General features: G+C 49.8%; 52 protein-coding genes and 1 pseudogene (2 of these 53 cut by a window edge). 30 read left to right on the plus strand and 23 right to left on the minus strand.

The window, feature by feature from the left end:
- Positions 1–2,349 carry the 5' portion of an ATP-dependent helicase HrpB gene (gene hrpB / locus LVQ77_RS17560; RefSeq protein ID WP_232905120.1) on the minus strand. Its footprint begins 84 nt before the window's first position, so the window shows 2,349 of its 2,433 coding nt (coding positions 1–2,349); the start codon lies at positions 2,347–2,349; its stop codon lies off the left edge, out of view.
- 72 nt (positions 2,350–2,421) lie between these two features.
- On the opposite strand from hrpB, the gene thpR reads away from it, so the two are divergent.
- The 9 genes and pseudogenes from thpR to panD all read left to right on the plus strand — a co-directional run bounded on the left by thpR (position 2,422) and on the right by panD (position 9,416).
- Entirely contained in the window at positions 2,422–2,961 is a 540-nt protein-coding gene (gene thpR, locus LVQ77_RS17565; RefSeq protein ID WP_232866163.1) for an RNA 2',3'-cyclic phosphodiesterase, read from the plus strand.
- A complete protein-coding gene (gene sfsA / locus LVQ77_RS17570) occupies positions 2,962–3,666 on the plus strand; it encodes a DNA/RNA nuclease SfsA (protein ID WP_232866161.1) in 705 nt (234 codons plus the stop codon).
- A gap of 188 nt (positions 3,667–3,854) precedes the next feature.
- On the plus strand, positions 3,855–4,310 hold the full coding sequence (gene dksA, locus LVQ77_RS17575) for an RNA polymerase-binding protein DksA (RefSeq protein WP_064556776.1): 456 nt from the start codon (positions 3,855–3,857) through the stop codon (positions 4,308–4,310).
- Positions 4,311–4,387: 77 nt separating this feature from the next.
- Positions 4,388–5,283 (plus strand): annotated as a pseudogene (gluQRS, locus tag LVQ77_RS17580) (tRNA glutamyl-Q(34) synthetase GluQRS).
- Positions 5,284–5,339: 56 nt separating this feature from the next.
- Positions 5,340–6,737 carry a polynucleotide adenylyltransferase PcnB gene (pcnB, locus tag LVQ77_RS17585; protein ID WP_226812135.1) on the plus strand — a complete coding sequence of 466 codons (1,398 nt, stop codon included), beginning with the start codon at positions 5,340–5,342 and terminating at the stop codon, positions 6,735–6,737.
- Positions 6,734–7,213, plus strand: a complete 480-nt coding sequence (gene folK, locus LVQ77_RS17590) for a 2-amino-4-hydroxy-6-hydroxymethyldihydropteridine diphosphokinase (RefSeq protein ID WP_154151443.1) — start codon at positions 6,734–6,736, stop codon at positions 7,211–7,213. Before pcnB ends, folK begins: the two co-directional genes overlap by 4 nt.
- Positions 7,214–7,279: 66 nt before the next feature.
- Complete coding sequence (panB, locus tag LVQ77_RS17595; RefSeq protein ID WP_232905121.1) at positions 7,280–8,074, plus strand: 3-methyl-2-oxobutanoate hydroxymethyltransferase; 795 nt, start codon at positions 7,280–7,282, stop codon at positions 8,072–8,074.
- Between the two features lie 13 nt (positions 8,075–8,087).
- Positions 8,088–8,942: a pantoate--beta-alanine ligase gene (panC, locus tag LVQ77_RS17600; protein WP_034460889.1), complete on the plus strand. Its 855-nt coding sequence runs from the start codon at positions 8,088–8,090 to the stop codon at positions 8,940–8,942.
- 93 nt (positions 8,943–9,035) lie between these two features.
- Positions 9,036–9,416 (plus strand): aspartate 1-decarboxylase, encoded by a 381-nt coding sequence (gene panD, locus LVQ77_RS17605; RefSeq protein ID WP_034460890.1) that lies wholly within the window; start codon positions 9,036–9,038, stop codon positions 9,414–9,416.
- Positions 9,417–9,470: 54 nt separating this feature from the next.
- Here panD and LVQ77_RS17610 read toward each other — a convergent pair whose 3' ends face one another.
- From LVQ77_RS17610 to LVQ77_RS17625, 4 genes are all read right to left on the minus strand, one after another.
- Entirely contained in the window at positions 9,471–10,721 is a 1,251-nt protein-coding gene (locus LVQ77_RS17610; protein ID WP_232866157.1) for a polysaccharide deacetylase family protein, read from the minus strand.
- Positions 10,722–10,805: 84 nt separating this feature from the next.
- On the minus strand, positions 10,806–11,237 hold the full coding sequence (locus LVQ77_RS17615) for a PTS sugar transporter subunit IIA (protein WP_151994977.1): 432 nt from the start codon (positions 11,235–11,237) through the stop codon (positions 10,806–10,808).
- A gap of 118 nt (positions 11,238–11,355) precedes the next feature.
- Positions 11,356–12,126 carry an ABC transporter permease gene (locus LVQ77_RS17620; RefSeq protein WP_034460895.1) on the minus strand — a complete coding sequence of 257 codons (771 nt, stop codon included), beginning with the start codon at positions 12,124–12,126 and terminating at the stop codon, positions 11,356–11,358.
- Positions 12,123–13,049, minus strand: coding sequence for an ABC transporter ATP-binding protein (locus LVQ77_RS17625; RefSeq protein ID WP_232905122.1), 927 nt, complete (start codon positions 13,047–13,049; stop codon positions 12,123–12,125). The genes LVQ77_RS17620 and LVQ77_RS17625 overlap by 4 nt, the downstream gene beginning before the upstream one ends.
- Before the next feature lie 120 nt (positions 13,050–13,169).
- Here LVQ77_RS17625 and can point away from each other — a divergent pair, with 120 nt between their 5' ends.
- A complete protein-coding gene (gene can / locus LVQ77_RS17630; RefSeq protein WP_064516266.1) occupies positions 13,170–13,850 on the plus strand; it encodes a carbonate dehydratase in 681 nt (226 codons plus the stop codon).
- A gap of 55 nt (positions 13,851–13,905) precedes the next feature.
- Here the strand turns inward: can and hpt are convergent, their stop codons facing one another.
- On the minus strand, positions 13,906–14,442 hold the full coding sequence (gene hpt, locus LVQ77_RS17635) for a hypoxanthine phosphoribosyltransferase (RefSeq protein ID WP_064516264.1): 537 nt from the start codon (positions 14,440–14,442) through the stop codon (positions 13,906–13,908).
- A 160-nt stretch (positions 14,443–14,602) separates the two neighbouring features.
- Here hpt and LVQ77_RS17640 point away from each other — a divergent pair, with 160 nt between their 5' ends.
- Positions 14,603–17,017 carry a glucose/quinate/shikimate family membrane-bound PQQ-dependent dehydrogenase gene (locus LVQ77_RS17640; RefSeq protein WP_233338010.1) on the plus strand — a complete coding sequence of 805 codons (2,415 nt, stop codon included), beginning with the start codon at positions 14,603–14,605 and terminating at the stop codon, positions 17,015–17,017.
- Between the two features lie 76 nt (positions 17,018–17,093).
- Here LVQ77_RS17640 and cueO read toward each other — a convergent pair whose 3' ends face one another.
- Positions 17,094–18,671, minus strand: coding sequence for a multicopper oxidase CueO (cueO, locus tag LVQ77_RS17645; protein ID WP_232905123.1), 1,578 nt, complete (start codon positions 18,669–18,671; stop codon positions 17,094–17,096).
- Positions 18,672–18,815: 144 nt separating this feature from the next.
- Between cueO and LVQ77_RS17650 the strand changes: the two genes are divergently transcribed.
- Positions 18,816–19,163 (plus strand): YacC family pilotin-like protein, encoded by a 348-nt coding sequence (locus tag LVQ77_RS17650; protein WP_232905124.1) that lies wholly within the window; start codon positions 18,816–18,818, stop codon positions 19,161–19,163.
- A gap of 85 nt (positions 19,164–19,248) precedes the next feature.
- On the opposite strand, the gene yacL is transcribed toward LVQ77_RS17650, so the two are convergent.
- The 5 genes from yacL to LVQ77_RS17675 form a co-directional block, all read right to left on the minus strand.
- Positions 19,249–19,614: a protein YacL gene (yacL, locus tag LVQ77_RS17655; protein ID WP_232866154.1), complete on the minus strand. Its 366-nt coding sequence runs from the start codon at positions 19,612–19,614 to the stop codon at positions 19,249–19,251.
- 152 nt (positions 19,615–19,766) lie between these two features.
- Positions 19,767–22,364 (minus strand): bifunctional aconitate hydratase 2/2-methylisocitrate dehydratase, encoded by a 2,598-nt coding sequence (acnB, locus tag LVQ77_RS17660; RefSeq protein ID WP_232905125.1) that lies wholly within the window; start codon positions 22,362–22,364, stop codon positions 19,767–19,769.
- 248 nt (positions 22,365–22,612) lie between these two features.
- Positions 22,613–24,043: a 6-phospho-beta-glucosidase gene (locus LVQ77_RS17665; RefSeq protein ID WP_232905126.1), complete on the minus strand. Its 1,431-nt coding sequence runs from the start codon at positions 24,041–24,043 to the stop codon at positions 22,613–22,615.
- Positions 24,044–24,057: 14 nt separating this feature from the next.
- Complete coding sequence (gene bglK, locus LVQ77_RS17670; RefSeq protein ID WP_232905127.1) at positions 24,058–24,948, minus strand: beta-glucoside kinase BglK; 891 nt, start codon at positions 24,946–24,948, stop codon at positions 24,058–24,060.
- Positions 24,949–25,220: 272 nt separating this feature from the next.
- Entirely contained in the window at positions 25,221–25,940 is a 720-nt protein-coding gene (locus LVQ77_RS17675; protein ID WP_232905128.1) for a GntR family transcriptional regulator, read from the minus strand.
- 195 nt (positions 25,941–26,135) lie between these two features.
- On the opposite strand from LVQ77_RS17675, the gene LVQ77_RS17680 reads away from it, so the two are divergent.
- The 5 genes from LVQ77_RS17680 (at position 26,136) to LVQ77_RS17700 (ending at position 30,944) form a co-directional block, all read left to right on the plus strand.
- On the plus strand, positions 26,136–26,450 hold the full coding sequence (locus LVQ77_RS17680) for a PTS sugar transporter subunit IIB (RefSeq protein WP_232905129.1): 315 nt from the start codon (positions 26,136–26,138) through the stop codon (positions 26,448–26,450).
- A gap of 91 nt (positions 26,451–26,541) precedes the next feature.
- The gene (locus tag LVQ77_RS17685) at positions 26,542–27,864 is read left to right on the plus strand and encodes a PTS sugar transporter subunit IIC (protein ID WP_232905130.1); all 1,323 of its coding nucleotides are present in this window, start codon (positions 26,542–26,544) and stop codon (positions 27,862–27,864) included.
- Between the two features lie 71 nt (positions 27,865–27,935).
- Positions 27,936–29,597 carry a carbohydrate porin gene (locus LVQ77_RS17690; RefSeq protein WP_232866145.1) on the plus strand — a complete coding sequence of 554 codons (1,662 nt, stop codon included), beginning with the start codon at positions 27,936–27,938 and terminating at the stop codon, positions 29,595–29,597.
- Between the two features lie 204 nt (positions 29,598–29,801).
- Entirely contained in the window at positions 29,802–30,245 is a 444-nt protein-coding gene (locus tag LVQ77_RS17695; protein ID WP_232866143.1) for a hypothetical protein, read from the plus strand.
- Positions 30,246–30,371: 126 nt separating this feature from the next.
- Positions 30,372–30,944: a hypothetical protein gene (locus LVQ77_RS17700; RefSeq protein ID WP_232866141.1), complete on the plus strand. Its 573-nt coding sequence runs from the start codon at positions 30,372–30,374 to the stop codon at positions 30,942–30,944.
- Positions 30,945–31,019: 75 nt separating this feature from the next.
- Here the strand turns inward: LVQ77_RS17700 and LVQ77_RS22275 are convergent, their stop codons facing one another.
- Complete coding sequence (locus tag LVQ77_RS22275; protein WP_255666911.1) at positions 31,020–31,148, minus strand: hypothetical protein; 129 nt, start codon at positions 31,146–31,148, stop codon at positions 31,020–31,022.
- A gap of 141 nt (positions 31,149–31,289) precedes the next feature.
- Between LVQ77_RS22275 and LVQ77_RS17705 the strand changes: the two genes are divergently transcribed.
- On the plus strand, positions 31,290–31,769 hold the full coding sequence (locus LVQ77_RS17705; RefSeq protein WP_232866139.1) for an Hcp family type VI secretion system effector: 480 nt from the start codon (positions 31,290–31,292) through the stop codon (positions 31,767–31,769).
- A gap of 29 nt (positions 31,770–31,798) precedes the next feature.
- Here the strand turns inward: LVQ77_RS17705 and LVQ77_RS17710 are convergent, their stop codons facing one another.
- Positions 31,799–32,005, minus strand: a complete 207-nt coding sequence (locus tag LVQ77_RS17710; protein ID WP_232866419.1) for a hypothetical protein — start codon at positions 32,003–32,005, stop codon at positions 31,799–31,801.
- A gap of 171 nt (positions 32,006–32,176) precedes the next feature.
- On the opposite strand from LVQ77_RS17710, the gene LVQ77_RS17715 reads away from it, so the two are divergent.
- The gene (locus LVQ77_RS17715; RefSeq protein WP_232905131.1) at positions 32,177–33,880 is read left to right on the plus strand and encodes a DUF3300 domain-containing protein; all 1,704 of its coding nucleotides are present in this window, start codon (positions 32,177–32,179) and stop codon (positions 33,878–33,880) included.
- A gap of 12 nt (positions 33,881–33,892) precedes the next feature.
- Complete coding sequence (locus LVQ77_RS17720) at positions 33,893–34,741, plus strand: DUF2950 domain-containing protein (protein WP_232905132.1); 849 nt, start codon at positions 33,893–33,895, stop codon at positions 34,739–34,741.
- A gap of 49 nt (positions 34,742–34,790) precedes the next feature.
- Here LVQ77_RS17720 and lpdA read toward each other — a convergent pair whose 3' ends face one another.
- The 4 genes from lpdA to pdhR form a co-directional block, all read right to left on the minus strand.
- Entirely contained in the window at positions 34,791–36,215 is a 1,425-nt protein-coding gene (gene lpdA, locus LVQ77_RS17725) for a dihydrolipoyl dehydrogenase (RefSeq protein WP_034460910.1), read from the minus strand.
- Between the two features lie 202 nt (positions 36,216–36,417).
- The gene (aceF, locus tag LVQ77_RS17730) at positions 36,418–38,304 is read right to left on the minus strand and encodes a pyruvate dehydrogenase complex dihydrolipoyllysine-residue acetyltransferase (RefSeq protein WP_232866414.1); all 1,887 of its coding nucleotides are present in this window, start codon (positions 38,302–38,304) and stop codon (positions 36,418–36,420) included.
- A 15-nt stretch (positions 38,305–38,319) separates the two neighbouring features.
- Positions 38,320–40,983, minus strand: a complete 2,664-nt coding sequence (gene aceE / locus LVQ77_RS17735) for a pyruvate dehydrogenase (acetyl-transferring), homodimeric type (RefSeq protein WP_232905133.1) — start codon at positions 40,981–40,983, stop codon at positions 38,320–38,322.
- A 149-nt stretch (positions 40,984–41,132) separates the two neighbouring features.
- Complete coding sequence (gene pdhR / locus LVQ77_RS17740; protein ID WP_034493407.1) at positions 41,133–41,897, minus strand: pyruvate dehydrogenase complex transcriptional repressor PdhR; 765 nt, start codon at positions 41,895–41,897, stop codon at positions 41,133–41,135.
- A gap of 703 nt (positions 41,898–42,600) precedes the next feature.
- Between pdhR and aroP the strand changes: the two genes are divergently transcribed.
- The 3 genes from aroP (at position 42,601) to LVQ77_RS17755 (ending at position 46,506) form a co-directional block, all read left to right on the plus strand.
- Complete coding sequence (gene aroP / locus LVQ77_RS17745) at positions 42,601–43,962, plus strand: aromatic amino acid transporter AroP (RefSeq protein ID WP_134187047.1); 1,362 nt, start codon at positions 42,601–42,603, stop codon at positions 43,960–43,962.
- A gap of 176 nt (positions 43,963–44,138) precedes the next feature.
- On the plus strand, positions 44,139–45,539 hold the full coding sequence (locus LVQ77_RS17750) for a glycoside-pentoside-hexuronide (GPH):cation symporter (RefSeq protein ID WP_232905134.1): 1,401 nt from the start codon (positions 44,139–44,141) through the stop codon (positions 45,537–45,539).
- A 10-nt stretch (positions 45,540–45,549) separates the two neighbouring features.
- Entirely contained in the window at positions 45,550–46,506 is a 957-nt protein-coding gene (locus LVQ77_RS17755; RefSeq protein WP_232905135.1) for a glycoside hydrolase family 43 protein, read from the plus strand.
- An 18-nt stretch (positions 46,507–46,524) separates the two neighbouring features.
- On the opposite strand, the gene ampE is transcribed toward LVQ77_RS17755, so the two are convergent.
- Together ampE and ampD are read right to left on the minus strand one after the other, a co-directional pair.
- Positions 46,525–47,379 carry a beta-lactamase regulator AmpE gene (gene ampE, locus LVQ77_RS17760; protein ID WP_232905136.1) on the minus strand — a complete coding sequence of 285 codons (855 nt, stop codon included), beginning with the start codon at positions 47,377–47,379 and terminating at the stop codon, positions 46,525–46,527.
- A complete protein-coding gene (ampD, locus tag LVQ77_RS17765) occupies positions 47,376–47,939 on the minus strand; it encodes a 1,6-anhydro-N-acetylmuramyl-L-alanine amidase AmpD (RefSeq protein ID WP_232905137.1) in 564 nt (187 codons plus the stop codon). Before ampD ends, ampE begins: the two co-directional genes overlap by 4 nt.
- Before the next feature lie 82 nt (positions 47,940–48,021).
- Here ampD and nadC point away from each other — a divergent pair, with 82 nt between their 5' ends.
- The 4 genes from nadC to hofC all read left to right on the plus strand — a co-directional run bounded on the left by nadC (position 48,022) and on the right by hofC (position 52,131).
- Complete coding sequence (nadC, locus tag LVQ77_RS17770; RefSeq protein ID WP_151994962.1) at positions 48,022–48,912, plus strand: carboxylating nicotinate-nucleotide diphosphorylase; 891 nt, start codon at positions 48,022–48,024, stop codon at positions 48,910–48,912.
- A 188-nt stretch (positions 48,913–49,100) separates the two neighbouring features.
- Entirely contained in the window at positions 49,101–49,550 is a 450-nt protein-coding gene (ppdD, locus tag LVQ77_RS17775) for a prepilin peptidase-dependent pilin (protein WP_232866399.1), read from the plus strand.
- Between the two features lie 3 nt (positions 49,551–49,553).
- A complete protein-coding gene (gene gspE / locus LVQ77_RS17780; protein WP_232905138.1) occupies positions 49,554–50,933 on the plus strand; it encodes a type II secretion system protein GspE in 1,380 nt (459 codons plus the stop codon).
- Positions 50,926–52,131, plus strand: coding sequence for a protein transport protein HofC (gene hofC / locus LVQ77_RS17785; RefSeq protein WP_232905139.1), 1,206 nt, complete (start codon positions 50,926–50,928; stop codon positions 52,129–52,131). The genes gspE and hofC overlap by 8 nt, the downstream gene beginning before the upstream one ends.
- A 39-nt stretch (positions 52,132–52,170) precedes the next feature.
- Here hofC and LVQ77_RS17790 read toward each other — a convergent pair whose 3' ends face one another.
- A complete protein-coding gene (locus LVQ77_RS17790) occupies positions 52,171–53,214 on the minus strand; it encodes a GMP reductase (protein ID WP_064516213.1) in 1,044 nt (347 codons plus the stop codon).
- 309 nt (positions 53,215–53,523) lie between these two features.
- On the opposite strand from LVQ77_RS17790, the gene coaE reads away from it, so the two are divergent.
- Genes coaE through yacG form a run of 3 tightly spaced genes read left to right on the plus strand, consistent with a single transcriptional unit; the run spans position 53,524 to position 55,094 of the window.
- Entirely contained in the window at positions 53,524–54,144 is a 621-nt protein-coding gene (gene coaE / locus LVQ77_RS17795) for a dephospho-CoA kinase (RefSeq protein ID WP_232905140.1), read from the plus strand.
- Positions 54,144–54,887 carry a cell division protein ZapD gene (zapD, locus tag LVQ77_RS17800; RefSeq protein WP_232866393.1) on the plus strand — a complete coding sequence of 248 codons (744 nt, stop codon included), beginning with the start codon at positions 54,144–54,146 and terminating at the stop codon, positions 54,885–54,887. The genes coaE and zapD overlap by 1 nt, the downstream gene beginning before the upstream one ends.
- 9 nt (positions 54,888–54,896) lie before the next feature.
- The gene (gene yacG, locus LVQ77_RS17805; RefSeq protein WP_034460927.1) at positions 54,897–55,094 is read left to right on the plus strand and encodes a DNA gyrase inhibitor YacG; all 198 of its coding nucleotides are present in this window, start codon (positions 54,897–54,899) and stop codon (positions 55,092–55,094) included.
- On the opposite strand, the gene mutT is transcribed toward yacG, so the two are convergent.
- Positions 55,091–55,480, minus strand: a complete 390-nt coding sequence (gene mutT, locus LVQ77_RS17810; protein WP_232905141.1) for an 8-oxo-dGTP diphosphatase MutT — start codon at positions 55,478–55,480, stop codon at positions 55,091–55,093. The two genes, yacG and mutT, sit on opposite strands and share 4 nt — an antisense overlap.
- Before the next feature lie 64 nt (positions 55,481–55,544).
- Positions 55,545–57,671 carry the 3' portion of a preprotein translocase subunit SecA gene (secA, locus tag LVQ77_RS17815; RefSeq protein WP_232866386.1) on the minus strand. 579 nt of this gene lie beyond the right edge of the window, so 2,127 of the gene's 2,706 nt are visible here — the last part of the coding sequence; the start codon falls outside the window, past its right edge — the gene reads right to left on this strand; it ends in the stop codon at positions 55,545–55,547.

Below are 57,671 nucleotides of genomic sequence, written 5' to 3' on the forward strand. Positions count from 1 at the left end.
CTCTTTTTGCACTTCCCGATACGCACCGTTCCAGAATGCGGTTAAATCACGCGTAATCTGCAATGGGCGCTGTGCCGGGGAGAGCAACTCCAGAACCAGTGGCACACGGCCTTCGGCAATCACCGGAGTTTGAGCTTCACCAAACATTTCTTGCATACGCACAGCAAGAACTGGCGGGTTTTCATCATCATAGCGAATTGCTATCTGGCTTCCAGTCGGCACAGTGTAATGAGTTGGCAGCGCACTATCCAGACGTACGCGTGCGTTCCAGTCGATCAGGTTCTGTAACGCCCGTGTGACATCAATGTTTTTTAACGCGCGAAGCGAGTGTACACCATGCAGTTCGGGTAATAACCAGCTGTCTAAATCACGCAGCAATGCCTCGTCGGACACGTCTGGCCATTTAAGTTCTGGCAACCATTTTGCTGCACATACCAGGCGTGTTCTTAACTGCTGCGCATGTGCCGACCAGTTAAGCACTGACAGACCTTTCTCACGAATACCATTAAGCATTGCCTGGTGGAGCTCATCTTCGGAAGGTTTCGCCAGTGGCTGAACTTTCACTACAAGTTTGCCTATCTGAGTGCGGCGAAACGCCTTTAAAGTACCTTGAGTTTCATCCCACTCAACGGTGTCACTTTCGGTCAGCAACGCCGGGCACTGTAGCGTTAGCGACTCAATATCCAGCGGGATAGCCTGCAAGATACGCGCATCAGGCGTATTGCTGCCCTGCAATAATAGCGGTGCTAACAGCCATTCGTAGCGAGTTAGCGGATCATCCTGGTTAAGCATCGCGCCCATGCCGTTAGCTAGCTGGTAACGACCATCCAGTCCACGACGACGGGCAATTCTGTCGGGGAAAGCTTGTGCCAGTAACGGTGCGGCAAGAGAAAAATCTGCTTCTCCACCACGGCTGTTAAGACGCTTAAGAAGCTGAGAACTACGCTGCTGCCAATTCTCCTGGCGTCGGCTAAAAGCGTTACGCAAATCGCTGTCCTGACCACGTGGTGGCTCCTCAAGAATCGCGACAAGCCGTGCAGCGGTTGCCTGTTGGTCGGCATCTTTAGCATTAACCAACATGGCGGCGAAGCGTGGTTCGTTACCCATGTTCGCCATTTTTTGGCCGACTGGCGTGAGTTTGTTTTGCTCATCGAGCGCTTTGAGCTGGCGCAACAAGGTTCGTGCGGCCACTAAATTGGCGACAGGCGGTGCATCAAGCCAGGTCAACTGGTCCGGTTCCTGGCAACCCCATTGCAGTAAATCAAGCAGCAGGCCAGAGAGATCACTTTGCAGAATTTCTGGTTCACTTTGCAGGCTCGCGCGTTCTGCCTGCTCGGCACTGGTTAAATGCAGACAGATACCCGGCTCCAGACGCCCCGCTCGCCCGGCGCGTTGAATCATCGACGCCTGGCTAATTCGTTGGGTGATAAGCCTTGTGAGCTCAGTGCGAACGTCAAAACGCGCGACGCGCTCCTGGGCGCAATCCACCACCAGGCGAATGCCTTCAATCGTCAGGCTTGTTTCGGCAATGTTAGTCGCCAGCACCACTTTGCGAGTGCCGTTTGCCGCCGGGAGAATTGCTTTGCGCTGTTCGCTTAAAGGCAGTGCACCGTATAACGGACAAAGCTGAATATCACTTGTGACGCGCTCTTGCAGCTGTTGCATAACACGCTGAATTTCACCCACTCCGGGTAAAAACAGCAACAGAGAACCTGACTCATCGCGCAGTAAATTCGCCACGGCAATGGCAACGGCTTCATCAAAACGCTGATGAGTAGAGAGCGGGCTATAGCGGCGCTCGACAGGAAAAGCTCGCCCTTCAGAACTGATTACCGGCGCCTGTGGTAAACATTGCTGAAGGCGCGCATTATCAAGCGTTGCCGACATAATCAGCAATTTAAGATCGTCACGTAACCCTTGCTGGACGTCGAGTAACAACGCCAGCGCCAGATCGGCTTGCAGGCTACGTTCATGGAATTCATCGAGGATCACCAGCGCAACACCTGAAAGCTCAGGATCGTGCTGAATCATGCGCGTCAAAATACCTTCGGTTACCACTTCAAGCTGAGTGTTCGGCCCAACACAGGTTTCGGCACGCATCCGGTAGCCGACTGTTTCACCAGGTTTTTCACCCAATAACTCAGCCAGGCGCTGTGCAACATTACGCGCAGCCAGGCGACGTGGTTCCAGCAGTAGAATGCGACCACCTAGGTTTGCCTGCCGTAAAATCTGCAACGGTAGCCACGTCGATTTACCCGCCCCCGTTGGGGCGCTCAGTAAAACCTGGGACGCATTTTGCAAGGCGTTAAGAATATCGGGTAGCACTGCGGCAACCGGTAATGACGGCACAAACGGCTCCAAACGGGTATGATGCGAAGTTCGCTATTGTAGCATCAAGCCAATTCATAACGAGAGACCACTATGGCTGAAACTCGCCGTCTGTTTTTTGCCCTCGAATTACCTAAAGAGGTACAACAACAGATTATCCAGTGGCGCGCCACACAGTTTCCAGAAGATTCCGGGCGACCGGTCGCTGCTGCAAATTTGCACCTGACGCTCGCCTTTTTAGGTGATATCAGTGCTGAAAAGCAAAAAGCACTCAGCCTGCTCGCCGGGAGAATCCGCCAAAGCAGTTTTACCCTGACAATTGATGATGCAGGGCAGTGGTTGCGGTCAAACGTGGTGTGGATTGGCCCACGTCACGCCCCTTTAGGACTTATTCAACTTGCGAATATGTTACGCTCCCAGGCGGCGCGCAATGGTTGTTACCAGAGCCCGCAGCCTTTTCATCCGCATATCACGCTTTATCGCAATACACCGCGCGCGGTTTCTATTCCTCCACCCAATTTTCGCTGGCAATACAAAGTTGAAGACTTCGTATTGTATGAGTCAGTTTTCAAGCACGGGCGAACGCATTACCTGGAGCTACAGCGCTGGTCATTAAGCAATAAGGAAGAGTAAATGGAGTTTAGTCCCTCACTACAACCGGCCACACTCATCAAACGCTATAAACGCTTTCTTGCCGATGTCGTTACGCCTTCCGGTGAAGAATTGACGCTACATTGCCCAAACACCGGCGCGATGACCGGATGTGCAACACCTGGCGATACAGTGTGGTATTCCACATCAGATAGCCCGACTCGAAAATATCCCCATACCTGGGAAATAACCCAGACGCAAAACGGCGAGTTTATTTGCGTTAATACGCTGCGCGCTAATGCGGTCGTGAAGGAAGCATTAAGTTCGGAAAGCATTTCAGAATTAATTGGTTACACAACCATTAAAAGTGAAGTGAAATACGGTGCAGAGCGCAGCCGCATTGATTTTATGTTACAGGCAGATTGCAAGGTTAACTGCTATATTGAAGTAAAATCAGTCACGTTATCAGAACAAGGAAATGGCTATTTTCCGGATGCCGTAAGCCTGCGAGGGCAGAAGCATTTGCGAGAGTTGATGAACGTGGTTATGCAGGGCGAACGCGCGGTGCTGCTATTTGCAGTATTGCATTCTGCTATCACCCAGGTTTCCCCGGCACGCCACATCGATGCCAAATACGCGCAATTATTATGCGAGGCGCAACAGTGTGGAGTTGAAGTTATCGCTTATAAGGCTGAACTTTCAGCCCTTGGGCTTACTCTAATTTCGCCGTTGCCTGTCTGTTTATAATTTTTTAATAAAGAGCAGTTAACGTTTGTCTGTTTTGTGTGCTGGTGGCTCGCGTAAATACGCTTTTCTTCACAGGCTTGTCAAGAGAGGAATTTATATAATTGCCATCCTGAAAAGCATCTGCTATTTATAGCGGCCTGATTTTCCCCCGAACAGGGGACCGATAGTGCGTGTTAAGGAGAAACAACATGCAAGAAGGGCAAAAGCGTAAAACATCGTCCCTGAGTATCCTCGCCATCGCTGGGGTGGAGCCATATCAGGTGAAAGCGGGCGAAGAGTATATGAACGAAGCCCAGCTGTCGCACTTCAAGCTTATTCTTGAAGCCTGGCGTAGCCAACTTATGGATGAAGTTGATCGCACGGTAACGCATATGCAAGACGAAGCAGCAAACTTCCCGGACCCGGTAGACCGTGCAGCCCAGGAAGAAGAGTTCAGCCTCGAACTGCGTAACCGTGACAGGGAACGTAAACTGATCAAGAAAATCGAGAAGACACTCAAGAAAGTAGAAGACGAAGACTTCGGTTTCTGCGAGTCCTGTGGTGTTGAAATCGGCATCCGCCGTCTCGAAGCTCGCCCGACAGCTGATTTGTGCATTGACTGTAAAACGTTGGCAGAAATTCGCGAAAAACAAATGGCCGGTTAACGGCTCGCAATTTCAGATTACTCATAATGGCGGGATACTCTCCCGCCTTATTTATTTCTGGCCTACCGCAGCAAATCATGAACACACCGCACTACATTGGGCGCTTTGCCCCCTCACCTTCGGGTGAACTCCATTTCGGCTCGTTAATTGCCGCACTCGGCAGCTACCTGCAAGCACGCTCAAAACAAGGCCAATGGCTGGTACGTATTGAAGATATCGATCCGCCACGTGAAGTACCGGGCGCTGCTGCTACTATATTGCGGCAACTGGAGCATTACGGTTTGGAGTGGGATGGTGAAGTTTTATGGCAATCCCAACGACACGAAGCCTACCGCGAAGCACTCTCATGGTTACATCAGCAAGGGCTGAGTTATTACTGCACTTGCACGCGCAGCAGAATTCAGCAAATTGGCGGTTTTTACGATGGCCATTGCCGCACGTTAAACCATGGTCCTAATAATGCCGCGTTGCGTTTAATGCAACATCACCCGGTATTAAGTTTTGAAGATAAACTTCACGGGACGTTAATAGCCGACGAACAACTGGCTCGTGAAGATTTCATCATTCACCGCCGGGATGGGTTATTTGCCTATAATCTTGCTGTGGTAGTGGATGATAATTATCAAGGTGTGAGCGAAATTGTACGTGGCGCAGATTTAATTGAGCCAACGGTAAGACAAATTTCGCTGTATCAACAATTTGGTTGGACGGTGCCTGATTACGTGCATTTGCCCTTAGTACTTAATGAGAATGGGGCAAAACTTTCTAAGCAAAATCACGCGCCAGCCCTACCGCAAGGCGATCCACGTCCGGTTATTCATGCTGCGCTGGCATTTTTGAATCAACCAGAAATTGCCCATTGGCAAGATTTGACGCTCAACGAGTTACTCAGTCAGGCGGTGCAAACCTGGTCGCTTGAGGCTATTGAACCAGGCTCGGCGTGAATACGCCATTCTCAAATGCCACGCACTGAGCTATGATTAGCCGCTGTTTTTTTTGTCCCTATGATTGACACTGCCGAGGTGTACTATTTTTACCCGAGTCGCTAATTTTTGCCGCAAGGTGCTTAACCGCGATGACGTCGTGGTCGAGGAGATTGAAGATCTCCCGCAAATCACGGTAATTCCGCGTGACCAGCACGCTCTGTCCCGCAAAGATATCAGTGAAAATGCCCTCAAGGTGCTCTATCGTCTGAACAAAGCAGGCTACGAGGCTTACCTCGTGGGCGGCGGTGTCCGTGACCTTTTGCTCGGCAAACAGCCGAAAGACTTTGATGTCACGACCAGTGCTACGCCAGATCAAGTGCGTAAACTGTTCCGCAACTGTCGTCTGGTGGGTCGTCGCTTCCGTCTGGCGCACGTGATGTTTGGGCCGGAAATCATCGAAGTTGCTACTTTCCGTGGTCACCACGAAGAGCAAAAGTCTGACAAACAGACTTCGCAGACCGGTCAAAACGGTATGTTGCTTCGTGACAACATCTTCGGTTCTATCGAAGAAGATGCACAACGCCGCGATTTCACAATCAACAGCCTCTATTACAGCGTGGCTGATTTCTCTGTTCGCGATTATGTCGGTGGCCTGCGTGATTTACGCAATGGCGTTATCCGTCTGATTGGTGATCCTGAAACACGCTACCGTGAAGACCCTGTACGTATGCTTCGTGCAGTGCGCTTTGCAGCCAAGCTGAATATGACGATTAGCCCGGAAACTGGCGAACCAATTCCGCGCTTAGCGACCTTGATTAACGATGTACCACCTGCTCGTTTGTTTGAAGAATCACTGAAACTTCTGCAAGCTGGCCACGGTTATCCAACTTACGAATTACTGCGCGAATATCAGCTGTTCCAGCCGTTATTCCCGACCATCACCCGCTACTTTACCGAGCAGGGTGACAGCCCGATGGAACGCATGATCGTTCAGGTGCTGAAGAATACCGATAACCGCATTCAGAATGATATGCGTGTTAATCCGGCCTTCTTGTTCTCTGCCATATTCTGGTATCCGCAACTTGAGATGGCCCAAAAGCTGACTCAGGAAAGTGGCCTTGCCTATATGGACGCTTTTGCACTGGCGATGAACGAAGTGCTGGATGAAGCTTGCCGTGCGCTGGCGATTCCAAAACGTATCACCACGCTGGTTCGTGATATCTGGGGCCTGCAGCTTCGCCTGTCACGCCGCCAGGGAAAACGCGCATGGAAGCTGATGGAGCATCCTAAATTCCGTGCAGCTTACGATTTGCTGGCACTGCGTGCTGAAGTGGAAAATAACCAGGAATTACTGCGACTGACCAAATGGTGGGGTGAGTTCCAGGTTGCTGCTCCGCCGGCACAGAAAGATATGCTCGATGTGTTAGGTGATGAGCCAGCAGTACGCCGCCGCCATCGTCGTCCACGCAAGCGTGCACCACGCAGCGGTGGAAGTGCATGACGCTTGCGTACATCGCACTCGGCAGCAACCAGGCGTCTCCGCTTGAGCAAGTGACTCATGCGTTAGACGCCATTGCAACCATTCCGCAAAGCCGGGTGGTTGCAACATCTTCGTACTACCGCACTCCGCCGCTCGGCCCGCAAGACCAACCTGATTATCTCAATGCTGCTGTTGCCCTGGAAACCGAACTGTCTCCTGAAGCATTACTGGCCCATACTCAACGTATTGAGTTGGAGCATGGTCGCGTGCGCAAAGCTGAACGCTGGGGGCCACGCACGCTTGATCTCGACATTATGCTGTTCGGTAATCTGACTGTCGCAACACCAACGCTTATCGTGCCGCATTATGATATGAAAAATCGCGCGTTTATGTTGGTTCCGCTGCTGGAAATTGCACCTGACTGCACCTTCCCGGACGGCAAGCGCGCCGCTGATATTTTAGATACTCTCTCCCAGGATGGGATTACGTTTTGGTAACCACGGACGTGTTCTGTTTGCTAATGTAGCGATTTGACCTCTCATTCTTATTTCTCTGGGATTGCCATGAAACCAATCACCATGTCTCAGTTGCGCCAGTGGAAACAGGCTCAACGCAAATTCGCAACCATCACCTCTTATGATTTCAGCTTTGCAAAACTGTTTGCCGATGAAGGCATTGGTGTGATGCTAGTTGGCGATTCGTTAGGGATGACTGTTCAGGGGCACGACTCCACTTTACCCGTTACCGTGGAAGATATTGCCTACCACACTCGCGCGGTACGTCGTGGTGCTCCAAACTGCCTGCTGCTTGCTGACCTGCCATTTATGGCATATGCCACACCTGAACAAGCGTTTGCCAATTCAGCCATCGTTATGCGCGCTGGTGCTAATATGGTCAAAATCGAAGGCGGGAGTTGGCTGGTCGAAACAGTCAAAATGCTGACCGAGCGAGCTGTTCCGGTATGCGGGCATTTGGGCCTGACGCCGCAATCCGTGAACATCTTTGGTGGTTATAAAGTTCAGGGCCGCGATGAAGCCGCCGCACAAACGCTGTTTGATGATGCCGTGGCACTCGAAGCGGCAGGTGCACAATTGTTGGTGTTGGAATGTGTTCCGGTCGCTCTGGCAAAACGCATCACTGAAGCGCTGAGCATTCCGGTCATCGGTATTGGCGCGGGTAATGTCACTGATGGACAGATTCTGGTTATGCACGATGCATTTGGTATCACCGGTGGCCATATTCCAAAATTTGCCAAAAACTTCCTTACAGGAAACGGCGACATGCGAGCCGCGGTACGCCAGTACATAGCTGAAGTTGAATCAGGCACCTACCCAGGTGAAGAACATAGTTTCCACTGACAGGAGAAGGGTTGTGTTGATTATCGAAACGATACCGCTGTTACGTCAGCAAATCCGCCGCTGGCGCCAGGAAGGCAAGCGCATCGCACTGGTGCCGACCATGGGCAACCTGCACGACGGCCATATGAAACTGGTCGATGATGCGAAAAGCCGCGCCGATGTGGTGGTTACCACCATTTTTGTGAACCCAATGCAGTTTGACCGTCCGGATGATTTAACTCGCTACCCGCGCACCTTGCAGGAAGATTGCGAGAAACTAAACCGTCGCAAAGTCGATTTGGTGTTTGCCCCTGCCCCAGCCGATATTTATCCACAAGGACTGGACTCACAGACCTTTGTTGAAGTCCCTGGGCTTTCTACCATGCTCGAAGGCGCAAGTCGCCCAGGGCATTTCCGTGGCGTCTCTACCATTGTCAGCAAGCTCTTTAACATGGTGCAACCTGATATCGCCTGCTTCGGTGAGAAGGATTTCCAGCAAGTCGCCGTGATCCGCAAGATGGTGGCGGATATGGGCTATGACATCGAAATTATCGGCGTGCCAACGGTTCGCGCAAAAGATGGCCTGGCACTGAGTTCACGCAACGGTTACCTAACTGCAGAACAGCGCAAAATTGCCCCAGGTTTGCATAAAGTGATGCAGTCTCTGGCAGATAAACTGCGGTCTGGTGAGCGTGATACCGAAGAAATGCTGGCTATCGCCGCCACCGAACTGAATGAAAAAGGTTTTCGTTCTGACGACCTACAAATCCGCGATGCCGATACCTTGTTAGAGCTGAACGTTGAGAGTAAACGTGCGGTGGTATTAATGGCTGCATGGCTTGGTCAGGCGCGTTTGATTGATAATATTCAGGTTGATCTGGCGCAGTAGACAGCATTCATAAATCGGGCAATACTGCCCGCTTATATTCATAGAGCTGATAAAATCAGCTCTATTCGGACCCCGTAATAAAGGTTTAATTTTATGATACGCACCATGCTGCAAGGCAAACTTCACCGTGTCAAAGTGACGCAGGCGGATTTGCATTATGAAGGCTCCTGCGCCATCGATCAGGACTTCCTTGAGGCGGCAGGCATTCTGGAATATGAAGCCATTGATATTTATAACGTCACCAACGGTAAGCGTTTTTCAACTTACGCTATCGCGGGTGAGCGCGGTTCAAAAATCATTTCGGTGAATGGTGCTGCAGCGCATTGTGCTGATGTGGGCGACATTATGATTATTGCCACTTACGTGACTATGCCAGATGAGCAAGCACGCACCTGGCAGCCGAAAGTCGCCTATTTCGATGGCGACAACGAAATGAAACGTCTCGCGAAAGCCGTACCGGTTCAGGTTGCATAACAACCTCCGAACGAATGAAAAAGACCTGCTTTGTTAAGCAGGTCTTTTTTTATCTTAAGACTTAGTCTGGTTACTAATTAGCCGTGACATCGTTTCTAGCGAGTCAGTTCTCAGTATATAAAGCCGTTTTAGCAAAAACGGATTATCCCCCGGCTTCACTTTCCCACGCACTGTCGTCACTGCCATATGGAACCCCGCATCGTTAGCGGCTGTTACCGCCTTATCGTTGTAACCGCCGAACGGATACGAAAGGTATAAAACATGCGGATTAAACTGCGCAAGCGCGCGTCGCGAGTGTTCAAAATCAAGCAGGATATTACGATAGGTGCGGCGTAAAAGTGTCGGCTGACGATTAGCGTCAACGCGATGCAAGAAATGGGTATGCGACTGGATATCAAACACATCCTGGCTGGCCTGTAATTCCGAGATACTCATAAATTGCAGCGTTTTCGGGTTCCAGGTTTGCGGATGCGCCTTGATGCGTGAAGAAATAATAAAGGACGTCGCTTTGAATCCATACTCTTTAAGAATCGGATAAGCGTAGCGATAGACCGATTTCAGCCCGTCGTCAAAGGTAATCACTACCGCCCGCGCGGGCAGATTCATACGGTTACGCACGTAGCCTTCGAGCTGATACATCGTAAGGGTGGTGTACCCCGTATCGCGCAACCAGGTCATTTGGTTGCTGAAAGCTACCACCGAGGTAGTTGTTGATGTATGGCGAAAGCGTGTGTTCTCTTCATCACGCAAAATATGGTGGTAGGTGAGTACCGGAATACCATTGTCCTGCTGCGCATCGAGACTGCTGACATACCCAAGACGATTGCCAATACGAATTTGATACCAGGTTTGGTTTAAATGGTCTTTCAGACTGGCAATAATTGGGTAGCGTAAATTATCGGCCAATGTACCAAACGTGGCGCTGCGGATATCCGGTTCGTTATACACGGTAACATCACGGAAAGTGACCAGATTTTGGTTGCTCAGCGGTTTATTCAGGTCACCAAGTCGGTCTTCAATTCGTTGCTTACCAACAACCGGTTCAAGATGCGCTTTATCAATAAAGCCGGTGCCAAAACCAAAGTTAAATTCGTAATAGTCTGCCGCCATTGGCACGACCGCCAGAATCTGCCCTTCCTGAACAGTGCCAACAGAGATGACTTTATCCCCCACCTGCGCCCAGATATCAGCATCTTCAGTGGTTTGCATATATTGCGCGGGAGTGTGATTGCTGCTGAGCAGACTGGCATTAGCGCTACTGCCACAAATCAGCATCAGCACAGCAAAAATAAGGCGAGTTAGCATAACGAATTTGATAGCACTGAGTGTCTCAACGACGGAAAGAGGGTGTCATTCTAACAAAAGCCCACCCAATACCAACCTTTCAAATCAATATTGGTGGAGTAACACAAATGGTGGATTTTTTTGCTGTTGATGCCAGAGGCTGGTGATGTCATCGCCGCCCTGCTCAACAATGCGGTCACGGAACTCTTCGCTGGTCAGCGTTTCTCGATGCATACGCATCGCAAATAGCACAGGCAGCGTGACGCCAGAGATCACTTCACAATGTGAATGTTGGTGGCTCATGAGTGCAGCCGTACGATAAGGTGCAGCCCCGGTTTTATCGGTCAGAAAGACCACTCCATCCCCAGAATCGCAATTGTACAATGCATCACACATCATACGGCTCAGCATATTGGTGCTAAGCCCATTCCAATAATTCACCGCATAACATTGCGGTTGCGGCCCAAAACGTCGCTCGATTGCATCCAGCATATCCTGAGCGTAATAGTCATGACCGGCAATAACCCAACCTAACATGGCGTTCTCCTTTTCGCAGAGCGCAAGTGTGCCAGAGCGAGAAATCTGCCACGTGATGCTAATCAAAACGGAGTAAGAAAACTCTCAGTAACCTCCCCTTTCGGGGAGGTTAGCAGAATTAGCTGCGCAGACCGCGGCCACGTTGAATCAGATACCAGCACAGGATATAGAAGGCGGCGATAAAGCCCACCAATACTGTGACAGTAAACAGCAATGGTACGTCGTTGATACCGAGGAAACCGTAACGGAAGCCACTGATCATATACACCACTGGGTTCAGGTGGGATAAAGCCTGCCAGAACGGTGGCAATAGTGTCAGGGAGTAGAACACACCGCCTAAATAGGTCAGCGGAGTCAGCACGAAGGTTGGGATCAGGCTGATGTCGTCAAAGGTCTTGGCAAACACGGCATTGAGCAAACCAGCTAGCGAGAACAGGATTGCAGTCAATAGCAGCGTCAGGGCGACAAAAAGCCATGAGTGAACCTGGAAAGGCACGAAGAAAAGCGATACTGCTGTCACCAGAATCCCTACACACAGACCACGCGCCACACCACCGCCAACATAACCGGCAATGATAATGTGCGTCGGTACCGGTGCCACCAGCAGCTCTTCAATGTTGCGCTGGAACTTCGCGCTGAAGAACGAAGAGGCCACGTTAGCGTAAGAGTTAGTAATGACCGCCATCATGATCAGGCCCGGCACGATGAACTGCATGTAGGTAAAACCATGCATTGAGCCAATCTGCGAGCCAATCAAATTACCGAAAATAATAAAATACAGGGTCATGGTGATGACCGGCGGTACCAGAGTCTGGATCCAGATACGCGTGAAACGGTGGATTTCTTTAGTCCAGATACTTTTTAGCGCCACCCAATAGAGATGCATCATGCCTGCTCTCCTTTCGAGCCATTTACCAGCGTGACGAACAACTCCTCAAGACGGTTAGCTTTGTTACGCATACTTAATACCTGAACCCCTTGCGAGCTTAACTGACTGAAGACACTATTTATTCCTTGCTCACGCAGCACTTCTACTTCCAGAGTGGAAGTATCCACCAGCCGATATTGGTAGCCATCAAGCTTCGGTAATGGGCTTTTCGGTGCTAAATCGAGAATAAAAGTTTCTGACTTCAGTTTTGAAAGTAGTGATTTCATCGAGGTGTTTTCGACTAGCTCACCGTTTTGAATAATGCCGATATTGCGGCACAGCATTTCTGCTTCTTCAAGGTAGTGAGTGGTCAGAATAATAGTGGTGCCTTTATCGTTCAGATCCTTCAGGAATCCCCACATCGAGCGACGCAGTTCTATGTCGACACCCGCTGTTGGTTCATCAAGAATCAGCAACTTTGGCTCATGCATTAAGGCACGAGCAATCATCAGGCGGCGTTTCATACCACCTGATAACATACGTGCACGTTCGCTGCGTTTTTCCCACAGATCGAGCTGTTTCAGGTACTTTTCGCTGCGCGCGATGGCTTCGTTTTTTTCAACGCCATAGTATCCCGCCTGGTGCACAACGATTTGCTGTACGGTCTCAAATGGGTTGAAGTTAAACTCCTGCGGCACCAAACCAAGCTGGCGTTTAGCATTAACAATGTCTTTTTGCAGGTCATAACCAAACACGCGTACCCGACCAGAGGTTTTATTTACCAGCGAGCTGATAATACCGATGGTAGTGGATTTCCCTGCGCCATTCGGCCCCAGCAGAGCGTAAAAGTCCCCTGCCTCAACACGAAGATCTATGCCACGCAGTGCCTGAACACCGCCGGGATAGGTTTTCGTTAACTGTTCCAGTTCTAATGCAATGGTCATTATTTGCGGTTACCTTGTTCGGTACAAAAAAGTTAAGCTGTTTAAAAATTATTTCAGTTGCACAATCAGTTGCCCTATATTACCTCAACGCACTTCATCCGTTACAGGTTGTTAACCTCCATGAAAGACATTGATACCCTCATCAGCAATAACCAGGTCTGGTCAAAACTGATGGAGGACGAAGACCCGGGCTTTTTCGAACGTTTGTCTCAGGCCCAAAAACCTCGCTTCTTGTGGATTGGCTGTTCTGATAGTCGCGTACCAGCTGAACGTCTGACTGGCCTTGAACCTGGAGAGTTATTTGTTCACCGTAATGTGGCAAACCTGGTCATTCATACGGATTTAAATTGCCTTTCTGTAGTGCAGTACGCGGTAGATGTTCTGGAAGTTGAACACATAATCATTTGCGGTCACTACGGGTGCGGTGGTGTACAAGCGGCGGTTGAAAACCCGGATTTAGGGCTAATTAACAACTGGCTGCTGCATATCCGCGATATCTGGTTCAAGCATAGTTCGCTACTGGGAGAACTCCCACCGGAACAGCGTCTGGATACACTTTGCGAGCTCAATGTGATGGAGCAGGTTTATAACCTTGGCCATTCAACCATTATGCAATCCGCATGGAAACGCGGGCAGAAAGTCACTGTCCACGGTTGGGCTTACGGTATTCACGATGGACGCTTGCGTGACCTGGAAGTCACCGCCACCAGTCGCGAATCACTGGAGCAAGGTTACCGCAGCGGGATTTCGAACCTCCAGAACTCCCATCGCAGCCACAAGAATAGAACACCTTCGCAGTAATGCTGATAGCAAAAAGGGCCTTAAAGGCCCTTTTTTAATGGATGTAGCAAAAGACTTACTCGTCCAGCAGAACCACTTTACCAACGTATGGCAGATGGCGATAACGCTGAGCGTAATCAATGCCGTAACCCACTACGAACTCATCAGGAATAGCGAAACCAACCCACTCAACATTCACTTCCACTTCGCGGCGCTCTGGTTTATCCAGCAGCGTACAAATGGCCAGTGATTTTGGTTCACGCAGGCTAAGAATCTCACGGACTTTGCTCAGTGTATTACCAGAGTCGATAATATCTTCGACGATCAGCACGTCTTTGCCGCGGATATCCTCATCGAGATCTTTCAGGATTTTCACATCGCGGGTGGTCGACATGCCGCTGCCATAACTGGATGCGGTCATAAAATCCACTTCGTGGGGCACTTGCACTTCACGGCACAGGTCCGCCATGAACATAAATGAGCCACGCAGCAAGCCAACCAGCACCATATCACTACCGCTATCACGATAATGTTCAGTGATCTCACGACCCAATTCAGCGATACGGGCTTTGATCTCCGCTTCGGGGATCATCACTTCAACAGTATGTTTCATAGTTATAACCATATGATTTAAAAATAAATCATTCGATGCTGGTTAGATTTTAACCAACACAAAATATTCAGGCCAGCAGTATAACAGCAAAACCCATTCCCGTGCCCAATTGGTAAAAAAGCCATTTATGTGATGAATCTCACACTTGTTAATAACTATAATGAATTGCTATCAAACTTTTAAGAGCGTGATAATTGTGAAAACAAATAACTCAGGTTCGCGGGTAATCGCAACCTTAACAGTCCTGTTTGCGGTACTGACTGGACTGTATTTATTAATTGGCGGGATATGGTTAGTGGCAATTGGTGGGTCCTGGTACTACCCAATTGCAGGGGTGGTGATGTTAATCACCGCATGGTTACTTTGGCAACGCAAAGCTCTGGCCCTGTGGCTCTATGCTGCACTACTGCTTTGCACCGTGGCGTGGTCTGTCTGGGAAGTTGGTTTTGATTTCTGGGCATTAACACCACGTTTAGACGTTCTGTTCTTCTTCGGCGTATGGCTGCTACTGCCATTTGTTTATCGTCATCTGATTTTACCCACTGCAGGTGCGGCTCCGGCCCTTGGTGCGGTGCTGGCGATTACCGTTGTGGCACTGGCCTGGGCGGTATTTAACGATCCGCAAGAAATCAATGGCACGCTGACTGCGGATGCAACAACGCCAACTGCCACTTCATCAACCATTCCTGATGCCGACTGGCCTGCATATGGTCGTAATCAGGAAGGCCAACGCTACTCTCCTTTAAAGCAGATCAACGATAAAAACGTCGGCCAGCTTAAAGAAGCGTGGCGTTTCCAGACTGGCGATGTGAAACGCCCAAGCGATCCGGGTGAAATCACCAACGAAGTCACTCCGATTAAAATCCGCGACACGCTTTACCTGTGTACCGCACACCAGCAGTTGTTTGCGCTGGATGCGACCACCGGTAAACAGAAGTGGAAATTCGATCCGCGTCTGGATACGAATCCTTCGTTCCAACACGTGACTTGCCGTGGTGTTTCTTACCACGAAGCAACCGCGGATAACGCGACTCCGGATGTGGTTTCAGATTGCCCACGTCGTATCATTCTTCCTGTGAATGACGGACGTCTGTTTGCCATTAATGCCGATAATGGCAAGCTTTGCGAAAGCTTTGCTAACAAAGGCATCCTGAATCTGCAAACCAACATGCCGGTCACCACGCCTGGCATGTACGAACCGACTTCACCTCCGATTATCACCGATAAAGTTATCGTGATTGCCGGTGCGGTCACCGATAACTACTCCACTCGCGAGCCGTCTGGTGTTATCCGTGGCTTTGATGTGAACAGCGGTAAATTGCTGTGGGCATTCGATCCTGGTGCTAAAGATCCCAACACCATCCCTGGTGATGAGCATCATTACACCATTAACTCACCAAACTCCTGGGCACCAGCGGCCTATGACGCGAAGTTAGATTTGGTGTACCTGCCGATGGGTGTTACCACACCCGATATTTGGGGCGGCAACCGCACGCCGGAGCAAGAGCGTTATGCCAGCAGCATCGTGGCACTGAACGCGACCACCGGGAAACTGGCCTGGTCGTATCAAACAGTTCATCACGACCTGTGGGATATGGATATGCCATCGCAGCCGACGCTTGCGGATATTACGGTTAAAGGCGAAACCGTTCCGGTTATCTACGCTCCGGCGAAAACCGGTAACATCTTTGTGCTCGACCGTCGTGACGGCAAGCTGGTAGTTCCGGCTCCGGAAAAACCTGTTCCACAAGGTGCTGCAAAAGGTGATTACGTGACGCCAACTCAGCCGTTCTCGGATTTGAGTTTCCGTCCGAAGAAAGACCTGAGCGGCGCGGATATGTGGGGAGCGACCCTTTATGACCAAATGGTTTGTCGCATCATCTTCCATAAACTGCGTTATGAAGGCATTTTCACACCACCGTCAGAGCAAGGCACGCTGGTGTTCCCAGGTAACCTGGGGATGTTCGAGTGGGGTGGGATTTCCGTTGATCCTAACCGCCAGGTGGCAATTGCCAACCCAATGGCACTGCCGTTTGTATCTAAACTGATGCCACGTGGCCCAGGCAACCCGATGGAACCGCCGAAAGACGCTAAAGGGTCTGGCACAGAAACTGGCATTCAGCCGCAGTATGGCGTGCCGTATGGCGTAACGCTTAATCCGTTCCTCTCTCCGTTTGGCCTACCGTGTAAGCAGCCTGCATGGGGCTACATCTCTGCGGTCGATTTGAAAACCAACGAAGTGGTATGGAAAAAACGTATTGGTACCGTGCGCGACAGCTCGCCACTTCCTCTGCCATTTAAAATGGGGATGCCAATGCTGGGTGGCCCAATTTCTACCGCAGGTAATGTTCTGTTTATTGGCGCAACCGCAGATAACTACCTGCGTGCTTATAACATGAGCAATGGTGAGAAATTGTGGGAAGCGCGTTTGCCAGCCGGTGGCCAGGCAACACCGATGACCTATGAAGCGAATGGTAAACAGTACGTCGTGATTTCTGCGGGGGGCCACGGCTCCTTCGGAACCAAGATGGGTGACTATATCGTAGCGTACGCGTTACCGGACGACGCTAAGTAAAAAACTGTCGGATAGCGCAGCACTTATCCGACCTTCGAAACTGGCGGATGAACAGACTTCGGTTCATCCGCCTTTTTTATGCCACCGTAAAGCCAAGCATCATGCCGGTGTCTTCATGTTCCAGCAGATGGCAGTGCGCCATATACGCCTGCTCTTTAGAAGCCGCATGATCGAACTTCACCAGCACTTCACTGCGCCCACCTTCTACTCGAACAGTGTCCTTCCAGCCTTGCCGATGTTTTTCAACCGGCTTACCGTTTTCGCTCAAAATACGGAACTGCGTACCGTGAATATGGAATGGGTGAAGCATCATGTCGCCCTCACCGGAAATCGTCCATTTCTCGTATTTGCCTTTTTCGGCAGCAAACGCAGGCGTGTTCATATCAAATGCTTTGCCGTTAATCTTGTTGGCATTGTGGAAATCGAAGCCCTGCTTACCGTGGTTCATTCCGCCATGGTTCATCTTCCCATGATCCATCTGGCCCATATTACCCATGCTGCCATGTCCGGCCATGTTCATGCCCGCCATTGCCTGCTGACCATATTTGCCCATCAGCGCCTGCATCCCCATCATATCTAGCATCGGGTCCATCATCAGTTGCAGCCAGCGCTCGGTGATCCCTTCAATATTTGGCAGAGCCGGGACGGTAACCAGTTTGTCTGGCATTTCGCCGGACGCCGCAATAATCAGTGGCTGAATGTGCACAACGGGCTGGGGTTTGTCGAAAGGCTCAACCGTCATACCCATTTGTTTGACTGGCAGCGTGACGATATCAAATGCTTTACCGTCGCTCGTATCCACCAGCACTTCGAAACGCTCGCCCATCAGCATTGGGAGTTCAGTGACTTTCACGGGCTCCGCGAGTAAGCCACCATCACTGCCAATCACGTATAGCGGGCGGTTATCACTAGCCGCTATATTGAGCGAACGCGCGTTACAGCCATTGAGTAAACGTAAACGCAGCCAACCACGCGGGTTGGCATGTTGAGGATAAACCGCGCCATTGCACAGCAGAGTGTCACCAAACCAGCCGACTGCAGCACTCATCACGCCTAGCTGATAATCGATTTGCCCATCGGCAGCAAAGCGTTTGTCCTGGATAATCAGCGGGACATCATCGATACCCCACTGTTTTGGTAAGCGTAGCGCGCGACTTTCTTTATCATCGATTAATACCAACCCTGCGAGTCCCATCGCAACCTGATGGCCCGTTTTGCCATGCTGATGTGGGTGGAACCAACACGTTGCAGCGCGTTGTTGCGGAGTAAATTTCACGGAGCGTTTACCACCTGCGGCAATTACTCCTTGTGGCCCACCGTCAACATCACCGGGAACTTCTAAACCATGCCAGTGAACCGTGGTTTCTTCTGTGAGGTTATTATTAATCTCAACGGTGACCTCTTCGCCCTGAGTCAGTTGCAAAGCAGGTCCTAGCAAGTTGCCGTTATAGCCCCAGGTCGTTGCAGTTTTTCCATTGAATGTGCTTTTGCCCGCTTGCACAGCTAAACGAATGCTATTCTTTGCATCAGGGGCGAGAATTCCGGGGATCGGTAGTGCGGGTCTATCAGCGGCCAATGCCGCTTTACTCCAGAGCGGTAAGGCGCTAAACGCACCAATGGCAGCAGAATATTTTAGAAAATCACGACGATGCATATTCAATTCCTTTAGGTTGCAGGCGTGCCATTAAGCATAAACCCTGCCCTTACAGGAAGGTCAAGTTTAGAGCAGATAATAATTCTCGTCGTGCCTCATTTAACTGTGTTACCGTTTCGTATCTGATAAAAAGTGGTAGATGTGATGAAGATGGGAGTTAGGGCGTTAATGCTGGGTTTGTTGCTGGTTTTTTCCACCAGCAGTCAGGCACTTAGCGAGTCTGAAGCAGAAGATATGGCCGATCTTACTGCGGTATTTGTGTTCCTGAAAAATGATTGTGGCTACCAAAACCTGCCTAACGGACAAATTCGCCGCGCATTGGTCTTTTTTGCCCAGCAAAACCAGTGGGATTTGAGCAACTACGACACCTTCAACATGAAGGCGCTTGGCGAAGATAGCTATCGTGATTTAAGCGGTATTGCCATTCCGACTGCCAAGAAATGCAAATCCCTTGCCCGGGACTCGCTCAGCTTGCTCGCCTACGTGAAATAGCCCGAACTTCCACAGCCCTTTGCGGAAAGTTATGCCGTCCCAAAAGTCTTCACACAGGCTTTTGGGGCACTGCTTTGAAAACAAGCTATCGGTTCTGTGCGATAAACTCTCGGTATGCGTTCACAACCTGCATAAAATCCTCAACGCCGCAGAATGACAAACTCTCTTCATCGTAGTAGTTCATCCCTTCTTCCATTTCATCACCTGAAATTTCCAGCTGATTGGCGCGGATCATCACTTCTTCTCCATCGAGCAACACAGTGTATTCATGCCCGACACGTTGCCACTGGCGTTCACTGCCTTTGACTGAGTTTGCCGCTTCTTCTACTTCATCAAGCAAGCCGAGATTATCTTTCACTTCTTCGTTAAACCAATGGCCCACGACTTCATGACCCATCGACATACGCACTAACACCCGCCCGGTGACATCGCGCAAAAATTCATATTCCATGGTGTTTTCCTCTACCCTGCCCGGGGAAATACAGTACCCCTTAGCGTATAGAGTAAGTATCGCAGCAAAGTCGTCGAAAAACAGCGTTCAGGCACGAGCGTGGCAAATAAAAAGGGAGGCCTAAGCCTCCCTTGTCGCAGATTGGGTAAATGTTATACCGCAGTCTGGAAAATCACGCCGTCAGCTTTCTCGGTGTACTGAGAAAGTTTGTCGAAGTTCAGGTAACGGTAAGTATCAACCGCCGTCTTATCCACCTGCGCCATAAAGGTCTGGTACTCGTCAGGCGTTGGCAGTTTGCCCAGCAGTGATGCCACTGCGGCCAGTTCTGCGGAAGCCAGGAACACGTTCGCACCAGTGCCTAAACGGTTAGGGAAGTTACGGGTAGACGTTGAAACCACGGTTGAACCGTCTGCCACACGCGCCTGGTTACCCATGCACAGTGAACAGCCAGGGATTTCGATACGCGCACCACTCTTACCAAACACGCTGTAGTAGCCTTCTTCAGTTAACTGAGCGGCATCCATACGCGTTGGTGGCGCAACCCATAGACGAGTTGGTAACTGGCCTTTGTGGCTATCGAGCAATTTACCCGCCGCACGGAAGTGGCCGATGTTGGTCATGCAAGAACCGATAAATACTTCATCGATTTTCTCGCCGGCGACATCAGACAGCAGACGCGCGTCGTCAGGATCGTTTGGCGCACAAAGAATTGGCTCTTTGATGTCATTCAGATCGATTTCGATGATTTCTGCGTATTCCGCATCAGCATCGGCTTCCATCAACTGAGGATCGGCCAGCCATTTTTCCATGCCCTGGATACGGCGCTCAAGCGTACGACGGTCACCGTAACCTTCAGCGATCATCCACTTCAGCAGCACGATGTTGGAGCTTAAGTATTCTGCAATCGGCTCGCGATCGAGCTTGATGGTACAGCCCGCAGCGGAACGCTCGGCGGAAGCATCGGTCAGCTCAAACGCTTGCTCTACTTTCAGCGTTGGCAGACCTTCGATTTCAAGGATGCGGCCAGAGAAGATGTTTTTCTTACCTTTCTTCTCAACAGTCAGCAGGCCTTGTTTAATCGCATACAGCGGAATGGCGTGAACCAGGTCTCGCAGAGTGATACCCGGCTGCATTTTGCCTTTAAAGCGCACCAGAACAGACTCAGGCATATCCAGTGGCATCACACCCGTTGCCGCAGCAAAAGCCACCAGGCCAGAACCCGCAGGGAAGGAGATCCCAATTGGGAAACGGGTATGCGAGTCACCGCCAGTCCCGACGGTATCTGGCAGCAGCATACGGTTCAGCCACGAGTGGATAACACCATCGCCTGGGCGCAGCGACACGCCGCCACGGTTCATGATGAAGTCCGGCAGCGTGTGGTGAGTATTCACATCTACAGGCTTTGGATAAGCCGCAGTATGGCAGAAGGACTGCATTACCAGGTCAGCTGAGAAGCCCAGGCATGCGAGGTCTTTCAGCTCATCACGGGTCATTGGACCGGTGGTGTCCTGAGAGCCGACAGAGGTCATTTTTGGTTCGCAGTACTGGTTCGGACGAATACCTTCCACGCCACAGGCACGGCCAACCATTTTCTGCGCCAGAGAGAAGCCGCGAGTACTGGCTACTACATCTTTAGCCTGAACAAACACTTCGCTACGTGGCAGATCCAGCGCTTCACGCGCTTTAGTCGTCAGACCGCGACCAATGATCAACGGAATACGGCCACCAGCACGGACTTCATCCAGCAACACGTCAGTTTTCAGCTCGAAGTTAGCGATAACTTCGTTGGTTTCGTGGTTACGTACTTCGCCTTTATATGGATAGATGTCAATAACATCGCCCATATTCAGGTCGTTTACGTCAACTTCGATTGGCAGCGCACCGGCATCTTCCATAGTGTTAAAGAAGATTGGCGCGATTTTGCCACCAAGCACCACACCGCCGCCGCGCTTGTTCGGCACGTTCGGGATGTCGTCGCCCATAAACCACAGCACGGAGTTGGTCGCAGACTTACGCGAAGAACCGGTACCGACCACATCGCCAACATAGGCCAGCGGGAAACCTTTCTTGTTCAGCGCTTCAATCTGTTTGATCGGGCCAACGCTTCCAGGTTGATCCGGCTCGATACCTTCGCGGGCGTTTTTCAGCATCGCTAAAGCGTGCAGAGGAATATCCGGGCGTGACCAGGCGTCTGGTGCCGGAGACAGGTCATCGGTATTAGTTTCGCCGGTGACTTTAAAAACGGTAACAGTGATTTTCTCAGCCAGTTTTGGACGAGACAGGAACCATTCGGCATCAGCCCAGGATTTCAGCACTTTTTGCGCGTGAACGTTACCCGCTTTGGCTTTCTCTTCTACGTCGTAGAAGTTATCGAACATCAGCAGCGTGTGAGACAGCGCTTTGCCCGCAATCGCGGCCAGTTTTTCGTTATCCAGCGCGTCAATCAGCGGATGAATGTTGTAGCCGCCTTGCATGGTGCCAAGCAGTTCTACAGCTTTCTCAGGGGAGATTAACGGGGAAGTGGCTTCACCTTTGGTGATAGCAGCCAGGAAACCGGCTTTAACGTAGGCGGCTTCATCAACGCCTGGCGGAACACGATTGGTAATAAGATCTAAAAGGAATTCTTCTTCACCCGCTGGCGGGGATTTCAGCAGCTCGACCAGTGCGGCCATTTGGGATGCTTCTAAAGGTTTTGGAACAATCCCATCTGCAGCACGTTCGGCTACGTGCTTACGGTATTCTTCTAGCACGACGGTTCTCCTCGCTCTCATTGTCATTTCGGTTCCGGCTATTCTCTTCACGCTCCTGTGAGACAGCAGTTTGTAGGGTAAATGCCCGGTACCGCGACGGGCAGCATAGCAGGATTTTCAGGGGGGGTGAATGTGTTTACAAAAAAGCAACATTAAATACTTGCTGAATCGTTAAGGGCAAAATGAGAGGGTTTTGTAAGGTGGATAAGCAGCGTCATCCACCATTTACACAGAATAAATAAGAAGAGTTACAGTTGTTCGCCGTTAGACTTAATCACCTGCTGATACCAGGCGAAAGATTTCTTGCGGCTGCGCTCCAGCGTTCCATTACCTTCGTTATCTTTATCTACGTAGATTAAGCCGTAACGCTTTTTCATCTCACCGGTTCCTGCAGAAACCAGGTCAATACATCCCCACGGGGTGTAACCCATAAGGTCAACGCCGTCCTCAACTACCGCTTTTTTCATCTCGGCGATATGAGCAGACATATAGTCGATGCGGTACTGATCATCCACCACGCCATTGCTTCCCTGAACATCAATCGCTCCAAAGCCATTTTCAACGATAAACAACGGCAGTTGATAATGATCCCAGAACCAGTTCAGTGAGTAGCGAAGCCCTACCGGATCAATCTGCCAACCCCAGTCTGATTTTTTAACGTGCGGATTTGAAACCAGGCTTTTGGATTCGTCGTAATCCAGCTGCGGGTTGTCGTCGGTGGCTTTGGTGGCAAACGACATGTAATAGCTAAAGCCGATGTAATCGACACAACCCTGTTTCAGATCTGCGAGGTCTTGCTCGGTGATATCCAGCTCGAAACCACGGCGTTCAAAATAATTGAGCAGATGTTTAGGATACGTGCCGCGCACGTGAACGTCAGTAAACCAGTAACGACGGTGCATGGCGTTCATCGCCATCATCATATCGTTAGGCGCACAGCTCAACGGGTAGATTGGGCACATTGCGATCATGCAGCCTACCAGCAGATCGGGATTGATCTCACGCGCTGCTTTCACGGCCAGCGCGCTGGCGACCAGCTCGTAGTGCGCGGCCTGGAACATCACCGGCTCGCGATCTTCGCCCGGCTGATATTTCAGACCCGAGTTAGTAAACGGTGCAAAGTCTTCGTGGAAGTTAGCCTGGTTGTTGATCTCGTTGAAGGTCATCCAGTACTTCACTTTGTGCTGATAGCGGGTGAATACCACTTTGGCAAAACGCACGAAGAAGTCGATCAGCTTGCGGTTGCGCCAGCCGCCGTATTCGGTCACTAAGTGATAAGGCATCTCGAAATGCGAAAGGGTAATCACCGGCTCGATACCGTGTTTCAGGCACTCGTCGAACAGGTCGTCGTAAAATTGCAGGCCAGCTTCATTCGGCTCTAACTCATCACCCAGCGGGAAGATACGCGTCCAGGCAATGGAGGTGCGGAAACATTTAAAGCCCATCTCGGCAAATAGCTGAATATCGTCTTTATAGCGGTGGTAGAAATCTATTGCGTCGTGGTTAGGGTAATTTTTGCCCGGCAACACGCCGTCGGTAATTTCGCGTGGCACACCATGAGCGCCAGCGGTCATGACATCAGCAACGCTTATCCCCTTGCCGCCCTCTTTCCAGCCGCCTTCCAACTGATGAGCTGCAACCGCGCCGCCCCATAGAAATCCATCTTTAAATCCGGACATATTCTTTCCCTCAATTAGAGATCGCGAGTTTGCGACCGGTATTGCTGATTGAAATGGTAGACCGCCCCGATAAGTCCGGCGTCATTGCCATGGCTGACGGTATCGACGTACTCGCCGATACCGAACCAGGCCAGATGTTCGCGGAGCAGCGCAAGAAACCCCGGGCGTTCGACAATGCCGCCACCCACCAGAATCGTTTGCGGATCGAATAAGTTGACGAGGTTATAAAGGCCGGTACCAATACCGTTGAAAAACTCTGCGACCAGACGCTGACAAACCACATCGCCAGCGTCATAACCATCGAAAACGTCTTCACCGGTCACCTCTTCCAGCGGCCTGGCTGCGTAATCAGCGTAGAGCTGACGCAGCACGCGCATGGTGCAGGTTCCATTCATCGTGTAGTGAGGGACATCGCGCGGGCCGGCACGTTCAGTCAGCATGTAACCGAACTCCCCCGCTCGAAAACGCGCCCCATGCACCAGTTGGTTATTGCAGAAAATTGCACCGCCGATACCCGTTCCAATGGTCAGCACCAGAAAGTTGGCCATCTCAGCCGCCTTGCCTTGCCAGCGCTCAGCAAGCAGCACGCAATTTGCATCGTTTTCAATGGCAACAGGCAGCTGGGTTTGTTCTTCGAGCCACGTTTTGATAGCGAAATTATCGAACTTGCGGATCGCCCCGCCCATCGAGATAAAGCCGGTATGCGGGTTCACGTAACCTGGAGCGCTGATTGCTATTCCTTCGCATTCCGGATGTGCCGCAATCCATTTAACAATGGCCTGCAAAATCTGTTCACCGTCGCTATGACTAATCGGCTGTTTTCTCTTCTCCAGAACTTCTCCGTCTGAGGCAATAACGCCCATTTTTAGCGCCGTACCACCGATATCAAATGCAGCAATTTTCATGCGGTTCGTTCCTTAATAATGAGTCGTTCCAGGTTATTTTTATTATCGAGCGTGGAGACGAAATCAATCTTATGAACCAGTAGTTCAATTAGCAAACCGCAACCCAATAATGCTTAAACCACTTTTGAACCTCTTTAGAAAGCCAGCACGCAAGAGGCTTGTGGCTACGTGTCAAATAATCATGGCGAGATGTGCATTTATTACTGGATTTATGAACAACTTTTTTACCGGGAATTGTGATCGATGATCGGAATTAACGCCCCTGCTCAGGATCATTTTTCGGCCTGAGTCATCTTACGAGGCAAGAAATATTTCACCTGGAACTCAAACACGTTGGTGTAAAGAATCGAATAATCGATGGGGCTGTTTTCTTCGTCTATCGATTGCGTCTCCATTTTAATAATGGGATCACGAACGCTGATATGCAGCATTTTGGCTATTTCCGGGGAAGGCAGCACGGGTTGAAACGACTCATAGCAGCCCTGAATGACGACCTGACATTCGTCTTCAATGTAAGAAAATTTTGATTTCTTCATGTGATTAACCGTCAGATCAGGAAAGCGATTGACGGAAAGCCAGGTTTCTTCAAGTTGCATCGGCACGTTATCAATATGGCGTAGCCGCTTTGAATAATATACGGGTTCACCGGTAGCCAACTGCAAGCGGATGGCGATTTCCTCTGATGCCGCCTGCAACTCAAATCTCAACACCTGACTGGTGGGCTTTTTCCCTTCGCTGCGGGCAATTTCCGTAAAGCTATCCAGATGGGTGACAAAAGCCTGGAAATGCTTGTTGCGTAAATAGGTTCCTGAGCCGTGTCTACGCTCAATTAATTCTTCTTCCTCCAGGACTTTTAACGCTTTACGCAACGTATTGCGGGAGACATTGCAGTACTCCGCCAGTTCCTTTTCCGACGGGAGAATATCGCCAATGCTGTACGCTGGACTGCTAATTTTGTTTTTTAGTACATTGACAACATCTTTGTAAACCACTTTTGCACCTCTACAATTCTTTAAGAATCACTAAGTTATATTATTTCAAGTTGTTACAGCCAATCACACGTTCATTTATAGAGGACATATTAAACAACTCAGCCCTTACTAACTGTGATCAAAATTGCAGATGCTTTAGTGAATATTCATTAAGTTACCCCGCACTGAACATCAACCTATATTAAGAGGATCGAAATGAAAAATATATTATTGGTTTGTGCTGCGGGGATGTCCACGAGCATGCTGGTAAAACGTATGAAAGAACATGCTGCTGCGAATAACGTTGAAGTCAATATTAACGCGCTGGCAATTTCTGAAGCAAAAGACAGAATAAAGAAAAATGAAGCAGATATCGTACTTCTTGGGCCACAGGTGCGCTTTCAGAAAGGTGAAATAGAAGAAATAGCCCAGGGGAAAATACCTGTCGCCGTCATCGATATGAAACATTACGGGCAAATGGACGGAAAAACCGTGTTAGAAAATGCGTTAACCCTGCTTGCCAGTCATTAAGATTTTTTGTTTTAGGACATTAAGTTATGCCCCGTAATTAATTACATACTTTCGTTCCCCCATATATATACATAACCCTAAGGGACTCGTCATGAGTTTAATGGATGCTTTTGAACGCGGCATGGAGAAAATCCTTGTCCCGGTTGCTATTAAATTAAATTCTCAGATACATGTTTCTGCCATTCGCGATGCCTTTATTTTGTCATTTCCTATCGTGATGGCAAGCTCGCTAATCGTTTTAATTAACTTTGCTATTCTTTCACCCGATGGTTTCATTGCTTCACTATTGCATTTAGGAACGTTATTCCCCAATTTAGCCGAAGCGCAAAAAATATTTTCTCCAGTCATGAATGGCTCCGTCAACATCATGTCCATTATGATTGCCTTCCTGGTTGCGCGAAATATTGCGATTAACTACCAGCAAGATGATTTACTTTGTGGACTTACGGCTATCGGCGCTTTCTTTGTCGTTTATACGCCTTATCAAATGGTAGGAGGGCAAGCGTATTTAACCACCCAATATTTGGGGCCACAGGGGCTTTTTGTTGCCATTATTGTCGCCATGTTGACCAGCGAGATTTTTTGCCGTCTTTCGCGTAACCCTAAAATCACCATCACGATGCCAGATGCCGTTCCTCCTGCAGTGGCCCGTTCCTTTAAGGTACTGATCCCGATTTTCTGCGTGATGATTTTCTTCTCCGTCGTTAACTACTGCCTGACGAAGATATCGCCAAATGGGCTGAATGAGCTTATTTACACACTTATTCAGGCACCGCTGAAAAATATGGGTACCAATATTTTTGCGGTGTTAATACTTGGCGTAGTCGCGAACTTCTTGTGGGTGTTGGGGATCCACGGGCCAAATACGGTCGCAGCGATTCGTGAAACCATTTTCTCTGAAGCCAATCTGGAAAACTTATCATTTGCCGCATCTAACGGGACGACCTGGGGTGCGCCTTACCCGATTACCTGGGGTGGCATAAACGATGCCTTTGCCAACTATGGTGGCTCAGGTATGACACTAGGCTTGCTGTTAGCAATATTTATTGCCTCACGCCGCGCCGATTATCGCGACATGGCAAAAATGGCCTTCGTTCCTGGATTATTTAATATTAACGAGCCCATTATTTTTGGCTTACCGGTTGTTTTGAACCCAATACTCATCATTCCATTTATTACCGTACCATTTGTTAATTCATTGGTGGGATATTTCTTTGTCAGCATGGAAATCATTCCACCTATTGCTTATGCCGTCCCCTGGACAACCCCCGGCCCGTTAATCGCATTCTTCGGAACAGGAGGAAACTGGCTGGCACTCTTTGTGGGAATATTGTGCCTGGCGATATCAACATTAATTTATTTACCTTTCGTTATTGCGGCAAACAAAGTGAACACCGCACAAGCAGCACAGTAATCATCGTCTGAATTACCCTCCTTCAGTCTCCCAAACTGAAGGAGAATAATAATTATATTTAGAGGTATAACATGTATTCAAAACCATTGAAGGTTAGCTTATTGTCTTTATCAATACTTCTGGCTTTATCCTCAACGAATGTTCTGGCGGCTAAATTAACCGTTGAGCAGCGCCTTGAGCTTCTTGAAAACCAATTATTAGAAAACCAAACTGAACTAAAGAAAACGCAGAAAGAATTAGCCAGTTATAAAAACAAAGTGGCGAGTTTAGAAAAAAACACACCACCGCAAATTGCTCAAGTCACTCAATCAGAATTATCACCAGCTGCGGATAATATCGAGAACGAGAATAAACCCGTGGGTGAGGTTTCGTCTCCGACACCAGTGAATGGCACCCAGAAAGTTGCGGTAATTAACCACGAAGGAGGGAAAACCCGCGTAGAAAGCGTCACATTAAAAGATATCAGCAAGTTTATTAAGGATGATATCGGCTTTAGCTACCAGGGTTACTTCCGCTCAGGCTGGGCGGCTTCTAATCGTGGCTCAGCACAAACCTATGCGGCAGGGTCGCTCGGCCGTTTTGGCAACGAGATGAGCGGTTGGTTCGACTTGACCCTGAATCAGCGGGTCTATAACCAGGACGGTAAAACCGCCAACGCCATTGTCACCTACGACGGTAACGTTGGTGAGCAATACAATGATGCCTGGTTTGGTGACAGCGATAATGAAAATATTCTGCAATTTAGCGATATTTTCCTGACCACCCGGGGCTTCCTTCCGTTTGCACAAGAGGCTGATTTTTGGGTAGGTAAACATAAACTGCCAGAATATGAAATCCAGATGCTCGACTGGAAGACACTCACCACCGATGTTGCCGCAGCCGTCGGTATTCAGAACTGGCAACTTGGGCCGGGGCAATTGGACGCATCCGTGAGTCGTAATGACGTTGACGTTTACTCGCGAGATTTCAGCCACACCACGCAGATGAACACCAATTCCGTGGATTTACGCTACCGCAATATCCCACTGTGGCAGGACGGATCGTTATCATTAATGGGCAAATACGCGTTTGCCAATAAAACAGACGATCAGAAATCCAATGAAGATAATGGTTCCTTCTTCAAGCTGGAGGATACCTGGATGACGACCGCCATCGTGCGCCAGAATCTGCCACGCGATGCCTTCAATGAGTTCACGCTCCAGGTTGCCAACAACTCTTATGCCAGCAGCTTCGCCAACTTCTCAGGTGCCAGTAACTCGATGGCAGCAGGGCGTTATTATTACGGCGATCATTCCGACGGCATTGCCTGGCGTCTGATTTCTCAGGGTGAGATGTACCTCGCAGACCGAATCATTATGGCGAATGCGTTAGTCTGGTCTCACGGTGAAGATGTCTACAGTTATGAGAGCGGTGCCCACAGCGATTTCAATAGCCTGCGCGCGGTGATCCGCCCGGCATGGATTTGGGATACCTGGAATCAGACCGGTGTGGAACTAAGCTGGTTTGCTCAGAAAAACAAAACGGAACAAGGCGTTAACCTGAAAGAGTCAGGATTTAAAACGACGCTTTACCATGCACTTAAAGTCGGGCCAAGTTTGCTGGGTTCGCGTCCGGAAATTCGTTTCTACGGCACCTACCTGAACATCCAGGATAACGAACTTTCGCAGTACAAGTTTAATGACGACAGCAATAACGAATTTATGGCGGGAGTTCAGGCAGAAGTCTGGTGGTAATCATCCCCTAAATATTGTGGAGCGCGTGACCCACTTTGAGAGCAGCACGTTTTACGTTAACCGCGTCATTCTGGCTGTGCCACTTGATGCCAGCAGCACAGAGAGTAAATCCTGATTAATGTATTAAACGGAGATTTCCGCGCCATCGTTGTTAACCCAGTAGATCCGAATGACGGCAATAAGTGCCAGCTGAAAGTATTGGGCATGATGGAGGGTATAACGGATGAGGATTTACCCTGGGCTGAATACCTGCTACCGCTTAACTACCAATTCACGCCTAACCAAAAAGGTGATCACGTGTGGGTAGACTTCCCTTACAACGGCGATACGCGTCGCCCGCGCATATACGGGGCCGCTATGGATTGGCAAGGCGATGGAAAAGCAAACGTCCCGGCTGAAGCTGGTGGCAAGGGTACGGCATATACACCGCCGAGTGGTGGCGACCGTCCAGCAGGCGTTAAGGTAACCAGCCAACAAGACCAGGTGATTAACCGCAACAAACTGTTAGAAGTGCGCTCAGTCGGTGGCGGGTATCAGACCGCAAACGGCGCGCCTGCATCATTGCGTGAAGGGATAGCGCACATGTTTTTAGTCGAAAGTGTAGAAAGCGATTTTAATACTTTTGATGAAGATTTTAAGCTGGAATAAATCTATCTATCAAAGCCTCCATTTTGGGGGCTTTTTGTGCGCTGAATTATCTCAAAACTCCAGCTCATATTGTCCATGATGGATATAGGGTTTAATCTAACTAAAATTATAAGGAGATAATTCAGTATGTCGGCATCGGATTTATTGAGAGCAAAATATACCAGCGACAGACATTTAGCTATGGCAGCTCAAAACGCTTTTGGCGGTGTCATGCAATCAGCGAGAGGTGTGGCTTCAGATATATATTCAGGCGTTGAGCGGGCAAGCTGGTATTCATCATGCCTTATTCCAAAGTACAACGATGTGTGTCAGGAGCTAAAAAAAGAAGAAATAAGGATGGTCTATTCCATTCACTCGATATATAGATACCGCGATGTTATTGCTCAAATGCTGATTATATATTTCAAGCTAATAAGCAAAGACGTTAAAGATGGCAATGAGGGCGGTTCGGCGCAAAACTTTATCAGAAAGGTAACGGGCGTTTTGACTCAGATCAGAGTTGCTGGAGGCACCCGGTACGCTTTTTCTGAGGCGGCAAGTCAGGCGCTGGCACATTCTAACCTTATGTCTAAAATCGTTGTTGAGCGCATAGCGGCAAAGGCTCCAAAGGCTGTGTTTGGGCTGCAATATTTTGGCATGGAGCAAAAAGCCGCGCTGGCGGCACGACATCTTAAAGCGATGTACCCCGATTATTATTGAGCGCTCTATGAGGCAAAGCTGGAAATGCTCTATTATTTTGCCGAACCAATTATTGAGCCAATGATTAAAAAGACTTTATCCGGCGCGCTTGCCACGCTGGACGATCTGGCTGACTTCTTGAGCGAGGATTTCGGTGTTTAAAATCGAAATTGCGATGTTTATCGACGGCGTGATATTCCCTGCGCTGGTGATAGGCTTCGGCATGATATGGCTGCATTTCTTTCCTGAATATTTCGTATTACTTACATTTATCACGTCTATTGTTTTGCTGTGTATATTCCCGGACTACCCGAGGAAAGTTAAAAAAATCAAATCCAGATTCAAAAACAAATAAAAGGAATTTATATGTCTAACCCAGCTTACTTATGGTTAACGGATGAGAACGGATCGCCTATGGTTGGCGGTTCGCTGGTGGTTGGGCGCTTAGGTGCCATCGAAATGAAATCACTCACCCATAATGTGAACATCCCGACCGACTACAACACAGGACGACTGACGGGTACGCGCATTCACGCACCAATTCAGTTTCAAAAGGAGTTTGATAGGGTTACGCCGCTATTGTACCGGGCATTAACCCGAGGCGACGTGCTCAAGTCCGGTACGATAAAAATGTACAACATCCATGAAACTGGGATGGAGCGGGAATATTTCAACATCATTCTGGAAAACGTGAAAATCACGTCCATTACTCCCGACCTGTTTCCGAGCGCTGCCACTGGCACACACCTGGAAACCATACTGGTTCATTACGAGAAGATTACCTGGAAGCACTGCGACGGCAATATTATTTATACTGACCAATGGAATACCCACGCCACTTACTGAAAAAAGCCCCCAGCTCGGGTCCTTTCGTTTTATGGCGCTACGGTAACCGCTACCGTTACGTCAGTTCCTCCCGCGGCATGAACGGTGATTGTCGCCGTACCCGCTTTGGCCTTCGGCGTGATAGTGAATACGCCGCTGGTTGGTGCCGCTGGCACATCGGCTATCGTTGCATTTAGGTACGCAAATGCCTGAGCCTTTTCCTGGAAAGTCACCTGAATACCCTCATAACACTTCACTTTCCCAACACGCCTTCAGCGCAATTCGAAATAATATTTCACGATTTCGGACAAGATTCCCGGCAAGAATCACCGTTTAAGTCAAAAATTAAACTATCAGCTCTCTATACTCGCCAGATACAGCCGCCTACCGGCATAACGCATTACTTCTGTAATATCAGGAGAAGTTAAATGAAGTTGCCATTCAAGCCTCATATTCTTGCCATTATTTGTAGTGTCGGCATTTTAGCGGCGTCAGGGGTTCTGTATGTTAAGAGCCAGACCACGCCTCCAGCAACCCCAACCCCCACGGCTCAGACGACGCAACCCGCTCCAGCGGCGCAACCCGCCCCTGCCCCGGCCACACCAGTGGCGACGGCGGCGACTCAACCCACATTTAGTACCGCTCAACTCGACCAGTGGGTTGCGCCCGTTGCGCTTTACCCTGACCCGCTTTTGTCTCAGGTTTTGATGGCATCGACTTATCCTGCGAACGTCGTTCAGGCGGTGCAATGGTCGCGCGATAACCCGAAGATGCAGGGTGATGCGGCAATTCAGGCGGTAGCGAACCAGCCGTGGGATCCGAGCGTGAAATCTCTCGTGGCCTTCCCGCAGTTAATGGCTTTGATGGGTGAAAACCCGGAATGGGTGCAGAATCTGGGGGATGCGTTTTTAGCCCAGCCGCAGGATGTGATGGATTCCGTGCAGAAATTACGCCTGCTGGCGCAACAAACCGGATCGTTAAAAACCACGCCGCAGCAAACGGTGACCAGCACGCCCGTAACGGTTAACCAGAATACGACGGTTGCCGCACCGGCACCGGCTACCACCAGTTCATCGTCTTCAAAAACCGTCGCGGCAGCGCCTGCGGAAACCATCATTAAAATCGAGCCTGCTGACCCACAGGTGGTGTATGTGCCGAATTACAACCCGTCAACGGTGTATGGCACCTGGCCGAACACAGCTTATCCGCCGACATATCTCCCACCGCCTCCGGGGCAACAGTTTACCAACAGCTTTGTGAATGGCCTGGGGTTCAGTCTGGGAGTGGCGACCACCTATGCGATATTCAGTAACATCGACTGGGACGATGACGATTATCACCATCATGATGATTACCATGGCGGCGGCAGCAACAATAATATCAATATCAACAACGTGAATAACTTCAACCGTATTTCCGGGCAAAACCTCCAGAACCGCAACACGACCTGGCAGCATAATCCGGCCTATCGCGGTGGCGTTCCCTATCACGACAACGCAGTCGCCCAGCGTTATCACCAGACCAACGTTGCAGGTGGTTTGAGTGCAACACAACGCGCGCCGGTTAATCGTGATGCCCAACGGCAGGCGGCGGCCACACAGTTGCAGCAAAATAAAGGGCGTATTGACGCGGCAGCGCCGCAGCTGGCTTCGCGCGATGCCCAGCGTAAGGCTTCAACGCAGCAACTGAATCAGATTGCCCAGCGCAATAACTATCGTGGCTATGATTCGCAAAATACCGACGCGCGCCGCGATGCCGCAAAACAGCAGTTCAACAACTCGACATCCCAGCAGCGTAAAGACGCGGTCAAAAATCAGGTCAATCACCCGACCGCGCAGCAGCAACAGCGTCGTGAAACGGCTAAATCGCAAGCCAACCATCCGACTGCTCAGCAACAACAGCGTCGCGATAACGTCCAGCAACACCGGAGTAGTGGCAATCTTGGTCAGGAACAACGCCTGCAACGCACTGCGTCCACACGTTCAAATGCGTTTAGCGGCAATGACAGCCGCTCCCCCTCCTGGCAGGCACAAAGTCAGCGCGGGCAGCAAAGTCTTAATCGCGCCAGTCATCAACAACGCCCGGCAAACCGAGAACGTCCAGCTGAGCATCGTGAATTTCATCGTCGCTAACGGGGAGGCATCATGAAAAATCGTATGAAGTTAAGTGCACTTGTAATGTTGATGCTGCCTGCCTTTGTTCAGGCGCAACAAATGTTTACCACGCCCGAAAAGGCGGCCACCTCATTTGCTACGGCGGTGATAAACCAGGATGAAGCGGCGCTGACCGAAGTGCTGGGCGATAACTGGCGGCAATATTTGCCAGACGAAAAAGCCGACCCGGAAGCCGTTGCCCGTTTTGTTCGTGACTGGAAAGTCAGCCACAATATCGATGAACAAGGCGATACCGCGCATCTCAATGTCGGGCAGGAAAACTGGCAGTTGCCGATCCCGATGGTGAAATCGGACGCGGGCTGGCATTTCGATATGCAGAAGGCCGCAGATGAAATTCTCACCCGCACCATCGGCCTGAACGAGCTATCAGCCATTCAGGCTGTGCAGGCCTACGTTGCGGCGCAGCAGGATTATTATCAACTGGATCAACAGTACGCTCAGAAATTTCTCAGTTCGGAAGGCAAGAAAGACGGCTTGTACTGGCCCGCCACGCCTGGCGAAGCGCCTAGCCCACTCGGCCCAAGTTTCAGCCCAGAACACCCGGAAATAGGTTATCACGGCTACCATTTCCGGATTCTGACTGCTCAGGGTGCCGACGCACCGGGCGGGGCGAAAAACTATATTAGCGACGGGAAAATGGCGGATGGCTTTGCTTTAGTCGCCTGGCCTGTGGAATACGGGGAAACGGGGGTGACTACGTTTATGGTGAATAACCAGGGCGTGGTTTATCAGAAGGATTTGGGCGAGGAAACCGCGCAGAAAGTGCAGGAAATAAAAGAGTTCAATCCGGATAAAAGCTGGCAGGAAGAGCAACAGTAATCCATAAAAAAAGCGGCCTAAGCCGCTTTTTTTCTTATCCTTCAGGCGATTACTTCTTTTTCGCTTTCGGGTTTGGCAGGTCGGTGATGCTACCTTCAAAGATCTCAGCAGCAAGGCCGACAGACTCGTGCAGAGTCGGGTGCGCGTGGATGGTGAGCGCGATATCTTCAGCGTCACAACCCATTTCGATAGCCAGACCAATTTCGCCCAACAGCTCGCCGCCGTTAGTACCGACAATCGCACCACCGATAACACGGTGAGTTTCTTTGTCGAAGATCAGTTTGGTCATACCGTCTGCGCAATCAGAAGCGATAGCACGGCCAGAAGCAGCCCACGGGAAGGTGGCGGTTTCATAGCTGATGCCTTTTTCTTTCGCTTCTTTCTCGGTCAGACCAACCCATGCAACTTCTGGTTCGGTATAAGCGATTGAAGGAATCACTTTCGGGTCGAAGTAGTGCTTCATGCCGGCGATAACTTCAGCGGCAACGTGGCCTTCGTGAACACCTTTGTGAGCAAGCATTGGCTGGCCCACGATGTCGCCGATAGCATAGATGTGCGGCACGTTAGTGCGCATTTGCTTGTCGGTACGAATGAAGCCACGGTCATCAACTTCAACGCCAGCAGCGCCAGCATCGAGAAGCTTACCGTTAGGTACGCGGCCGATTGCCACCAGAACCGCGTCGTAACGCTGTGGTTCAGCAGGCGCTTTTTTGCCTTCCATCGTGACGTAGATACCATCTTCTTTGGCTTCTACCGCAGTCACTTTGGTTTCCAGCATCAGGTTGAACTGCTTGCTGATACGCTTGGTGAACACTTTCACCACGTCTTTGTCGGCAGCCGGGATAACCTGGTCGAACATTTCAACCACGTCAATCTCTGAACCCAGCGCATGGTACACTGTACCCATTTCCAGACCGATGATACCGCCACCCATAACCAGCATGCGTTTTGGTACGGCTTTCAGTTCCAGTGCGTCGGTAGAATCCCATACGCGTGGATCTTCATGTGGAATGAATGGCAGCTGAATCGGACGAGAACCCGCCGCGATAATAGCGTTATCGAAAGTGATAGTCGTTGGACCATTTTCGCCTTCAACAACCAGGGTGTTAGCGCCGGTAAATTTACCCAGGCCAGTCACCACTTTAACTTTACGACCTTTCGCCATACCAGACAGGCCACCAGTCAATTGGTTGATAACCTTTTCTTTCCAGGTACGGATTTTGTCGATGTCAGTTTTCGGCTCGCCGAAAACGATGCCGTGCTCAGCCAGTGCTTTCGCTTCTTCGATAACTTTGGCAACGTGCAGCAGGGCTTTAGAAGGGATACAGCCAACGTTCAGACAAACACCACCGAGGGTGCTGTAACGCTCTACAATGATGGTCTCCAGACCTAAATCAGCGCAACGGAATGCAGCAGAATAACCTGCCGGGCCTGCCCCAAGTACGACGACCTGAGTTTTGATTTCAGTACTCATCATGACCTCTATGTTTTCTATCCGGTGATCCCTGGCCTTATCGCCCGTCATCCACCGGGACGTTCTATCCGCACGTAGTCTACAAAACTGTTAACAATTTTGAAACAACAAACGGCAAACGAATTGTCCTTTGCATCAGATAATCTCGAACTGCATCACGAGATTACCAGAAAAAAGCCGACCGAATGGCCGGCTTTTTGGCTTACATCACCAGACGGCGAATGTCGGCCAGCGTATTGTTGATGATGGTAATAAAGCGCGCACCATCAGCACCGTCGATCACGCGGTGGTCGAAGGAAAGAGACATCGGCATCATCAGACGCGGAGTGAACTCTTTACCATTCCAGACCGGCTCGATAGCAGACTTGGAAACACCGAGGATGGCCACTTCCGGCGCGTTAACGATTGGCGCGAAGTGAGTCGTCCCGATACCGCCGAGGCTTGAAATGGTGAAGCAACCGCCCTGCATTTCGCCAGCAGTCAGCTTGCCATCGCGAGCTTTCTTAGAAATCGCCATCAGTTCGCGGGACAGCTCAGAGATGCTCTTCTTGTTCACATCTTTGAACACCGGAACAACCAGACCGTTTGGCGTATCAACCGCCACACCGATGTTGATGTATTTCTTCAGCGTCAGTTTCTGGCCGTCTTCAGACAGAGAACTGTTGAAGCGTGGCATCTGCTCAAGTGCAGCAGCAACCGCTTTCATGATGAACACGACAGGCGTGAACTTCACATCCAGCTTACGCTTGGCAGCTTCGTCGTTCTGCTGCTTGCGGAACGCTTCCAGATCGGTGATATCAGTTTTGTCGAAGTGCGTAACGTGCGGGATCATCACCCAGTTACGGCTCAGGTTCGCACCAGAGATTTTCTGGATACGGCCCAGTTCAACTTCTTCGATTTCGCCGAACTTGCTGAAATCAACTTTCGGCCATGGCAGCATGCCAGGCAGACCGCCGCCGGTAGCCGCAGCTGGTGCAGATTCTGCACGCTTAACCGCGTCTTTCACGTAAGCCTGAACGTCTTCGCGCAGGATACGACCTTTACGGCCAGTCCCTTTCACTTTCGCCAGGTTCACACCAAACTCACGCGCCAGGCGGCGAATCAGTGGGGTGGCGTGAACGTATGCGTCGTTTTCAGCGAATTCAGTTTTGCCTTCCGCTTTCGCAGGAGCCGCAGCTGGTTTTTGCGCCGCAGTCGCAGGAGCCGGAGCTGCTGCTTCTTGCTTAGCGGCAGGAGCTGGTGCAGCACCTTCCACTTCAAAGACCATAATCAGGGAACCGGTAGACACTTTGTCTCCAGTATTGATTTTGATTTCTTTAACAACACCCGCGAACGGAGCCGGGACTTCCATAGAAGCTTTGTCGCCTTCTACGGTGATAAGTGATTGTTCAGCGGCAACTTTATCGCCCACTTTAACCATCACTTCAGTCACTTCAACTTCGTCACCGCCGATGTCTGGCACGTTAACTTCTTTCGAGCCAGATGCCGCTGGTGCCGCTGCCGGAGCCGCTTCTGCTTTGGCTTCGGTTGCAGCTGGCGCAGCGCCCGCTACTTCGAAGACCATAATCAGAGAACCGGTAGACACTTTGTCGCCAGTGTTGATTTTGATTTCTTTTACAACGCCTGCGAACGGTGCCGGGACTTCCATAGAAGCTTTGTCACCTTCAACGGTGATAAGACTTTGTTCTGCTTCTACTTTGTCGCCAACTTTAACCATAATCTCGGTAACTTCTACTTCGTCACCGCCGATGTCTGGCACGTTCACTTCTTTTGCTGCTGCGGCTGCTGCCGGAGCTGCTGCTGGCGCTGCTTCTTTCTTCTCTTCGGCCGTAGCAGGGGCAGCTTGCGCTGCACCTTCGGCGGATTCGAAAATCATAACCAGTTTGCCGGTTTCAACTTTGTCACCCACCGCAACTTTGATCTCTTTGACCACGCCTGCTTGCGGAGAAGGGACTTCCATTGAAGCCTTGTCACCTTCCACGGAGATGATGGACTGGTCAACTTCAACCTTGTCGCCCACTTTCACCATGATTTCGGTAACTTCAACTTCGTCTGCACCGATGTCCGGTACTTTGATTTCGATAGCCATTTTATTCTTTACCTCTTATGCCAGACGCGGGTTGACTTTATCTGCATCGATGTTGAATTTGATGATAGCGTCAGCTACCACTTTCTTATCGATTTCGCCACGTTTAGCCAGTTCGCCAAGTGCTGCAACAACCACGTAAGACGCGTCCACTTCGAAGTGGTGACGCAGGTTTTCGCGGCTGTCTGAACGACCGAAGCCATCAGTACCCAGTACGCGGTAATCGCTTGCCGGGATGAAGTTACGGATCTGCTCAGCGAACAGTTTCATATAGTCAGTAGATGCCACTGCTGGTGCATCGCTCAGAACCTGAGCAACGTACGGTACACGTGGTTCTTCAGTTGGGTGCAACATGTTCCAGCGCTCACAGTCCTGGCCATCACGAGCCAGTTCAGTGAAGGAAGTTACGCTGAATACATCAGAGCCAACGCCGTAATCTTTCGCGAGGATCTGCGCAGCTTCACGAACGTGACGCAGGATGGAACCCGAGCCCATCAGCTGAACTTTACCTTTGCTACCTTCAACCGTTTCCAGTTTGTAGATACCTTTACGGATGCCTTCTTCCGCGCCTTCTGGCATGGCTGGCATGTGGTAGTTTTCGTTCAGCGTGGTGATGTAGTAGTAAATGTTCTCTTGTGCTTCACCGTACATACGCACCAGGCCGTCATGCATGATGACTGCAACTTCGTAAGCGTAAGATGGATCGTAAGAGATACAGTTAGGGATAGTCAGAGACTGAATATGGCTGTGGCCATCTTCGTGCTGCAAACCTTCACCGTTCAGAGTCGTACGACCGGAAGTCCCGCCGACCAGGAAGCCGCGCGCCTGTTGGTCACCCGCTGCCCAGCACAGGTCGCCGATACGTTGGAAACCAAACATGGAGTAGTAGATGTAGAACGGGATCATTGGCAGATCGTTGGTGCTGTAAGAAGTCGCCGCCGCCAGCCAGGAAGAACCTGCGCCCAGCTCGTTGATACCTTCTTGCAGAATCTGGCCTTTCTCGTCTTCTTTATAGTAAGCAACCTGCTCACGGTCCTGCGGGGTGTACTGCTGGCCGTTCGGGCTGTAAATACCAATCTGACGGAACAGACCTTCCATACCGAAAGTACGCGCTTCATCAGCAATGATTGGAACCAGACGGTCTTTGATAGACGGGTTCTTCAGCATCACGTTCAGGGCACGAACGAAAGCGATAGTGGTGGAGATTTCTTTGTTCTGCTCTTCTAACAGAGAGCTGAAGTCTGCAAGTGTTGGCAGTTCCAGTTTCTCGGTGAATTTTGGCAGACGCGTCGGCAGGTAGCCGTTCAGTTTTTCACGCTGGCCATGCAGATATTTGTGCTCTTCGCTGCCTTCTTCAAACTTGATGTATGGCAGTTTTTCGATTTCAGCATCGGTCACAGGCACATTGAAACGGTCGCGGACATAACGCACGCCGTCCATGTTCATTTTCTTAACCTGGTGCGCGATGTTTTTACCTTCGGCAGTTTCACCCATGCCATAACCTTTAACGGTATGAGCAAGGATTACAGTTGCTTTGCCTTTGGTTTCTTGTGCATTTCGCAGTGCAGCGTAGATTTTCTTCGGATCGTGGCCGCCACGGTTCAGTGCCCAAATCTCATCGTCGGACATATCTTTAACCAGTGCAGCAGTTTCTGGATAACGACCGAAGAAGTGCTCACGTACGTAAGCGCCGTTTTTGGATTTGAAGGTCTGATAGTCGCCGTCTACGGTTTCGCCCATCAGCTGCAGCAGCTTACCGCTGGTATCTTTACGCAGCAGTTCGTCCCAACGAGAGCCCCAAATCACTTTGATAACGTTCCAGCCAGCACCCGCGAAGATACCTTCCAGTTCGTTAATGATTTTGCCGTTACCGGTTACTGGGCCATCCAGACGCTGGAGGTTACAGTTGATGATGAAGCACAGGTTGTCCAGTTTCTCACGGGTAGCGATAGTGATCGCACCTTTAGATTCTGGCTCATCCATTTCACCGTCGCCCAGGAACGCGTAAACGCGCTGTGCGGAGGTGTCTTTCAGGCCACGGTGTTCCAGGTATTTCTGGAATTTAGCCTGATAGATTGCACCGATTGGACCCAGACCCATTGATACGGTCGGGAACTGCCAGAATTCAGGCATCAATTTAGGGTGCGGATAAGAGGACAGACCATTACCGTGAACTTCCTGACGGAAATTGTTCATCTGGTCTTCAGTCAGGCGGCCTTCAAGGAAAGCACGTGCATATACGCCTGGGGAGATGTGGCCCTGGAAGTACACCAGATCGCCGCCGTCTTTCTCGTTGCGTGCGCGGAAGAAGTGGTTGAAACACACGTCATACACGGTTGCAGAAGACTGGAAAGAGGACATATGGCCGCCCAGGTCGAGGTCTTTTTTAGACGCACGCAGGACGGTCATGATGGCGTTCCAACGGATAGCAGAACGAATACGGCGTTCCAGCTCCAGATTCCCCGGGTATTCCGGTTCATCTTCAACGGCGATGGAGTTCACGTACTGGCGGGCAGCAGAACCTGCTGCAATTTTTACTCCACCTTTACGGGCTTCGCTCAGTAACTGATCGATCAGGTACTGTGCGCGCTCAACACCTTCTTCACGGATGACCGATTCGATCGCCTGTTGCCAGTCGCGAGTTTCGATCGGATCCACGTCATTTGGGAAACGTTCTGACATGGGTGGTATTCCTTATCTGTGTCTAATACGTTGATTATCTGGAACCTGTCCCATTGTGCTTTCCTTGAAAAAACACAATAAGACAGGTTCTGCGTTTAGTTGCCGCGCTCTAAAAATTGGCGCTTTTGAGAACCTGAAATTTCAGACTCTTATTCCTTACGTTGCTGTAAGCGCCGCAGAGAACGTTCTCGACGACTCTGTTCGCGGCTGCGATCCAGCAATATTTCTTCGATAAATGCCAGGTGACGGTGCGACGCTTCGCGCGCCTGCTCCGGCTGGCGAGCCATAATCGCCGCAAAAATGCTGGCGCGATGGCTGCTCACTTGCGCCAGCATTTCACGGCGCGCATAGAGCAATTCAAAATTCTGACGAACGTTTTGTTCGAGCATCGGTGACATACAGCGCAACAAGTGTAGTAGCACAACGTTGTGGGCGGCTTCCGTCACGGCGATTTGATACTGCATAACCGCATCGGACTCAGCGTCCAGGTCACCAGATTCTTGTGCTTGTTGAATAGCAAAATGGCAGTCGCCAATACGTTTGAGGTCTTCGTCTGTACCACGCAATGCAGCGTAATAGGCAGCGATACCCTCAAGTGCGTGGCGAGTTTCAAGCAGATCAAACTGGGATTCAGGATGGTCAGACAGCAGTTCGACCAGAGGGTCGCTTAAACTTTGCCAAAGACTGTTTTGGACAAAAGTACCGCCGCCCTGACGACGAAGCAGGAGTCCTTTCGCTTCGAGACGCTGAATGGCCTCGCGTAGTGAAGGACGAGAAACGTCGAATTGTTTTGCCAATTCGCGCTCTGGTGGGAGTTTTTCGCCGGGACGCAAGGTTCCCTCGAGGATGAGAAACTCCAACTGCTGCTCAATCACATCGGATAGTTTTGGTTGGCGGATTTTGCTGTAGGCCATTTTTTCCCTGTCTCTGCCATTAGCCCTATACCCGTCATACTTCAAGTTGTTGGTGCGTTAGCTGCTCTCGTTCACCCGAATCACTTACTTATGTAAGCTCACCGTGACTCTCTCGTTTGCCGCTTTTCCACAACTCGAATTATTTGGGGTATATCCCCTTCAGACTTCAAATCATCTGGGGCTAGTCAATTGGTATGACCAATTTCACATTCTTGACGCTAAAGTAACAAAGTATTCACCTTCTGTCCATATTGGTTTTGATTGAAATCATTAAACCAGGCACATTTTAACAACATTACAGAAATGACGTTTCAAAGCTGTAACTTTGCACAAATGTCACATTTACTCACACACAGACGTATTTAACGTTTACGAAACAGCAAAAAGTGCCTTTTCTTGCAATATGAACCGATTCATCAGTTTAAAATATGAATATTAATTCAACGAATTCGCTTAACGTGGATAAATAACAGGCGGAATAAATAATTCGGGCGGAAGAACAACTGGTTTCTTTTTATTCAACTCGTCACGGCAATAATAGAAAGCAGGTGCAAACACTGCCACTTACCACTATTCTTTGCGCTGCGGTAGTCCAATGCGCAAAATACTGGAATTAAAAACCGTAAAATAAAGACTACACATTACGGAATTACAAACTTACAGAGGCGCGGCCAGCGCCCTGAAAATGACCACACGAGGTTAAATGATGGAACAAGGCGACACGCTGAAACGCGGCCTTAAAAACCGCCATATCCAGCTCATCGCGCTAGGTGGAGCTATTGGGACAGGCCTGTTTCTGGGCAGTGCGTCTGTCATCCAATCTGCCGGGCCGGGGATTATTCTTGGTTACGCGATCGCAGGCTTTATTGCCTTCTTGATCATGCGCCAGTTAGGTGAAATGGTCGTTGAGGAGCCGGTAGCGGGCTCATTTAGCCATTTTGCTTACAAATACTGGGGCGGATTCGCAGGTTTTGCTTCTGGCTGGAACTACTGGGTACTGTATGTACTCGTTGCCATGGCAGAACTTACTGCAGTTGGTAAATACATTCAGTTCTGGTATCCGGAGATCCCAACCTGGGCATCTGCCGCAGTCTTTTTCGTCGTCATCAATGCCGTTAACCTCACTAATGTAAAAGTGTTTGGTGAGATGGAGTTTTGGTTCGCGATTATCAAAGTCATCGCGGTTGTCGCTATGATCGTGTTTGGCGCATGGTTGCTGTTTAGCGATCACGCAGGCCCACAGGCGACAGTGCGCAACTTATGGGAACAAGGTGGATTCCTGCCACACGGCTGGACCGGACTTGTGATGATGATGGCGATTATCATGTTTTCGTTCGGCGGTCTGGAGCTGGTTGGGATTACTGCTGCGGAAGCAGATAACCCACAGGTTAGCATTCCGAAAGCAACCAACCAGGTTATCTACCGTATTCTGATTTTCTATGTGGGTTCCCTGGCTGTGCTGTTATCTCTGATGCCATGGACTCGCGTTACCGCTGATACCAGCCCGTTCGTACTTATCTTCCACGAACTGGGTGACACCTTTGTTGCTAACGCACTGAACGTTGTGGTTCTTACCGCCGCGCTGTCTGTTTATAACAGCTGTGTTTACTGCAACAGCCGTATGCTGTTTGGCCTGGCTCAACAAGGCAACGCACCGAAAGCACTGCAGAAAGTTGATAAACGTGGCGTTCCAGTGAATACCATTTTGGTATCTGCGCTGTTCACCGCACTGTGTGTACTGATCAACTACCTGGCACCAGCGGAAGCCTTTGGCCTGCTGATGGCACTGGTGGTGTCTGCACTGGTCATCAACTGGGCGATGATTAGCCTGGCGCATATGAAGTTCCGCCGTGCTAAACAACAACAGGGCGTGAAAACGCGTTTCCCTGCCCTGTTCTATCCATTGGGCAACTACGTCTGCCTGCTGTTTATGGCGGCAGTATTGGTGATTATGGCGATAACTCCAGGAATGGCTATCTCCGTATGGCTGATTCCAGTATGGGTGGTCGTTCTCGGTATCGGTTATTTTATCAAACAGAAGAACCTGAAGAGCGTTAAAGCTTAACTCTCCCTTCTGCTCAAAGCGCCCCGACGAGCCATCGCTCATCGGGGCGCTTTGTTATCTGCTTCACATATTCTTAACAATGACAGTATTGTCCATCTCTGTGGCGGATTACAGACACGCAAATTTTCTCCAATAGCTCAATACTCTTGTCCATATTCTGGTCAGGAGCATTTTCTATGAAAAGCAGCAAATTATCTGTGAAAGAAAAGATTGGCTACGGAATGGGGGACGCCGGATGTAACATTATCTTTGGCGCCATTATGTTGTTTGTTAACTATTTTTATACGGATATTTTTGGCCTGGCCCCGGCATTAGTGGGTGTTATGCTGCTTTCAATCAGGGTGATTGATGCAGTAACTGACCCGATTATGGGCGCCATTGCTGACAGAACGCAGAGTCGCTGGGGACGTTTTCGTCCATGGATTTTATGGATGGCAGCGCCATTTGCCTTCTTCAGTTACCTGATGTTCACCACGCCTGATTGGGCTTATAGCAGCAAAGTTATCTATGCCTTTGTTACCTATTTCCTGCTCTCTTTAACCTATACCGCAATTAATATTCCTTACTGCTCACTTGGCAGTGTGATTACCAACGACCCCAAAGAACGTGTCGCTTGTCAGTCGTATCGTTTTGTTATGGTTGGTATTGCAACGTTGATTCTCTCGCTTTCCCTGCTGCCGATGGTTGACTGGTTTGGTGACGGCGACAAAGCCAAAGGCTACCAAATGGCGATGGGTGTGCTGGCGGTACTTGGCATGTGCATGTTCCTGTTCTGCTTCACAACCGTCAGAGAGCGTGTTCGCCCGGCAGTACCCAGCAATGACGATCTCAAAGCTGACCTGAAAGATGTGTGGAAAAACGACCAGTGGGTGCGCATTCTTCTGCTGACACTGTGCAACGTCTGCCCTGGGTTCATCCGTATGGCGGCAACCATGTACTACGTCACCTGGGTGATGGGCCAAAGCACCAGCTTCGCGACATTATTCATTAGCCTCGGCGTAGTCGGCATGATGGGCGGCAGTATGCTGGCTAAAGTGTTAACCGACCGTATCTGCAAACTGAAAGTGTTCTTCTGGACCAACATTGTATTGGCCATTTTCTCCAGCGGTTTCTACTTCCTCGACCCGCACGCCACGACACTGATTGTCGTGATGTATTTCCTGCTGAACATTCTTCACCAGATCCCTTCTCCATTGCACTGGTCACTGATGGCCGACGTTGACGATTACGGCGAGTGGAAAACAGGTAAACGCATCACCGGCATCAGCTTCTCCGGTAACTTGTTCTTCCTGAAACTGGGGCTTGCGATTGCAGGCGCAATGGTTGGTTTCCTGCTTTCCTGGTACGGCTACGATGCCGGTGCCAAACAGCAAAGCCCTGAGTCAATTAACGGTATTGTGATGCTGTTTACCATCATCCCTGGCGTTGGCTACCTGATTACCGCAGGCGTTGTGCGCTTGTTGAAAGTTGACCGTGAATTAATGCAGCGCATTCAGGCAGACCTTGAAAAGCGCCGCATCAACTATCGCGAACTGAATGAATATCACGACAGCAAACCTGTTGAAGCCAAACTGTAAGGAAAGCCCTATGAATCAGGAGCAATGGCCTAATCCATTTATTGAGCAGCGCGCCGATCCTTTTATTTTGCTGCATGAAGATTGCTACTACTTTATTGCGTCAGTACCAGAGTACGACAGGCTGGAGATCCGCCGCGCGGACACAATAAGCGAACTACCAGAAGCAAAGCCTACAGTGGTGTGGCGCAAACCCAATCATGGCTCAATGAGCGAACTTATCTGGGCACCAGAGCTGCATCATATTGACGGTAAGTGGTACATCTATTTCGCTGCCACCCACACGCAGGCACTGGATCAGTTAAATATGTTCCAGCACCGCATGTTTGCACTGGAGTGTGCGGATGCAGACCCGCTCACCGGGAAATGGGTTGAAAAAGGCCGGGTAAAAACGCAATTCGACAGCTTCTGTCTTGATGCCACCACCTTTAAGCATCAGGGCAAGCAATGGTATTTATGGGCGCAGAAAGATCCTGATATTGCAGGTAACTCCAATATCTATCTTGCCGAGCTGGAAACACCCTGGGCCATAAAAGGCACGCCTGTGATGTTGAGTAAGCCCGAACTGGATTGGGAATGCAGAGGTTTTCTGGTTAACGAAGGACCAGCGGTGGTGGTTCATGGCGATAAACTGTTTGTCAGCTATTCCGCCAGCGCCACCGATGAAAACTACTGCATCGGCTTGTTGTGGATCGACCTGAATGCTGACCCAACTAACCCTGCTAACTGGCATAAATCGCCACAGCCTGTGTTTGCCACCAGCTACGAGAACAAGCAGTTTGGGCCGGGTCATAACAGCTTTACCAAAACCAAAGACGGGAAAGATGTGCTGGTGTATCACGCGCGCAATTACACCGAAATTGAAGGCGATCCGCTGTATGACCCGAATCGCCATACGCGCCTGAAAACACTCGAATGGGATGAAAACGGTATGCCGGTGTTCGGCATACCGTCTGCAGATAATCGCTAACTTATGCGGCGCTCAGGCTTAAACCAGAGTGCCGTAAATAGTCAATAATGCCACTACCACCAAAATCACCAACGACGTTTTCTTCGCCATCGAAACCGCCGCCTTCGGCGTTTTGATTTTATCGAGATGTGGCTCTCGGGCTAGCGAATACTGAGCCAGCCTGGTCAATACCTGATATTGCGAAGTATGGCGATCGGCTAACGACGCAAACCACGCAGGAAGCGCCCTTTCTCCATGTCCCAGTAGTGCATATGCCACACCAAACAGACGCGCAGGCACCCAGTCCAGCACATGTAAAATGGTATCAATACCGGAATGCAAACGCTCTTGCGGAGAATGATGGCGCGCAAGCCACGTCTGCCACGCACGCAAAAAAGCGTAACCCGCAAGTGTTACCGGTCCCCAAACACCGCCGACGATAAACCAGAAAAGCGGTGCGAGATAAAAACGAAAGTTAATCCACAACAGCGCATTTTGCAGCTCTTTCAGATACTCACGCTCGTCACAATCGGGTGGAACACCGTGAATCAGCGTCAGTTCACTCGCCATCGCATCGCGCGCGTGACTATCGCCATGGCTCACTGCCTGCAAATACGCATGGTAATGCAGTCGAACCTGGCCTGCGCCAATACACAACACGCCGAGTGCAATCCAGAAAACGAGCAGCGGTACGTTGAAGAACAAACCTTGCAACGCGCGAATACAGAGGAAAACCACCAACATACATAGGGCGGTCATCAGAATGGTACGTAATAACGAAAAGTTTTTTACTCGCCGGAAAAGCACTTCAAGGCGGTGATCTAGCTGCCAGTGTTCGCCCAGCTTAAATAACCGTTCCCAAATCATCACCAGCAGTAATGTAAACAGCGTCATTCCATCTCCTTATTCGGCGTTACCTCTACCGAGTGGCGAAAACGCGACCAGTCGAATGCAGGACCTGGGTCGGTTTTACGCTCCGGTGCAATATCGCAATGTCCCGTCATATGGTCAGCAATTGCCGGATAAACGTTCACCAGCACATCTGTAATCGCAGCAAGCTGTTGATATTGCTCGTCAGTATAGGGCAGTGTATCTGTCCCCTCCAACTCAATACCAATCGAAAAATCGTTACAGCGTTCACGCCCCTGATACAAAGAAACCCCTGCGTGCCAGGCGCGTTTATCAAAAGCTACATATTGAACGATTTCGCCATCACGACGAATAAGACAATGTGCTGAAACTCGTAAATGTGCGATACCCGCGAAGTACGGATGAGCTTGCGAATCAAGTGTTCCGGTAAACAACGCATCAATCCACGGCCCACCAAATTCGCCTGGCGGTAAACTGATGTTGTGCACCACCAACAAGGAAGGTGTTTCATCCTCTGGTCGGCAATCGAAATGTGGGGATGGGACATGTTTAACACCCACCAGCCAGCCGTCTTTTAGCTGCATCCACGGTCTCCTTAGAGTGGTACTTGAGGTCGCATCAATGTAGCATGTTTCGACATTAACTAAGCCATTTCGGAGTTTTATCATGCCTCCTCGCCGTTATAACCCAGACCGCCGACGTGACGAGCTTCTCGACCGTATTAACCTTGATATTCCAGCAGCTGTTTCTCAGGCTTTGCGTGAAGATCTTGGTGGTGACGTCAATCCCAATAACGATATCACTGCACAGCTCCTGGATGCAGATCACCGTTCACATGCCGTAATCATCACCCGTGAAGATGGCGTGTTCTGTGGTAAACGTTGGGTCGAAGAGGTTTTCATCCAGCTTGGTGGAGATGTCAAAGTGACCTGGCATGTTGAAGATGGCGATCTCGTTGCCGCTGACCAGCCACTTTTCGAATTAACTGGATTATCACGCGTGCTATTAACAGGTGAGCGTACCGCGCTTAACTTTGTGCAAACTCTGTCTGGAGTTGCAAGCGAAGTGCGCACCTATGTTGATTTGCTGGCAGGCACAAACACCCAATTGCTAGATACCCGTAAAACTCTGCCGGGTCTACGTACCGCGTTGAAATACGCAGTACTGTGTGGCGGTGGTAGCAACCACCGTTTAGGTCTGTCCGACGCATTTTTGATTAAAGAGAACCACATCATCTCCTCAGGTTCCATTCGCCAGGCGATAGAAAAAGCCTTCTGGTTCCATCCGGATGTACCTGTTGAGGTTGAAGTCGAGTCTCTTGATGAACTGGAACAGGCACTGCATGCCGGGGCTGACATTATCATGCTCGATAACTTCAACGTTGAAGATATGCGTAAAGCTGTCGCTATCACCAATGGTAAAGCACGTCTGGAAGTTTCAGGAAATGTAACCAAAGAAACTATCCGTGAATTTGCTGAAACAGGTGTCGATTTTATCTCTGTTGGCGCACTGACTAAACATGTCCGCGCGCTCGATCTCTCCATGCGTTTCCGCTAATTTCTGCCAGGCAGATGAGCTAAAACTCATCTGCCTATTTCTTCCCGTTACGGTATCGCTCGCATTTTTATTGCCGTCTCTGCAAATACCTAAAATATTTTGGAAGACAACATCCTGATGTTTACACTCGCACTCGCCTGAAGAATTTAAACGACGCAAAGTGCCGCTATCTCAAACAGGAGCGGCATATGAACAAACAACAAGGATTCACACTTATTGAGCTGATGGTAGTCATCGGTATTATTGCGATTCTTAGCGCCATCGGTATTCCCACCTATCAAAACTACCTGCGTAAAGCGGCTCTGACTGACGTGTTGCAAACCTTCCTGCCCTACCGTACCGCCATTGAACTTTGCGCGATTGAAAGGGGCGGAGTTAGCGAATGTGACGCGGGGAGTAATAGTATCCCTTCACCGAAAACCACCCGCTATGTAAGCAGCATGAGCATCGAACAAGGTGCTGTTACGCTTGCGGGGCAAGAAAGTCTCAACGGGCTGACCATTTCCCTGTCTCCACGCTGGAGTGATGTAGAAGGAATCGAAGGTTGGTCACGAACCTGTAGCGCTACCAGTAATAATTCTCTTCAACAAACCTGCGAAGAAGTCTTCCGTTTTGATAATAAACAAGCGGGAAATTAAACCATGGCAAATCAGCAGATTCTCGCACTGTGTAACCAATATCAGGCGATATTGCTTTCTGAAGCTCCATTGCTGCATATCGCTATTGCACCAAACCCTCCCGTACAGTTTTTTGAAGCATTGCGTTTTATCTGTGATAAGCCTGCCAATGTTGAATACTGGCCAGTTGAGCAGTTGGAAAAAGCAAGGCACTCACGGCCGTCTGTTAGCGCAGAGGAACCTCTTGAGAATACGGCTCCAGTGGTTCAACTGTTGCAAGATACACTCCACAAAGCCCTGCAACTCAGGGCATCAGACATTCACTTCGAACCGGTAGAGCAAGGGTATCAAATTCGTTTTCGCGTTGATGGCGTGCTGCAACTGCAACCCCTGCTGCCAGCGCATCTGGCTGCACCGCTAACCGCACGACTTAAGGTATTGGGAAATCTGGATATAGCAGAACGCCGCCTTCCTCAGGATGGGCAAATGGAGATCGAAATTGAACATCGCAAATGTTCATTTCGCATAGCGACCCTGCCGGTGTATCACGGTGAAAAAGTTGTCTTACGTTTGATGGCACAAACAGAGCAAACCTTTGAACTATCAGAGTTAGGCATGTCACCAGAGGATAGCTCTCGCTTTCATAGCGCTTTAGCCAATCCGCAGGGCATGATTCTCGTCACTGGCCCCACTGGGAGTGGGAAAACAATCACGCTTTACAGTGCATTAAAGATACTCAACCAAGTCTCAACCAATCTATGTAGCGTTGAAGACCCGATAGAAATCCCTATGCAAGGTCTTAATCAAACGCAAATTAACACTAAAGCGGGGCTTAATTTTCAAAGTGTTTTACGCGCATTACTACGCCAGGATCCGGATATCATCATGGTGGGCGAAATTCGAGATGGCGATACGGCAGAAATAGCCATTAAAGCCGCGCAAACAGGGCATCTGGTACTTTCAACACTGCATACTAATTCCACGACTGAGACTGTCGTTCGCCTCGAACAAATGGGAGTCGAGCGATGGATGTTAGCATCTGCACTGAATATGGTCGTTGCACAGCGCCTGGTACGTAAACTCTGCCCACACTGTAAAGAACAACTCCCCGAAGACATCATCCTACCCACATCGCTTTGGGCAACTGCTTTGCCTCGTTGGCAAGCAACTGGCTGTGAACGCTGTTATGGAGGGTTCTACGGACGAAGTGCATTATTTGAAATTTTGCTTATCGATACAGCACTTCAATCAGCAATTATTGCCGGCATGCCAGCCTATGAAATCGAAACGCTGGCAAGACAACAAGGCATGATGACGCTATTTGAAAGTGGCTGCCAGGCTGTTGAACAAGGGCTAACCACTCTCGAAGAACTATATCGGGTGCTTGGTGTTCCTCATGACTAAGTTTGTACTCTGGCACTGGAAAGCAGTCGATCAACACGGGCAAATTCAACAAGGGGATGTGCTTGCGGATGATGCGGAATCTGTCAGCGAACAGTTAATCACTTCGGACCTCCAGCTTTTACAATTGCGGAAAATATCGCACACCCGCCGAGGTTGCTGGCATATTCAGCAAAAAATACAGGTATTCCGCCAGTTGGCGACGTTGCTTCAGGCGGGAATATCCTTGTCTGACGGACTAATACTTATTGCGCAGCAACACCCTTTTGGTGAATGGCGGGCATTACTTAAGGACATCGGGCATCGCGTTTCTAATGGCATCTCTTTTTCTACCGCCTTACAACAATGGCCTGGGATTTTCCCGCCGTTGTTCATCGCTCTGATTCATATTGGCGAGCTAACCGGAAAGCTAGACGAGTGCTGCCAAAAGCTGGCAGCTCAACAAGAAAAACTGTACCAGCTGCGTAAAAAGGTCATGAAAGCCCTGCGTTATCCACTGTTTATCGTAGCGATAGCACTACTGGTGACTATCGGGATGATGAGTTTTGTACTGCCTGAATTTGCCAATATTTATCGTTCATTTAATGCCCCCTTACCCGCTATTACAGTGGCGGTAATGGCAGTTTCAAACTGGGTAACAACACAGGGAGCATGGTGGCTGTTAGCCACTCTTATACTCACGGCCTTTGGCTATTATTTGCGAACAAAGAAACCTCACTGGCAAGAGTACGAACAACGTCTGATGCTGCAAACCCCACTGCTCGCTCCGCTATGGCGTGGGCAAATCCTTAGCCAAATCTATACCACGCTATCCCTTTCCCAGCAGGCAGGAATTCCCTTGCTGCAAGGGCTTAAAGCTGTAGAAACCACTTTGCCGCAACTACTGTGGAAGAAGGTTATTGTGCAAATAAACCACCAGGTGACTCAAGGAATACCACTGTGGCAAACACTCTCACAAAGCGAGCGCTTTACACCATTGTGTTGCCAATTGATACGAATAGGAGAAGAGTCAGGCGCCCTGGATTTAATGCTCGAGAAGCTAGCGAGTTGGCATCATAACCATACCGAGGAACTGGCAGACAATCTTGCCGCCGCTCTGGAGCCAGTAATGATGTTAGTTGTGGGGATTATCATTGGGACGCTGGTCATCGCGATGTATCTGCCTATTTTTCAGTTAGGCGATGCAATGAGTGCGGGATGACGGCGTAGCGAAAATGCCACGCCGTATGTCGCTGATAGCTTAGAGGCTATTGAAAACGCGGTTTTCCTGCTCATTCACACGAATGAACGTAGTACGCTTGGTCAACTCTTTCAGGCGAGAAGCACCAACGTAAGTACATGCAGAGCGCAGGCCACCCATAATATCGCGGGCAGTATTTTCAACAGGGCCACGCAATGGCAACTTAACGGTTTTTCCTTCTGCTGCACGGTACTGTGCAACCCCACCAACATGGCGGGTCATTGCAGATTCGGAGCTCATACCGTAGAACAGCATGAATTTCTCGCCGTTTTCTTCAACGATTGTGCCACCACTTTCGTCATGACCAGCCAGCATACCGCCCAGCATCACGAAATCTGCACCACCGCCAAATGCTTTAGCAACATCGCCCGGCATAGTACAACCGCCGTCACTGACAATCTGGCCACCGAGGCCATGAGCAGCATCAGCACATTCAATAACAGCAGAAAGCTGCGGGTAACCAACACCTGTTTTCACACGAGTAGTACATACAGAACCAGGGCCGATACCGACTTTAACGATGTCCGCACCGGAAAGGATAAGCTCTTCGCACATTTCGCCAGTAACAACGTTACCTGCACAGATAACTTTGTCCGGCCATGCTTCACGCGCTTTAGAAACGAACTGAGTGAAGTGTTCGGAGTAGCCATTAGCCACATCGATACAGATAAATTTCAGCGCTGGGTTCAAAGAAAGAATCTGTTTGGTCTTCTGGAAATCAGCGTCGGATGTACCGGTTGAAACCATCACGAACTTCAGGATGTCGTCTGAAGCAGACTTAACGAAGTTGCTCCACTCTTCAACAGAGTAGTGCTTATGAACGGCGGTGAGGATATCAAACGAGGCCAATGCCTGGGCCATGCCGAATGTACCAACGGTGTCCATGTTAGCAGCGATGATCGGAACACCTGACCATGCAATACCGGAGTGTTTGAAAGTGAACTGGCGCTCGAGTTCTACATCAGAGCGGCTTTTCAGTGTGGAACGTTTCGGGCGGATAAGAACGTCTTTAAAACCTAACTTCAAATCTTCTTCAATACGCATGTTGCAGATTCCTGGGTCGAATGGCGAAGGACGCGTGAACGCAATCAGCAATCTATATCCTGAATAATTCAAGTTGCAGAAAGGCGCAAGGGAGCAAATCCCCGGGAGCTTACTTGAGTAAGTAACTGGGGTTTGTGAGTGCGGCCAACACATCTGCGGCTTGAAGTATGGCGGGTATAACTACCAATTCCAGTGACGCTATCATACGCACTATTAATGCAGCCGCAAGACTGCGAAAACAGTCTTTTTTACGCTACAATCGTTAAAATTTACCTTAGAAATATAAAATCGCTTCAGGGTCCGACTCTTATGGTTTATACGGTTGCATTAACGGGTGGCATTGGCAGTGGTAAGAGTACTATCGCCGATAATTTTTCCCGCTTAGGTATTACCGTTGTTGATGCTGATGTGATTGCGCGTCAGGTCGTAGAGCCAGGTCAGCCCGCTCTTCGCATTATTTCTGACCATTTTGGTGATGAGATCCTCCTTCCGGATGGCACTCTCAACCGTCGAGCTCTTCGCGCAAAGATCTTTTCTTCAGCGGAAGAGAAAAAATGGCTCAACGCGCTGCTACACCCACTTATCCATCAGCGAACCCAAGATGAAATCAACCAGGCTCTTTCACCCTACGTTTTGTGGGTTGTTCCGTTGTTAATTGAGAATAACCTACAACAAAAGGCCGATCGTGTTCTGGTTGTTGATGTCTCGCCAGAAGTGCAAATCGCACGTACTATTGCGCGCGATAAAGTTAGTCGCGAACATGTGCTGCAAATCCTTGCAGCACAGGCGACACGCGAGGCACGCTTAAGCGCCGCCGATGATGTAATTAATAATGATGGTGGCACTGCACAAGTGGCCGCACATGTTGACCGTCTGCACCGCCAGTATCTGGAACTGGCAGCCCAGGCCGCACAGCAGGATAACGAATAATGAGCACCCAGATTCTTTTTGAGCACCCACTTAATGAAAAAATGCGTACCTGGTTGCGTATCGAGTTCTTAATCCAACAACTCGAAAGTTCATTACCAGTAGACGAAACGGCCAAAGCACTTCATTTTTTCCGCAATATCGGTGACCTGCTTGATGTCTTTGAGCGCGGTGAGATTCGCACAGATATTCTTAAAGAACTGGAACGCCAGCAGCGTAAGTTATTGAACTGGTCTGAAGTTCCGGGTGTAGATATGCAGCGAATTGATTCACTGCGTAGCCAACTCAAAGAACGCGGCGGTGTTTTAATGGCAGCTCCTCGCCTGGGGCAGGCATTACGTGAAGACCGTTTGATTGCCCTGGTTCGCCAGCGTCTGAGTATTCCTGGCGGGTGCTGTAGCTTTGATTTGCCAACATTGCACATCTGGCTGTATTCACCTCAAGATCAACGCGATGCACAAATTAATAGCTGGCTTGCGACGTTGCAGCCATTAAAGCAATCGCTGGATCTGGTACTCGATATTATTCGTAATTCTGCACCCTTCCGTAAACAAACCAGCCTGAATGGTTTTTATCAGGATAACGGGGATGATGCCGATTTACTGCGTTTACAGCTGGACCTTTCGTCGCAACTTTATCCGCAGGTTTCTGGTCATAAGAGCCGTTTTGCGATCCGTTTCTTACCGCTGGATAGCGAAAATGGGCTCATCCCTGAACGTCTCGATTTTGAGCTGGCGTGCTGTTAAGGAGCTAACATGACTGAAACAATAAAAGTGAATTGCCCGGGCTGCGGTAAAGTTGTCATCTGGGATGAAACCAGCCCATATCGCCCATTTTGCTGCAAACGCTGCCAGTTGATTGACCTAGGTGAATGGGCCGCCGAGGAAAAACGAATTCCTAGCAGCGGCGATTTATCAGAAAGCGACGACTGGAGTGAAGAAGATCTGCGTTAACCTTGCTGTAATTTGCTAATTACCGGTTCATTGGCTGGTGGAAAATCTGATGCCACCAGCGCATTTTGCGCAATCCATTGACCCGGTTGCCCTTCTTTTCCCCACGGCTCGCCTTCCCAGCTTTCCACCATGAAAAACCACAGTGTGATATGCCTGTCCGGGAACTGGTAAGCCAGTTTATCAAACAGTGTGAAATTGGTGGCTGTAATACCTGTTTCCTCCTGAAGTTCACGGACTAATGCTTGTTCAGGCGTTTCATCAGCTTCAATCTTCCCACCGGGAAACTCAAGCTTGTTGGCCATATGTGCATCAGCCGCTCTTTGAGTAATAAAAATTTCACCCGTTTTATTGCGGATGATACCGACGGCGATTTGTAGTTGTTTCATTTTTGTACAGGTACTCCATAGAAAAAAGGCGCAGCAAGCTGCGCCTTTATCGACAATTACGTGTTTAGCTTAAACGGCCATGACACTGTTTGAATTTCTTACCAGAACCGCATGGGCACGGATCGTTACGACCCACTTTGCGCTCACCGGTTTCTGCTGCCAGTGATTCTGCAGCCAGTGTGTCGTCATCCTGGTGGCTCAGCTGTTGCATCTGTGCCAGGCGCTCAGCTTCTTCACGGCGCTGCTGTTCCATTGCCTCAACTTCTTCTGGCATACGAACCTGCACTTTGCTCAGCGTGCTGATCACTTCATATTTCAGCGCTTCAAGCATGGAAGCAAACATCGCAAAGGATTCACGCTTATATTCTTGCTTAGGATCTTTTTGCGCATAGCCACGCAAGTGGATACCCTGGCGCAGGTAATCCATCGCTGCAAGGTGCTCTTTCCACAGTGAATCCAGAGTCTGCAACATGACGCCTTTTTCGAAGTGACGCATCATTTCAATGCCAACCACTTCTTCTTTACGTTGATACACTTCAATAGCGTTTTGCAAGATACGCTCACGCAGTGTTTCTTCATGCAGCTCCGGCTCTTTATCCAGCCACTCTTTAATTGGCAGCTCGAGATCAAAGTCGTTTTTCAGGCGCTCTTCCAGACCTTCAACATCCCACATTTCTTCCAGTGATTGCGGTGGAATGTGTGCGTCGATAGTCACTTTAAAGACGTCTTCGCGGATGCTGTTGATGGTTTCACTAACGTCGCTCACATCCAGCAATTCGTTACGCTGGCTGTAGATCGCGCGACGCTGATCGTTGGCCACATCATCATATTCCAGAAGCTGTTTACGGATATCGAAGTTACGGCTTTCAACTTTACGCTGGGCGTTAGCAATTGCCTTAGTAACCCATGGGTGTTCAATCGCTTCGCCCGGTTTCATACCGAGTTTACGCATCATGCCTGAAACACGATCCGATGCGAAAATACGCATCAGTGAATCTTCCATGGACAGGTAGAAACGAGACGAACCCGCATCACCCTGGCGACCGGAACGGCCACGGAGCTGGTTATCGATACGGCGAGATTCGTGACGCTCAGTACCAATGATGTGCAAACCACCCGATGCGAGAACTGCATCATGACGAATCTGCCACTCAGCTTTAATCTGCGCGATTTGCTCAGGAGTTGGGTCTTCAAGCTCAGCAACTTCTGCTTGCCAGCTACCACCCAACACGATATCCGTACCACGGCCTGCCATGTTGGTTGCGATGGTCACGGCGGCTGGATAACCGGCCTGAGCAACAATACCCGCTTCGTTAGCGTGGAACTTGGCGTTCAGAACGTTGTGTTTGATTCCAGCTTTGGTCAATTCAGCAGAAACCACTTCGGATTTCTCGATTGAAATAGTACCGACCAGCACAGGCTGACCGTTGGTAGTACGCTCTTTAATATCTTCAATGATTGCCACAATCTTGTCTGCTTCAGTCATATAGACCAAATCAGGCATGTCTTTACGAATCATTGGGCGGTTAGTTGGCACAACGATGGTATCGAGCTTGTAGATAGAGCTGAATTCGAACGCTTCGGTATCCGCAGTACCCGTCATACCCGCCAGTTTTTCATACAGACGGAAGTAGTTCTGGAAGGTGATTGATGCCAGCGTCTGGTTTTCGTTCTGAATGTCCACGCCTTCTTTGGCTTCAACAGCCTGGTGCAGGCCATCAGACCAGCGGCGACCTTGCATGGTACGACCGGTGTGTTCATCAACGATGATAACTTCGCCATCTTTAACGATGTAGTCAACGTCACGGGTGAACAGCACATGCGCACGCAGTGCAGCCGTCACGTGGTGCATCAGCATAATGTTAGTTGGGGAGTACAAAGACTCGCCTTCTTCCATAATGCCTTCCTGAACCAGCAACTCTTCAACCAGTACCAGACCACGTTCAGTAATGTTTACCTGACGAGATTTTTCGTCCACCGAGAAGTGGCCTTCGCCCTGGAAAGTATCAGAATCTTCTTTTTCCTGACGGATCAGGCTTGGGATGATTTTGTTTACTTTACGGTACATCTCGGAGCTGTCTTCAGCTGGACCAGAGATGATAAGCGGCGTACGCGCTTCATCGATAAGAATTGAGTCAACCTCATCCACCAATGCATAGTGCAGTTTGCGCTGAACGCGTTCTTCAGGGCT

Source organism: Buttiauxella cochleicola (assembly GCF_021282435.1).
GTDB lineage: Bacteria > Pseudomonadota > Gammaproteobacteria > Enterobacterales > Enterobacteriaceae > Buttiauxella > Buttiauxella massiliensis.

Coding starts and splice junctions, on each gene's coding strand:
- LVQ77_RS17720 (WP_232905132.1), top strand. CDS start 33,893: ATGAAAAATCGTATGAAGTTAAGTGCACTTGTAATGTTGATGCTGCCT.
- LVQ77_RS17615 (WP_151994977.1), bottom strand. CDS start 11,237: ATGTTAGGTTGGGTTATTGCCGGTCATGACTATTACGCTCAGGATATG.
- pdhR (WP_034493407.1), bottom strand. CDS start 41,897: ATGGCCTACAGCAAAATCCGCCAACCAAAACTATCCGATGTGATTGAG.
- aceE (WP_232905133.1), bottom strand. CDS start 40,983: ATGTCAGAACGTTTCCCAAATGACGTGGATCCGATCGAAACTCGCGAC.
- LVQ77_RS17625 (WP_232905122.1), bottom strand. CDS start 13,049: ATGACCATTGCATTAGAACTGGAACAGTTAACGAAAACCTATCCCGGC.
- coaE (WP_232905140.1), top strand. CDS start 53,524: ATGGTTTATACGGTTGCATTAACGGGTGGCATTGGCAGTGGTAAGAGT.
- LVQ77_RS17650 (WP_232905124.1), top strand. CDS start 18,816: ATGAAGATGGGAGTTAGGGCGTTAATGCTGGGTTTGTTGCTGGTTTTT.
- ampE (WP_232905136.1), bottom strand. CDS start 47,379: ATGACGCTGTTTACATTACTGCTGGTGATGATTTGGGAACGGTTATTT.
- yacG (WP_034460927.1), top strand. CDS start 54,897: ATGACTGAAACAATAAAAGTGAATTGCCCGGGCTGCGGTAAAGTTGTC.
- ampD (WP_232905137.1), bottom strand. CDS start 47,939: ATGCAGCTAAAAGACGGCTGGCTGGTGGGTGTTAAACATGTCCCATCC.
- LVQ77_RS17705 (WP_232866139.1), top strand. CDS start 31,290: ATGTCTAACCCAGCTTACTTATGGTTAACGGATGAGAACGGATCGCCT.
- bglK (WP_232905127.1), bottom strand. CDS start 24,948: ATGAAAATTGCTGCATTTGATATCGGTGGTACGGCGCTAAAAATGGGC.
- LVQ77_RS17755 (WP_232905135.1), top strand. CDS start 45,550: ATGAATCAGGAGCAATGGCCTAATCCATTTATTGAGCAGCGCGCCGAT.
- dksA (WP_064556776.1), top strand. CDS start 3,855: ATGCAAGAAGGGCAAAAGCGTAAAACATCGTCCCTGAGTATCCTCGCC.
- LVQ77_RS17610 (WP_232866157.1), bottom strand. CDS start 10,721: ATGCTAACTCGCCTTATTTTTGCTGTGCTGATGCTGATTTGTGGCAGT.
- hofC (WP_232905139.1), top strand. CDS start 50,926: ATGACTAAGTTTGTACTCTGGCACTGGAAAGCAGTCGATCAACACGGG.
- LVQ77_RS17790 (WP_064516213.1), bottom strand. CDS start 53,214: ATGCGTATTGAAGAAGATTTGAAGTTAGGTTTTAAAGACGTTCTTATC.
- LVQ77_RS22275 (WP_255666911.1), bottom strand. CDS start 31,148: ATGCCGAAGCCTATCACCAGCGCAGGGAATATCACGCCGTCGATAAAC.
- zapD (WP_232866393.1), top strand. CDS start 54,144: ATGAGCACCCAGATTCTTTTTGAGCACCCACTTAATGAAAAAATGCGT.
- panD (WP_034460890.1), top strand. CDS start 9,036: ATGATACGCACCATGCTGCAAGGCAAACTTCACCGTGTCAAAGTGACG.
- ppdD (WP_232866399.1), top strand. CDS start 49,101: ATGAACAAACAACAAGGATTCACACTTATTGAGCTGATGGTAGTCATC.
- sfsA (WP_232866161.1), top strand. CDS start 2,962: ATGGAGTTTAGTCCCTCACTACAACCGGCCACACTCATCAAACGCTAT.
- LVQ77_RS17695 (WP_232866143.1), top strand. CDS start 29,802: ATGATGGAGGGTATAACGGATGAGGATTTACCCTGGGCTGAATACCTG.
- cueO (WP_232905123.1), bottom strand. CDS start 18,671: ATGCATCGTCGTGATTTTCTAAAATATTCTGCTGCCATTGGTGCGTTT.
- nadC (WP_151994962.1), top strand. CDS start 48,022: ATGCCTCCTCGCCGTTATAACCCAGACCGCCGACGTGACGAGCTTCTC.
- LVQ77_RS17690 (WP_232866145.1), top strand. CDS start 27,936: ATGTATTCAAAACCATTGAAGGTTAGCTTATTGTCTTTATCAATACTT.
- yacL (WP_232866154.1), bottom strand. CDS start 19,614: ATGGAATATGAATTTTTGCGCGATGTCACCGGGCGGGTGTTAGTGCGT.
- can (WP_064516266.1), top strand. CDS start 13,170: ATGAAAGACATTGATACCCTCATCAGCAATAACCAGGTCTGGTCAAAA.
- LVQ77_RS17685 (WP_232905130.1), top strand. CDS start 26,542: ATGAGTTTAATGGATGCTTTTGAACGCGGCATGGAGAAAATCCTTGTC.
- LVQ77_RS17640 (WP_233338010.1), top strand. CDS start 14,603: ATGAATTGCTATCAAACTTTTAAGAGCGTGATAATTGTGAAAACAAAT.
- LVQ77_RS17620 (WP_034460895.1), bottom strand. CDS start 12,126: ATGATGCATCTCTATTGGGTGGCGCTAAAAAGTATCTGGACTAAAGAA.
- lpdA (WP_034460910.1), bottom strand. CDS start 36,215: ATGAGTACTGAAATCAAAACTCAGGTCGTCGTACTTGGGGCAGGCCCG.
- aceF (WP_232866414.1), bottom strand. CDS start 38,304: ATGGCTATCGAAATCAAAGTACCGGACATCGGTGCAGACGAAGTTGAA.
- LVQ77_RS17750 (WP_232905134.1), top strand. CDS start 44,139: ATGAAAAGCAGCAAATTATCTGTGAAAGAAAAGATTGGCTACGGAATG.
- mutT (WP_232905141.1), bottom strand. CDS start 55,480: ATGAAACAACTACAAATCGCCGTCGGTATCATCCGCAATAAAACGGGT.
- thpR (WP_232866163.1), top strand. CDS start 2,422: ATGGCTGAAACTCGCCGTCTGTTTTTTGCCCTCGAATTACCTAAAGAG.
- aroP (WP_134187047.1), top strand. CDS start 42,601: ATGATGGAACAAGGCGACACGCTGAAACGCGGCCTTAAAAACCGCCAT.
- LVQ77_RS17665 (WP_232905126.1), bottom strand. CDS start 24,043: ATGTCCGGATTTAAAGATGGATTTCTATGGGGCGGCGCGGTTGCAGCT.
- LVQ77_RS17715 (WP_232905131.1), top strand. CDS start 32,177: ATGAAGTTGCCATTCAAGCCTCATATTCTTGCCATTATTTGTAGTGTC.
- LVQ77_RS17680 (WP_232905129.1), top strand. CDS start 26,136: ATGAAAAATATATTATTGGTTTGTGCTGCGGGGATGTCCACGAGCATG.
- folK (WP_154151443.1), top strand. CDS start 6,734: ATGACGCTTGCGTACATCGCACTCGGCAGCAACCAGGCGTCTCCGCTT.
- LVQ77_RS17700 (WP_232866141.1), top strand. CDS start 30,372: ATGTCGGCATCGGATTTATTGAGAGCAAAATATACCAGCGACAGACAT.
- gspE (WP_232905138.1), top strand. CDS start 49,554: ATGGCAAATCAGCAGATTCTCGCACTGTGTAACCAATATCAGGCGATA.
- panB (WP_232905121.1), top strand. CDS start 7,280: ATGAAACCAATCACCATGTCTCAGTTGCGCCAGTGGAAACAGGCTCAA.
- hpt (WP_064516264.1), bottom strand. CDS start 14,442: ATGAAACATACTGTTGAAGTGATGATCCCCGAAGCGGAGATCAAAGCC.